General features: G+C 40.0%; 66 protein-coding genes and 1 pseudogene (2 of these 67 cut by a window edge). 54 read left to right on the top strand and 13 right to left on the bottom strand.

The genetic code is table 11. From position 1 onward, the window contains the following. Positions 1-1,237, top strand: the 3' portion of a protein-coding gene (locus IGM04_RS00490) for a YfcC family protein (RefSeq protein WP_002383451.1). It extends 215 nt beyond the left edge of the window; the window shows 1,237 of its 1,452 coding nt (coding positions 216-1,452); the start codon falls outside the window, past its left edge; it ends in the stop codon at positions 1,235-1,237. A 90-nt stretch (positions 1,238-1,327) separates the two neighbouring features. On the opposite strand, the gene IGM04_RS00495 is transcribed toward IGM04_RS00490, so the two are convergent. Further along, a complete protein-coding gene (locus IGM04_RS00495) occupies positions 1,328-2,008 on the bottom strand; it encodes a type 1 glutamine amidotransferase domain-containing protein (RefSeq protein WP_002367611.1) in 681 nt (226 codons plus the stop codon). Further along, positions 2,005-2,340 (bottom strand): ArsR/SmtB family transcription factor, encoded by a 336-nt coding sequence (locus IGM04_RS00500; protein ID WP_002356136.1) that lies wholly within the window; start codon positions 2,338-2,340, stop codon positions 2,005-2,007. The genes IGM04_RS00495 and IGM04_RS00500 overlap by 4 nt, the downstream gene beginning before the upstream one ends. A 179-nt stretch (positions 2,341-2,519) precedes the next feature. Between IGM04_RS00500 and IGM04_RS00505 the strand changes: the two genes are divergently transcribed. From IGM04_RS00505 to IGM04_RS00515, 3 genes are all read left to right on the top strand, one after another. Further along, entirely contained in the window at positions 2,520-3,536 is a 1,017-nt protein-coding gene (locus IGM04_RS00505; protein ID WP_002390350.1) for an NADP-dependent oxidoreductase, read from the top strand. Positions 3,537-3,745: 209 nt separating this feature from the next. Beyond that, positions 3,746-6,253 (top strand): EndoS/ChiA family endoglycosidase, encoded by a 2,508-nt coding sequence (locus IGM04_RS00510; RefSeq protein ID WP_010822434.1) that lies wholly within the window; start codon positions 3,746-3,748, stop codon positions 6,251-6,253. 284 nt (positions 6,254-6,537) lie between these two features. Further along, positions 6,538-7,806, top strand: coding sequence for a RidA family protein (locus tag IGM04_RS00515; RefSeq protein ID WP_010822435.1), 1,269 nt, complete (start codon positions 6,538-6,540; stop codon positions 7,804-7,806). A gap of 49 nt (positions 7,807-7,855) precedes the next feature. On the opposite strand, the gene IGM04_RS00520 is transcribed toward IGM04_RS00515, so the two are convergent. Further along, complete coding sequence (locus IGM04_RS00520) at positions 7,856-8,299, bottom strand: MepB family protein (protein ID WP_002363485.1); 444 nt, start codon at positions 8,297-8,299, stop codon at positions 7,856-7,858. Then, positions 8,296-9,708 carry a PLP-dependent aminotransferase family protein gene (locus IGM04_RS00525; protein WP_002373794.1) on the bottom strand — a complete coding sequence of 471 codons (1,413 nt, stop codon included), beginning with the start codon at positions 9,706-9,708 and terminating at the stop codon, positions 8,296-8,298. The genes IGM04_RS00520 and IGM04_RS00525 overlap by 4 nt, the downstream gene beginning before the upstream one ends. A gap of 97 nt (positions 9,709-9,805) precedes the next feature. Here IGM04_RS00525 and IGM04_RS00530 point away from each other — a divergent pair, with 97 nt between their 5' ends. Both IGM04_RS00530 and IGM04_RS00535 read left to right on the top strand, forming a co-directional pair. Continuing rightward, positions 9,806-10,771 carry an ornithine cyclodeaminase family protein gene (locus IGM04_RS00530; protein ID WP_002359267.1) on the top strand — a complete coding sequence of 322 codons (966 nt, stop codon included), beginning with the start codon at positions 9,806-9,808 and terminating at the stop codon, positions 10,769-10,771. Position 10,772: 1 nt separating this feature from the next. Beyond that, positions 10,773-11,561, top strand: a complete 789-nt coding sequence (locus IGM04_RS00535; protein WP_010822437.1) for a PhzF family phenazine biosynthesis protein — start codon at positions 10,773-10,775, stop codon at positions 11,559-11,561. A gap of 47 nt (positions 11,562-11,608) precedes the next feature. Here the strand turns inward: IGM04_RS00535 and IGM04_RS00540 are convergent, their stop codons facing one another. From IGM04_RS00540 to coaA, 4 genes are all read right to left on the bottom strand, one after another. Next, positions 11,609-12,154, bottom strand: coding sequence for an ATP:cob(I)alamin adenosyltransferase (locus IGM04_RS00540; RefSeq protein ID WP_002397682.1), 546 nt, complete (start codon positions 12,152-12,154; stop codon positions 11,609-11,611). 150 nt (positions 12,155-12,304) lie between these two features. Beyond that, positions 12,305-12,646 (bottom strand): hypothetical protein, encoded by a 342-nt coding sequence (locus IGM04_RS00545; RefSeq protein WP_179189106.1) that lies wholly within the window; start codon positions 12,644-12,646, stop codon positions 12,305-12,307. 146 nt (positions 12,647-12,792) lie between these two features. Next, on the bottom strand, positions 12,793-14,355 hold the full coding sequence (gene guaA, locus IGM04_RS00550) for a glutamine-hydrolyzing GMP synthase (protein WP_002356158.1): 1,563 nt from the start codon (positions 14,353-14,355) through the stop codon (positions 12,793-12,795). 311 nt (positions 14,356-14,666) lie between these two features. Next, positions 14,667-15,590 carry a type I pantothenate kinase gene (gene coaA, locus IGM04_RS00555; RefSeq protein ID WP_002356160.1) on the bottom strand — a complete coding sequence of 308 codons (924 nt, stop codon included), beginning with the start codon at positions 15,588-15,590 and terminating at the stop codon, positions 14,667-14,669. Between the two features lie 154 nt (positions 15,591-15,744). Between coaA and IGM04_RS00560 the strand changes: the two genes are divergently transcribed. Beyond that, complete coding sequence (locus IGM04_RS00560) at positions 15,745-16,332, top strand: SGNH/GDSL hydrolase family protein (RefSeq protein WP_010775502.1); 588 nt, start codon at positions 15,745-15,747, stop codon at positions 16,330-16,332. 14 nt (positions 16,333-16,346) lie between these two features. Next, complete coding sequence (locus tag IGM04_RS00565) at positions 16,347-16,955, top strand: class I SAM-dependent methyltransferase (protein ID WP_002356162.1); 609 nt, start codon at positions 16,347-16,349, stop codon at positions 16,953-16,955. Between the two features lie 32 nt (positions 16,956-16,987). Here the strand turns inward: IGM04_RS00565 and add are convergent, their stop codons facing one another. Then, on the bottom strand, positions 16,988-18,019 hold the full coding sequence (add, locus tag IGM04_RS00570) for an adenosine deaminase (RefSeq protein ID WP_002356163.1): 1,032 nt from the start codon (positions 18,017-18,019) through the stop codon (positions 16,988-16,990). A 141-nt stretch (positions 18,020-18,160) separates the two neighbouring features. Between add and IGM04_RS00575 the strand changes: the two genes are divergently transcribed. From IGM04_RS00575 to deoD, 18 genes and pseudogenes are all read left to right on the top strand, one after another. Further along, entirely contained in the window at positions 18,161-19,168 is a 1,008-nt protein-coding gene (locus tag IGM04_RS00575; RefSeq protein ID WP_002356164.1) for a substrate-binding domain-containing protein, read from the top strand. Between the two features lie 140 nt (positions 19,169-19,308). Continuing rightward, positions 19,309-20,610, top strand: a complete 1,302-nt coding sequence (locus IGM04_RS00580; protein WP_002356165.1) for a pyrimidine-nucleoside phosphorylase — start codon at positions 19,309-19,311, stop codon at positions 20,608-20,610. Between the two features lie 27 nt (positions 20,611-20,637). After that, positions 20,638-21,300 (top strand): deoxyribose-phosphate aldolase, encoded by a 663-nt coding sequence (gene deoC / locus IGM04_RS00585; RefSeq protein ID WP_002356166.1) that lies wholly within the window; start codon positions 20,638-20,640, stop codon positions 21,298-21,300. Next, a complete protein-coding gene (locus IGM04_RS00590) occupies positions 21,269-21,733 on the top strand; it encodes a cytidine deaminase (RefSeq protein ID WP_002383839.1) in 465 nt (154 codons plus the stop codon). The genes deoC and IGM04_RS00590 overlap by 32 nt, the downstream gene beginning before the upstream one ends. A 95-nt stretch (positions 21,734-21,828) precedes the next feature. Continuing rightward, positions 21,829-22,902: a BMP family lipoprotein gene (locus IGM04_RS00595; RefSeq protein ID WP_002356168.1), complete on the top strand. Its 1,074-nt coding sequence runs from the start codon at positions 21,829-21,831 to the stop codon at positions 22,900-22,902. A 53-nt stretch (positions 22,903-22,955) separates the two neighbouring features. Further along, positions 22,956-24,041, top strand: a complete 1,086-nt coding sequence (locus tag IGM04_RS00600) for a BMP family lipoprotein (protein ID WP_002356169.1) — start codon at positions 22,956-22,958, stop codon at positions 24,039-24,041. A gap of 205 nt (positions 24,042-24,246) precedes the next feature. After that, a complete protein-coding gene (locus IGM04_RS00605; protein WP_002381361.1) occupies positions 24,247-25,815 on the top strand; it encodes an ABC transporter ATP-binding protein in 1,569 nt (522 codons plus the stop codon). Next, complete coding sequence (locus tag IGM04_RS00610; protein WP_010710976.1) at positions 25,808-26,941, top strand: ABC transporter permease; 1,134 nt, start codon at positions 25,808-25,810, stop codon at positions 26,939-26,941. The genes IGM04_RS00605 and IGM04_RS00610 overlap by 8 nt, the downstream gene beginning before the upstream one ends. Continuing rightward, on the top strand, positions 26,941-27,894 hold the full coding sequence (locus IGM04_RS00615; protein WP_002356172.1) for an ABC transporter permease: 954 nt from the start codon (positions 26,941-26,943) through the stop codon (positions 27,892-27,894). The genes IGM04_RS00610 and IGM04_RS00615 overlap by 1 nt, the downstream gene beginning before the upstream one ends. Positions 27,895-28,099: 205 nt before the next feature. After that, positions 28,100-28,498 (top strand): hypothetical protein, encoded by a 399-nt coding sequence (locus IGM04_RS00620; protein WP_086317577.1) that lies wholly within the window; start codon positions 28,100-28,102, stop codon positions 28,496-28,498. Next, positions 28,498-28,677 (top strand): annotated as a pseudogene (locus IGM04_RS00625) (hypothetical protein); the annotation flags it as partial. The gene IGM04_RS00620 and the pseudogene IGM04_RS00625, both read left to right, overlap by 1 nt. A 72-nt stretch (positions 28,678-28,749) precedes the next feature. After that, positions 28,750-29,148, top strand: coding sequence for a hypothetical protein (locus tag IGM04_RS00630; protein WP_002356175.1), 399 nt, complete (start codon positions 28,750-28,752; stop codon positions 29,146-29,148). Next, positions 29,145-30,386: a lipase gene (locus IGM04_RS00635; protein WP_086317578.1), complete on the top strand. Its 1,242-nt coding sequence runs from the start codon at positions 29,145-29,147 to the stop codon at positions 30,384-30,386. The genes IGM04_RS00630 and IGM04_RS00635 overlap by 4 nt, the downstream gene beginning before the upstream one ends. A 9-nt stretch (positions 30,387-30,395) precedes the next feature. Next, a complete protein-coding gene (locus tag IGM04_RS00640; RefSeq protein ID WP_086317579.1) occupies positions 30,396-30,710 on the top strand; it encodes a hypothetical protein in 315 nt (104 codons plus the stop codon). Continuing rightward, a complete protein-coding gene (locus tag IGM04_RS00645) occupies positions 30,697-30,981 on the top strand; it encodes a hypothetical protein (RefSeq protein WP_002385430.1) in 285 nt (94 codons plus the stop codon). Before IGM04_RS00640 ends, IGM04_RS00645 begins: the two co-directional genes overlap by 14 nt. A gap of 305 nt (positions 30,982-31,286) precedes the next feature. Beyond that, positions 31,287-32,453 (top strand): phosphopentomutase, encoded by a 1,167-nt coding sequence (gene deoB, locus IGM04_RS00650; protein ID WP_002356179.1) that lies wholly within the window; start codon positions 31,287-31,289, stop codon positions 32,451-32,453. A 16-nt stretch (positions 32,454-32,469) separates the two neighbouring features. Beyond that, positions 32,470-33,288 (top strand): purine-nucleoside phosphorylase, encoded by an 819-nt coding sequence (locus IGM04_RS00655; RefSeq protein WP_002356180.1) that lies wholly within the window; start codon positions 32,470-32,472, stop codon positions 33,286-33,288. Between the two features lie 17 nt (positions 33,289-33,305). Next, positions 33,306-34,013: a purine-nucleoside phosphorylase gene (gene deoD / locus IGM04_RS00660; RefSeq protein ID WP_002359338.1), complete on the top strand. Its 708-nt coding sequence runs from the start codon at positions 33,306-33,308 to the stop codon at positions 34,011-34,013. 38 nt (positions 34,014-34,051) lie between these two features. Here the strand turns inward: deoD and IGM04_RS00665 are convergent, their stop codons facing one another. After that, positions 34,052-34,990, bottom strand: coding sequence for an iron-hydroxamate ABC transporter substrate-binding protein (locus IGM04_RS00665; protein WP_002361532.1), 939 nt, complete (start codon positions 34,988-34,990; stop codon positions 34,052-34,054). A 230-nt stretch (positions 34,991-35,220) separates the two neighbouring features. Here IGM04_RS00665 and IGM04_RS00670 point away from each other — a divergent pair, with 230 nt between their 5' ends. The 4 genes from IGM04_RS00670 to IGM04_RS00685 all read left to right on the top strand — a co-directional run bounded on the left by IGM04_RS00670 (position 35,221) and on the right by IGM04_RS00685 (position 39,351). Then, positions 35,221-36,027 carry an ABC transporter ATP-binding protein gene (locus IGM04_RS00670; RefSeq protein ID WP_002356183.1) on the top strand — a complete coding sequence of 269 codons (807 nt, stop codon included), beginning with the start codon at positions 35,221-35,223 and terminating at the stop codon, positions 36,025-36,027. Beyond that, the gene (locus tag IGM04_RS00675) at positions 36,024-37,034 is read left to right on the top strand and encodes a FecCD family ABC transporter permease (RefSeq protein WP_086317580.1); all 1,011 of its coding nucleotides are present in this window, start codon (positions 36,024-36,026) and stop codon (positions 37,032-37,034) included. Before IGM04_RS00670 ends, IGM04_RS00675 begins: the two co-directional genes overlap by 4 nt. Beyond that, the gene (locus tag IGM04_RS00680) at positions 37,031-38,035 is read left to right on the top strand and encodes a FecCD family ABC transporter permease (RefSeq protein ID WP_002392918.1); all 1,005 of its coding nucleotides are present in this window, start codon (positions 37,031-37,033) and stop codon (positions 38,033-38,035) included. The genes IGM04_RS00675 and IGM04_RS00680 overlap by 4 nt, the downstream gene beginning before the upstream one ends. 113 nt (positions 38,036-38,148) lie before the next feature. Further along, on the top strand, positions 38,149-39,351 hold the full coding sequence (locus IGM04_RS00685; protein ID WP_179189084.1) for an iron-containing alcohol dehydrogenase: 1,203 nt from the start codon (positions 38,149-38,151) through the stop codon (positions 39,349-39,351). Between the two features lie 56 nt (positions 39,352-39,407). On the opposite strand, the gene gpmA is transcribed toward IGM04_RS00685, so the two are convergent. The 3 genes from gpmA to rpiA form a co-directional block, all read right to left on the bottom strand. Continuing rightward, a complete protein-coding gene (gene gpmA, locus IGM04_RS00690) occupies positions 39,408-40,094 on the bottom strand; it encodes a 2,3-diphosphoglycerate-dependent phosphoglycerate mutase (protein ID WP_002359343.1) in 687 nt (228 codons plus the stop codon). A gap of 174 nt (positions 40,095-40,268) precedes the next feature. Continuing rightward, positions 40,269-40,844 carry a recombinase family protein gene (locus tag IGM04_RS00695; RefSeq protein WP_010819147.1) on the bottom strand — a complete coding sequence of 192 codons (576 nt, stop codon included), beginning with the start codon at positions 40,842-40,844 and terminating at the stop codon, positions 40,269-40,271. 41 nt (positions 40,845-40,885) lie between these two features. Then, positions 40,886-41,566, bottom strand: coding sequence for a ribose-5-phosphate isomerase RpiA (gene rpiA / locus IGM04_RS00700; RefSeq protein ID WP_010709139.1), 681 nt, complete (start codon positions 41,564-41,566; stop codon positions 40,886-40,888). Positions 41,567-41,910: 344 nt separating this feature from the next. On the opposite strand from rpiA, the gene rpsL reads away from it, so the two are divergent. The 24 genes from rpsL to rplR all read left to right on the top strand — a co-directional run. Continuing rightward, a complete protein-coding gene (gene rpsL / locus IGM04_RS00705; protein WP_002356190.1) occupies positions 41,911-42,324 on the top strand; it encodes a 30S ribosomal protein S12 in 414 nt (137 codons plus the stop codon). 55 nt (positions 42,325-42,379) lie between these two features. Then, positions 42,380-42,850: a 30S ribosomal protein S7 gene (rpsG, locus tag IGM04_RS00710; RefSeq protein WP_002356191.1), complete on the top strand. Its 471-nt coding sequence runs from the start codon at positions 42,380-42,382 to the stop codon at positions 42,848-42,850. A gap of 83 nt (positions 42,851-42,933) precedes the next feature. Further along, complete coding sequence (gene fusA, locus IGM04_RS00715) at positions 42,934-45,015, top strand: elongation factor G (RefSeq protein WP_002356192.1); 2,082 nt, start codon at positions 42,934-42,936, stop codon at positions 45,013-45,015. A 150-nt stretch (positions 45,016-45,165) separates the two neighbouring features. Then, the gene (gene tuf / locus IGM04_RS00720) at positions 45,166-46,353 is read left to right on the top strand and encodes an elongation factor Tu (RefSeq protein ID WP_002356194.1); all 1,188 of its coding nucleotides are present in this window, start codon (positions 45,166-45,168) and stop codon (positions 46,351-46,353) included. A gap of 180 nt (positions 46,354-46,533) precedes the next feature. Next, on the top strand, positions 46,534-47,358 hold the full coding sequence (gene thiD, locus IGM04_RS00725; RefSeq protein WP_033918136.1) for a bifunctional hydroxymethylpyrimidine kinase/phosphomethylpyrimidine kinase: 825 nt from the start codon (positions 46,534-46,536) through the stop codon (positions 47,356-47,358). 271 nt (positions 47,359-47,629) lie between these two features. Next, positions 47,630-48,796: an SAM-dependent methyltransferase gene (locus tag IGM04_RS00730; protein WP_002389616.1), complete on the top strand. Its 1,167-nt coding sequence runs from the start codon at positions 47,630-47,632 to the stop codon at positions 48,794-48,796. Positions 48,797-49,144: 348 nt separating this feature from the next. Continuing rightward, the gene (gene rpsJ / locus IGM04_RS00735; protein WP_002389727.1) at positions 49,145-49,453 is read left to right on the top strand and encodes a 30S ribosomal protein S10; all 309 of its coding nucleotides are present in this window, start codon (positions 49,145-49,147) and stop codon (positions 49,451-49,453) included. 21 nt (positions 49,454-49,474) lie between these two features. After that, positions 49,475-50,104, top strand: coding sequence for a 50S ribosomal protein L3 (rplC, locus tag IGM04_RS00740; RefSeq protein WP_002356199.1), 630 nt, complete (start codon positions 49,475-49,477; stop codon positions 50,102-50,104). 25 nt (positions 50,105-50,129) lie between these two features. After that, positions 50,130-50,753 (top strand): 50S ribosomal protein L4, encoded by a 624-nt coding sequence (gene rplD, locus IGM04_RS00745; protein ID WP_002356200.1) that lies wholly within the window; start codon positions 50,130-50,132, stop codon positions 50,751-50,753. Continuing rightward, positions 50,753-51,043: a 50S ribosomal protein L23 gene (locus IGM04_RS00750; protein WP_002356203.1), complete on the top strand. Its 291-nt coding sequence runs from the start codon at positions 50,753-50,755 to the stop codon at positions 51,041-51,043. The genes rplD and IGM04_RS00750 overlap by 1 nt, the downstream gene beginning before the upstream one ends. 39 nt (positions 51,044-51,082) lie before the next feature. After that, the gene (gene rplB, locus IGM04_RS00755; RefSeq protein WP_002356204.1) at positions 51,083-51,913 is read left to right on the top strand and encodes a 50S ribosomal protein L2; all 831 of its coding nucleotides are present in this window, start codon (positions 51,083-51,085) and stop codon (positions 51,911-51,913) included. Between the two features lie 42 nt (positions 51,914-51,955). Then, entirely contained in the window at positions 51,956-52,234 is a 279-nt protein-coding gene (gene rpsS, locus IGM04_RS00760) for a 30S ribosomal protein S19 (protein WP_002356205.1), read from the top strand. A gap of 21 nt (positions 52,235-52,255) precedes the next feature. Further along, the gene (rplV, locus tag IGM04_RS00765) at positions 52,256-52,603 is read left to right on the top strand and encodes a 50S ribosomal protein L22 (RefSeq protein ID WP_002356206.1); all 348 of its coding nucleotides are present in this window, start codon (positions 52,256-52,258) and stop codon (positions 52,601-52,603) included. Positions 52,604-52,669: 66 nt separating this feature from the next. Next, positions 52,670-53,326, top strand: a complete 657-nt coding sequence (gene rpsC, locus IGM04_RS00770; protein ID WP_002356207.1) for a 30S ribosomal protein S3 — start codon at positions 52,670-52,672, stop codon at positions 53,324-53,326. A 2-nt stretch (positions 53,327-53,328) separates the two neighbouring features. Beyond that, a complete protein-coding gene (rplP, locus tag IGM04_RS00775; RefSeq protein ID WP_002356208.1) occupies positions 53,329-53,763 on the top strand; it encodes a 50S ribosomal protein L16 in 435 nt (144 codons plus the stop codon). Further along, entirely contained in the window at positions 53,753-53,941 is a 189-nt protein-coding gene (gene rpmC, locus IGM04_RS00780; protein ID WP_002383858.1) for a 50S ribosomal protein L29, read from the top strand. The genes rplP and rpmC overlap by 11 nt, the downstream gene beginning before the upstream one ends. Positions 53,942-53,964: 23 nt before the next feature. Continuing rightward, on the top strand, positions 53,965-54,231 hold the full coding sequence (gene rpsQ / locus IGM04_RS00785; RefSeq protein ID WP_002359348.1) for a 30S ribosomal protein S17: 267 nt from the start codon (positions 53,965-53,967) through the stop codon (positions 54,229-54,231). A gap of 57 nt (positions 54,232-54,288) precedes the next feature. After that, positions 54,289-54,657: a 50S ribosomal protein L14 gene (gene rplN, locus IGM04_RS00790; protein ID WP_002356211.1), complete on the top strand. Its 369-nt coding sequence runs from the start codon at positions 54,289-54,291 to the stop codon at positions 54,655-54,657. Positions 54,658-54,692: 35 nt separating this feature from the next. After that, a complete protein-coding gene (gene rplX / locus IGM04_RS00795) occupies positions 54,693-55,004 on the top strand; it encodes a 50S ribosomal protein L24 (protein ID WP_002356212.1) in 312 nt (103 codons plus the stop codon). A gap of 25 nt (positions 55,005-55,029) precedes the next feature. Then, positions 55,030-55,569 carry a 50S ribosomal protein L5 gene (rplE, locus tag IGM04_RS00800; protein WP_002356213.1) on the top strand — a complete coding sequence of 180 codons (540 nt, stop codon included), beginning with the start codon at positions 55,030-55,032 and terminating at the stop codon, positions 55,567-55,569. Between the two features lie 18 nt (positions 55,570-55,587). After that, a complete protein-coding gene (locus IGM04_RS00805) occupies positions 55,588-55,773 on the top strand; it encodes a type Z 30S ribosomal protein S14 (RefSeq protein ID WP_002356214.1) in 186 nt (61 codons plus the stop codon). Positions 55,774-55,808: 35 nt separating this feature from the next. Continuing rightward, on the top strand, positions 55,809-56,207 hold the full coding sequence (gene rpsH, locus IGM04_RS00810; RefSeq protein WP_002356215.1) for a 30S ribosomal protein S8: 399 nt from the start codon (positions 55,809-55,811) through the stop codon (positions 56,205-56,207). 31 nt (positions 56,208-56,238) lie between these two features. Beyond that, complete coding sequence (gene rplF, locus IGM04_RS00815) at positions 56,239-56,775, top strand: 50S ribosomal protein L6 (protein ID WP_002356217.1); 537 nt, start codon at positions 56,239-56,241, stop codon at positions 56,773-56,775. Positions 56,776-56,935: 160 nt separating this feature from the next. Continuing rightward, positions 56,936-56,966 carry the beginning of a 50S ribosomal protein L18 gene (rplR, locus tag IGM04_RS00820; protein WP_002356218.1) on the top strand. 326 nt of this gene lie beyond the right edge of the window, so only the first 31 of its 357 coding nucleotides appear in the window; its start codon is at positions 56,936-56,938; the stop codon falls past the right edge of the window.

Raw genomic sequence — 56,966 nt, forward strand, 5'->3', positions numbered from 1 at the left:
TAATATTTTTATTTTAGTACTCGGTGGCTTTTTAAATATTGTGACGCAAACTGGGGCTCTTGAAGCAGGGATTCAATCAGTCGTTAAAAAGTTAAAAGGGAACGAATTGAAAATCATTCCGATTTTAATGATTTTATTTTCTATTGGTGGGTCGACTTATGGAATGGCAGAAGAAACAATTCCTTTTTATGGTTTATTGAGTGCCACCATGGTCGCCGCTGGTTTTGATACGTTTGTCGCAGTGGGGACTGTGCTATTGGGTGCAGGATCAGGTGTTATCGGTTCAACGGTTAACCCTTTCTCCACAGGGGTAGCGATGGATGCGTTACGAGGTATTGGCATTCAGCCGAATACAGGAATTATTTTAATTGTCGGTGCTATTTTGTGGGCGGCCTCTACCAGCTATTCTATTTTCATTGTGATGCGTTATGCGAAAAAAGTGAAGGCTGACAAAGGTTCAACAATTTTATCTTTACAAGAACAAGAGGATATGGAAAAAACGTATGGACAAGCAGCGTCGAAAGAAATGCCATTTACGAATCGTCATAAAAAAATCTTAATGGTATTCGCTTTCTGTTTTGTCGTTATGATTGTTTCCTTAATTCCATGGAACGACTTTGGAGTGACGATTTTCAAAGGCTGGACGTCTGTTTTAACAGGCAACAGTTTCGGTGACTGGTACTTTGGCGACTTAGCGATGTGGTTCTTCCTTTTAGGGATCATTGCTGCCTTGATTGGTCGCTTTACTGAAAAAGAAACCATTGAAGCATTTATCGACGGTGCCAAAGATATGTTATCCGTTGTTTTAATTATCGTAGTTGCTCGCGGGGCATCTGTTTTGATGTCTAAAACGTATTTAGATTCATTTATCCTTGATAAAGCGGCAGGCTTATTACAAGGACTCTCCCCAGTCTTATTTGTCATCGGTGCCTTTGTTTTATACTTAGGTTTATCTTTCCTAATTCCTTCAACTTCTGGTTTAGCGTACGTTTCTATTCCTGTAATGGGTGCGTTAGCTAAAAACATTGGTTTAAGTCCAGAAGTGATGGTTATGATTTTTGCTTCAGGTTGTGGCTTGATTAATTTGATCACGCCAACATCTGGTGTCGTAATGGGTGGTTTGGAAATTTCCAAAGTTCAATATGCCACTTGGACAAAATTTATGGCCAAACCAATGATTGTCTTAGGCTTAATTAACCTAATTATCTTAATTGGCGCGATGTTACTCTTTAGCTAATCAAAAATTTTTTATGTTAGGGCTTCGGCTTTCGGAAAAAAGAAGAAGCAATGAAACAACAGCGACTACCTAAAAGTAGTCGCTGTTGTTTCATTTTGATAGTTGTTGAATTAACAATCTTGCGACAGCGCGGACAGAAAAAGGATTTTGCCCAGTGATTATACGGCCATCTTGATACGCAAATTCTTTATAGGGACGCTTTTTCGCAAAAGTAGCACCATGTTCTTTGGCAATTGTTTCGTTTAAGAAAGGAACAACTGCTTTTTTCATGGCTAAAATTTCTTCTGCAGTAGTGAAGCCAGTAATGGTTTTATCTGCAATCAAATAATTTCCTGACGCATCTTTGACATTTAAAAGACCAGCAATTCCGTGACAAACAGAAGTTAGGTACTTGCCCTGTTCGTAAAGGCTACGAGTGATTGCTTGCAACTGAGGATTATCAGGAAAGTCCCACATAACGCCATGGCCTCCTGTAAAGTAAATCGCTGCGTATTCATCTGGATCAATTTCTTCAAGAGAGAGGGAATGCGCTAGCGCTCGTTCTTGAAAATCGGCACTTTCATAAACCGCCATAATGGATGAATCTACATATTTCATACTCCGGGGATCCAAAGGGACATAGCCTCCTTGGGGACTAACATAGTCAACTGAAAATCCTGCTTTGGTTACTTCTTCCACGAACTCCGTGGCTTCACCTAGCCAGAGGCCCGTTGGTTCTTCGGTGCCGTGATAACGGGAGACGTTTGTGAGGACCACGAGAATTTTTTTCATGCTTGCTTCCTCCCTGGCATAATCGACGTAATGTGGGTCAATAGTTGTTGGAGTTGCTCAATTTTGGTGGTATCGTGAGAAAGTGAGTAATAATTTTTAGTTCCTTCACTGCGACAATCAATTAATTTGGCTTGTTTCAAAATTTTTAAGTGGTGAGAAACAGCGGGGCGTGAGAGTTGTGTCGCCTCTGTTAACTCAGTGACACGACGGCCAACACAGGCCTGGTCTTCTAGCAGTGCAATAATAATTGCTTGGCGTTTTTCATCACCCAATGCGATTAAAAAATCACTAAGCGCAGTAAATTCTGTTTGAATTTCTTCTAATTCTTTCATATTTTTTCGCCTCTTTGGTTCGTATTTTTAAACGATTAAACCATTTTTCGTGTTTTTTGTCAATGAAATACGCTGAGGGCTGAAACTTGACGTGAATCCCATTCTTCGTTAAGATACTAATTGATTAAAGGTTTAAACTTTTAAACCGATAGAAAGGATAGAAAGAGAGGAAAGATTCAATGATGAAAGCCGCTTTAATTCATAAATACGGACAAAAAGAATTAGCAATCGAGGAGGTGCCCTTACCCACCATTCATGACAATGATGTTTTGGTCAAAATTATCGCTGCCAGTATCAACCCGATTGATTTAAAAACAAAAGATGGCAAAGTAAAGATGCTTTTAAATTATCAAATGCCACTGATTTTAGGCAGTGATTTTGCTGGGATTGTTGTTTCTGTTGGAAAAAATGTTCAAAATTTTAGGCTGGGCGATGCAGTTTACGGGCGAGTACCCAAAAATCGCGTGGGAACTTTTGCTGAATATATTGCAGTGGATCAAGCGGCTGTAGCTATGAAGCCGAAAAATTTAACGTTTGAAGAAGCTGCGGCCATTCCGTTAGTCGGTTTGACAAGTTATCAAGCGCTACATGATATTATGAATGTACAGCCAGGCCAGAAAGTCCTGATTCAAGCAGGTTCAGGAGGGATTGGGACCATTGCGATTCAATTAGCAAAACTAGCGGGCGCTTACGTTGCCACCACAACGAGTAGTAAAAATAAAGAATGGGTTCAAGTGTTGGGAGCAGATGAAGTGATTGACTATCGGACACAAAATTTTGAAGAAGTTTTATCCGACTACGATTATGTGTTTGATACAATGGGGGGGACAATCTTAGAAAAAGCTTTTTCAGTGGTTAAACCTCAGGGAAAAGTCGTTACATTGTCAGGCATTCCCAACGAACGTTTTGCTAAAGAGTATGGCTTGCCGCTTTGGAAACAATGGGCCTTTAAAATAGCTACTCGCAAGATTCATCGATTGGAGCAAGCCACAGATGTTAGTTATCATTTTTTGTTTATGCGTCCAGATGGCGAGCAATTAGCTTTACTCACTGAGTTCATTGAACAGGGAAAATTACAGCCGATAATTGACCGAGTCGTTCCTTTTAGCCAAATTCAAGAAGCGGTGGATTATTCACTGACAGGACGAGCACAAGGGAAAATTGTTGTGAAAATCGCCGATGTTGATCACGACTAAGTAAAGGAGACTTGCAAGAAAAATAGGCCTGTTTTTCTTGCAAGTCTCAAAATTTACATTTAAACGCCGCCTAACGAAAGTGATTTTAGGCGGGAAAAGATTTTTATAGAAAATCCTCATTTTTCCAGTTTCTATTTTGCAAATTCGTTATTTTTTGTTATTCTATTGATGGTTGTGTATGCGCTTTCTTTTTAGGTGGATACACAAAAATGAACGGAGTGCAGAAAGGAATGGTGTTCAAAGTGGGGAACAATTTATCGACAAGAAAAGGAGAAAACAGAGAAACAATTGTCAGTTGGCTGGGTCTTTCGTTATTGGTTGGCTTGGCATTTATCTTATTTAGTCTGTTTCATCAACCAATGGTCAGCCAAGCCAATGAGCCGACCCAAGAGAAACATTTTATGGTTTATTATCGGGCTTGGCGTGACAAAACGATGCAAGGAGTTAATACAACATTGCCAGATGAAAATTGGCTAACGATGCACGATATTCCTTATGGTATTGACATTGTGAATGTCTTTAGTTATGTGCCAAAAGGACAAGAAGCACTTGCACAGCCATTTTATGATACGTTAAAAAATGAGTATGCGCCAGCACTGCATGCACGAGGTGTTCGTTTAGTTCGTGGGATTGATTACAGCGAGCTATTAAAAGTTCCTTATGCAGGAACAACGCCTACAGAAGCAGAATTTGATGCTTATGCGAAAGAGTTGTTAACCAAATTTGTCGATGATTTAGGAATTGATGGGTTAGATATTGACATGGAAACTCGTCCAAGTGAAAAAGATATTGTTCTATCTAATGGTGTCATTCGTGCATTATCAAAATACATTGGACCGAAGTCGGGAACGGATCGTCCATTTTTGTATGATACCAATGCAGAATATTTACCACCTTTACAAGATGTCAGTGACTGTTTCGATTTTCTCGCGTATCAACAGTATGGCAGCGATGACCAACGCACGCAACGAGCATTAAATAATTTAAGTCCGGTTCTCAATGGGGAACGATTTGTTCCAGGATTAACTTTCCCAGAAGAGCAAGATCGCAACCGCTGGTATGACACAAAAGAGCCGTATATGGAAAGTAACATGTATAAAGTAGCTCGTTATTCTTATGAAAATAATTTAGGGGGCATGTTCCTCTATGCCTTAGATCGCGATGGTCGCACCTATAATGAAGACGATTTAAATCAGATAAAACCTTCTAATTTACTTTGGACAAAAACGGCCATTGCAGAGAGTAAAGGCGTTTCTCTTGCAGAGATGAAAGCGGCTGCGCAACACTATTTAAAACGAATTAGCTACGCCAACACAGACCTTGAAGCACAAAATAAAGCCGCAGAAGCAGTGACACAAGCAACAACGCTTTATGATGTGAATAAAGCTATTTTAGGTGGCGATTATGGCCAAGGGATTTCAAACACCTATGATGCTGAATTAGAAAAAGGCCTGTTAGCCATTGACTTAACCACTTTATATCGTGCGTTAGATCAAGCAGTTACAGCCATTGAAAAGGCAGAAAGCTATACACCAGAAACGATTCAAGCACTACAAACAACAAAAGAGACAGTCGCAACAGAACTTGCGGGAAAAACGTATACAGCCGCGCAAGTGACTACTTGGCAAACGGAGGTCCAAACAGCTTTGGATAATTTAAAAGAGAAACAAACACAACCTTTAAAAAGTGTCTTTTCCATTGATGCGGGAAGAAAATATTTTTCCGTGGAGCAACTGGAAGAATTAGTGGCCAAAGCCAGTCAAAATGGGTACACAGATGTCCAATTAATTTTAGGAAATGATGGCTTACGGTTTATCTTGGATGATATGTCGGTCAATGTGAATGGTAAAAAATACAACCACAACCGGGTTTCAAAAGCAATCCAACGAGGCAACAACGCGTATTACAATGATCCTAATGGCAACGCGTTAACACAAAAAGAAATGGATCGGTTGTTGGCTTTTGCGAAAGCGCGCAACATCAACATCATTCCCGTGATTAACAGTCCAGGACATATGGATGCCTTGTTAGTGGCTATGGAAAAACTAGCGATTAAAAATCCCGCTTTTGATGGCTCAAAACGAACAGTAGATTTAGGGAACCAAAAGGCAGTGAATTTCACAAAGGCGATTATCAGTAAGTACGTGGCTTATTTTTCCGCGCATAGTGAAATTTTCAATTTTGGTGGCGATGAGTATGCAAATGATGTCGACACAGGCGGTTGGGCGAAACTGCAATCTTCTGGGCGCTACAAGGATTTTGTCGCTTATGCGAATGATTTAGCTAAAATAATTAAAGATGCGGGCATGCAGCCAATGAGCTTCAATGATGGCATTTATTACAACAGCGACGATTCTTTCGGTACATTTGACCCAGAGATTATTATTTCTTATTGGACAGCCGGTTGGAGTGGGTATGACGTAGCCAAACCTGAGTACTTTGTTCAAAAAGGACACAAAATTTTTAATACCAATGATGCGTGGTATTGGGTAGCTGGCAATGTTGATTCTGGCATTTATCAATATGATGATGCTTTAGCAAATATGTCGAAAAAAGCATTTACAGATGTGCCAGCAGGTAGCCCGAATCTTCCAATTATTGGAAGTATTCAATGTGTTTGGTATGATGACCCTCGTCGTGACTATGATTTTGAACGAATTTATACGCTAATGGATACGTTCTCGGAAAATTATCGTGAGTATATGGTGGTTAAATAAAACTAGTTAAAGCTAATGAGTTATCTATAAAGACTGGCACGAATCAAGCTTGATTCGTGCCAGTCTTCTTTAACGGAAGAAGATTTGTTTGAGGGCCAACAATCAATTTAGGAATGCCTTATTGAAATGTTCCTGTTCTTATTGTAGACTGAAAGAAGTGGTGGTGGAAAGCTATCACCATTAATAGAAAAGCAGGAAAATAAAAAGGATCTTGTTGGAAGTTTAATGCTTGGAAATGTAAGCGGAATCATTTTTGTTGGAATGCTAAAAAAGGGAGTAGAGTTATGAGTAATGAAAATATCGTCTTAGCAAGAAATACAGAGCGTGCACCAAAGCATCCTCTCGCAGCCCAAACAGTCGCATTTTCCCACTATAATCATTTGTCGGCACAGTTACCTATTGAGCCAACCTCTGGACAATTGGTAGAAGGTGGCATTCGGGCCCAAGCGACACAATGTTTGAAAAATATCCAAGCGGTTGTTGAAAGTATCAACCATGTGATGAGTGACATTGTCAGAATGACCATTTTTGTCAAAGATATGCGGGATGTTGCCGCAGTTGAGGAGGTCTATGCGGCCTTTTTTACCCATTATTATCCAGCTAAAACAGTGGTCGCCGTCGCAGATTTGCCGTTAGGCGCTTCTGTTCAAATGGAGGCACTTGTTTCAAATGGGGAAGGAACTATCCCTAATGCACCTCAAGCTGGGGATTTAATTAAATTAACAAATCAGACTGTTCAGGCACCAATTGATGCTCTAGCCAGTCAAACGGTCGCGTTTTCTCACTATAACAATCTGTCTGCACAATTGCCTATAGATCCTCAAACGGGCAGAGTTGTGGCTGGCTGTGTTAAAACGCAAACAAAACAATGTTTGAAAAACATAAAAGCCATTTTAACCAGTATTGATGTGCCTTTTGATGATATTGTGAAGATCAACATTTATTTAAAAGATTTATCTAAGCTGGAAGCTGTCAATCAAGTATATGCCGCTTTTTTCCCAGATTCAGGAATTGCGCGCACGGTCAATTATATGCCAGCACGAACAGTGATTGCTGTTGCTGATTTACCAATGGGCGCGGCGGTTCAAGTAGAAGCGGTGGTTTCTCATGGGGATGGTACGCCACCACAAGCGATTGAAGATCGACATGGATTAATTATTGAAGCAAATAATACAGATCACGCACCGAAGTGTCCATTTTCGACACAAACTGTTGCTTTTTCTCATTACAACCACCTATCAGCTCAGCTACCATTGGACCCTAAAACAAATGCGTTAGTCGCTGGCGGAATCAAGGAACAAACGACGCAATGTTTAGAAAACATCAAAGCGATTATTGAAAGTGTGGATCACAGCTTAGCTGATCTGGTGAAAGTGAATATTTTTGTGAAAGAGATTGAAGAGCTGGCGGCAGTAGATGACGTCTACCAAACGTACTTCCCTGAAGGCACGCCTGCCAGAAGAGTGATTGGTGTGACGGATTTACCAAAAGGTGCCCAGATTCAAATCGAAGCGATTGCTGGGAACGCAGAAGGTACGCCACCAATTGGCTAAACAGTAAAATAAACAAACGTCAGCTGGCTTCTGAAGCCAGCTGACGTTTTTAGTATTTAGATAAATCAGTAAAGTAAGCTAGTTGCCATTTTTGTGTTTTTTTGGCGGTTTGATTAAGATTTTGGCACCAAGAAGGATAAAAACGGGCCGCCATTTTGCCTTTTTGTTGATGCGTTTTGAGAATTTTTTGTTGGATTAAACATTCTTTTGGCAGAAGAAAGAGACCTTGCTTTTCTTGATCAGCAATGACAATTGCTAACATTTCAGGGGCTTCCGTTGCATCAAAGGCTTCGTTCTGATTTTGTTGATTTTTTTCCCAGAAGGCTGCAAAATAGCCTTCTTTTTTCGGCGTTTTTTTGGCTAAGCGACTGCGGATAAGTTGTTGCGATTCATTAACTTGACATAAAAAGCCTTCATATTCGGCATTTTGTTTTTCTTCGGAAAGCAGGGTGATCGCGCCCACTGCTTTTTCAAGTATTGGCAATGAATTCATAGGGAATGTCCTTTCTTTTCGTTTAATGTCGGTAAGAGTTCTTGGATAATGGTTAATCCTTTCGCCAATACCTCAAGCTGATTGGAGGCCAAGGAAATTCGTAAAAAAGCATCTGGCTGATTTTGCACAGTAAAGCGGCTCGAGTGAAAAAGACGTACCCCATTTTGGAGAAATTCTTGTTCAATTTGCGGCGCCGTTTTTTCGGTAGAAAGGGGAATAGTTCGGTAGTACGGCAAAGGATTGCTAGGTCTAGCTAACCCAAAAATGGTATCAAATAAGTCATTGGCTTGTTTTGTTAAAGCCAATTTTTCTATCACTAATTCTTCTGCAACTGGTGAGCGTAAGACTTGGGTGACAATTTCAGCATCAAAGCCAGAAGTTTTAACGTTAATATTAAAAATCGCACGCTCTATTTCTTGGCGAAGAAGCGGAGGGAAAACAAGGTATGCAATGCGTAAGCCTGTACAGACAAATTTTGTCATCCCCGCTAAGTAAATCGTTTGTTGAGGTAAGAGTTCTTGAAACGTTGGTAAAACTGCTTGCTGTGCATAAGTTGTTAAAAAAGAATGAATGTCATCTTCAATTACCCATAAGTGTTCTTGCTGAATGATTTCAGCTAAAGTCATTCGGCGGGCGCTAGACATTTGGAAACCAATCGGGTTATTACATGCGGGCATTAAGAAAATACCATGTATTTTTTTCTTTTTGCATTCTTGCAGTAAATGCTCTGGGTCCATCCCCTCGGAATCATAGCCAATCGGGACGATTTCTAAATGATAAAGCTGGGCGAGTTCAATAAAATTTGAATACGTGTATCGATCTACGGCAATCCGCTGACCTGGAGAAAAAGCGGCGGCTAACGTCACGGCCAGCCCATTCTGGACACCAGATACAATGGCAACTTCTTCGGCATTGGTCCGAACGCCTTGTGTCTGAAGCCATTCGGCAGCGGTTGCTCGTTGAAAGTGCGTACCTAAAGGATCGCGATAATTTAGCAAACTGTTAAGGGCCGCATTTTTACTAACGGATTCAATAAAAGGTAAAATCCGCTGATTACACATATCAAAGGAACTAACCAGCCCTAAATCAATTAGATGGTCCGCTACTTGGTTGGTAGAGATTGTAATTGAGTGAAACGCGTTGGGAGAAACGAAAGTGCCGCTACCGATGTTGGTATAAAGTAAGCCTTTTTCCATAGCGTGTTTATAGGCTTGACCAATCGTCGTGAAATTCAGATCCAAGTAATCAGCTAATTCTCTTTGCGAAGGCAATTTCACATTTTTTTGAAGTGCACCAGATAAGATATCCGCTTCTAATTGTTGAACCAATGATTGGTAATAAGGTCTTGTTAAACGTTCTTTAACAGGGCGCCATGACAACGCATAGTTCTCATAGGAATTAATCGGCATGAGGGGAACTTCCTTTCTATAAAATTGTATTCCATACAATTATAGCATTGAGTGTATTGTTTGTCTGGTTTATGATAGCGCAAAGGGAGGAATTCAGATGGACATTATTTCTTATGAGAGGGTTATTCAACAATTGTCGTTTTCCGAAGCAATTCAAGTGATGAAACGTTGCTTTGCAGAGTTGCAAAAAGGAAAAATTTCGCAAAGTGAGCGCCATGTAGAGGTTTTACCAGATGGGGAAAATCAGAATCTTTTTGCATTAATGCCTGCTTACTTAGGAAAAAATCGCTTTTTTGGGGCAAAAATCATTACAGCTTTTCCAGAAAATCCACAAAAAAATTTGGCCTCGCATCTTGGTCAAATTTTATTGTTTGATAGTTCTACTGGAAGACCAGTCGCGATGATGGACGCCAATGCGATTACGTGGCTTCGCACGGCAGCTGTTTCTGCTTTGGCAACCGATTATTTAGCAGCTCCAAAGGCAAAAAGTATCGCTTTGATTGGTGCAGGTCAACAAGCTTCATCTCATCTCGCAGCGCTACAAAGCGTTCGGGCGATTGAAAAGGTTTTTATATATGACCGCACAGCAGAACGCGCACGAAAATTAATCGCTAAGCAACAGCACAATTACCCCGAATGTACCTTTATTGGTTGTTCTTCTGTCCAAGAAGCCGTCCAGGAAGCGGAAATTATCTGTACACTAACTTCCAGTCAGGACGCATTTTTAGAAGAAAAAGACGTTTTGCCGAATGCCCATATCAATGCGATTGGCACATTCACGCCGACTTCCAGAGAATTAACAAGCGACCTTGTTAAAAACAGTCAAGTGTTTGTAGATGAGTACGCGGCTGCATTAAAAGAAAGCGGGGATCTTCTAATTCCGATTTCAGAAGGTGCCTTTTCAGCTGAAAAAATTGTAGGTTCTCTCGGCGAATTAGTGACTGGCAAAGTTAAACTAAAGGCGGAGCAGAAAGGCCGCACGATTTTTGATGCGGTTGGCTTAGCAGTTGAGGATTTGTGTTGCGCGGAATACATTTATCAAAAAATACAAGGAGAGAATTAAAATGAGTTATCCCTATTATATTGTCGATGCTTTCGCGGAGGAAGTTTTTAAAGGCAATCCCGCCGCTGTTTATGTTTTGGAAAAATGGTTGCCAGAAGCGGTGATGCAAAACATTGCGATTGAAAATAATTTGTCAGAGACTGCTTTTACAGTCAAAGAGGGACAAAGTTACGCCCTGCGCTGGTTTACGCCGGAACGAGAAATCGATCTCTGCGGGCATGCTACATTAGCGACGGCTTTTGTGTTATTTAACTATTATTCCGTTGCGGAAGAAACGCTTCATTTTACTAGTCAAAGTGGACCGCTCGCAGTGACCAAAAAAGAGGAATACTATTATCTAGATTTTCCTTATATCCTACCGGAAAGGATTCCAATTTTGCCAGAGTATGAAGACGCTTTAGGCACGAAAATTTATGAAGCTTATTTGGGCCGCGATTTATTTTTTGTCTTAAAAGACGAAGAGACAGTGGCAAAAATCACACCAGATTTTTCTGCATTAAAAGCATTGGATTTAGGAGTAGGAGTCATTGTAACGGCATCAGGAGACTCGGTGGATTTTGTTTCACGAACTTTTTTCCCGAAACTAAGAATTAACGAAGATCCAGTTTGTGGTTCTGCGCACGCCAATTTAATTCCTTATTGGGGAAAACGGCTCAATCAAACGACCCTTTCCGCCTATCAAGTGTCCCCAAGAGGCGGCCTTTTAACTTGTGAAGTGAAAGAAAATCGAGTCATTATTGGTGGTACTGCTAAACTATTTGCAAAAGGGGAAGCTTACTTGCCTGTATAAAAGTACACCGACCGCTAGCAATTCGTCGTTAGCGATCGGTGTACTTTTTAAATAGAATAGTTGCGAGAAACAAAGGGGACTTCTTCACCATTTTCGAGCTTATTTAGATACAAAGCTAACATGAAAAAGTAACCTGAGAGTAAGTTGACTACATCATACAGCTGCGGATCAATTTTTTTACCCCCATAGTCCATGCGATAAAGTAAACGAACAATATCTTTGGCTTTGGCTCTTAAGATGTGTGCATAAGAGGAACAGATTGTGCCCATCGGTAAAACAAAAGGACGATTTTCTTCGTATGTCAGTTCATTCATAGCATTGACACGTTCCAAAAGCCAGGCTATTTCGTCCTCTGTGACTGTTAATTTTGTTCGGGTCGTTGGATTGACATGGTAGATTAACTCGCAAATTTTGGCTAGTTCTTCTGTTAGTGCAGGCTGTTCAGGGACGTCTAATTGTTGCACATATCCTCGTAGAAGACCTGTCATCGAGGCCAATTCATCAGTCATTAATTCAAAATCACATCGTAAATCTTCTGGTTTAGAAGATAGATACGGGTACGCTTCATACGGACTGCGGTACATTTTTTCCATTCAATTTCCCTACTTTCTAAAAATAAAAAGCCCTCAAAAAGAATGCACGAAAGCCAATCTTTTTGAGCGCCGTTGCTCGACTGTTCACAGTACACCATTGTACTTGCTAAGGTAATCATAGCCAAGAGTAAAGGGAGAGTCAAGGGGGAATCAAGGTTGGAGAAAGAAAGTGAAGCTAAGAATTACCAAAAGTAAACCAATCAATAAACTGACAAGACCAGAGATTTGACCTAATCGTTGTTGGGTAGAAGAAGGCTGGTCGGTAACTGTGAGCAAACTTGAGAAAAAGTTCATTTTTTTCACGAGTATTAAATACGCAACAATAAGCAAAAGAATACCCGAAAAAAGGTACGAAAGGGGCTCAGAAATAACTTTTTGGGCACGAAGTAAAAAAATTCCTATGAAGAGGACAACAAAACCATACTTAAGAAAAGTTGCTTTTGACATGTTGAAATCGCTTCCTTTTAATTGATGAATTTTATTAATAGTCACTATTCTTATGATTAAATTATAGGACTTTGAGGGCGGTGGAGCAAAGGAAAAATGGAGAATGGTGGGAGGAAAGTGTGACCAAACGGTGATCAATAAAAAAAACCGCTAGAAACACCTATAAAATAGGTTTTCTAGCGGGTTGATTGTTATTCCCACTCCACAGTTGCAGGTGGTTTTGAAGTAATATCGTACACGATACGGTTTACATGTGCAACTTCGTTCACGATGCGCACAGAGATTTTTTGTAAAACATCCCAAGGGATACGGGCAAAGTCAGCGGTCATGCCGTCGATAGAAGTCACAGCACGGATACCGACTGTGTAATCGTAGGTACGGCCATCGCCCATAACGCCTACTGAGCGGATGCCAGGTAAGACAGTAAAGTACTGCCAAATGTCACGATCTAAGCCAGCTGCTGCGATTTCTTCACGTAGGATAGCATCTGAATCACGAACGATTTGTAATTTATCTTCTGTAATTTCACCAAGCACACGAATACCTAATCCTGGTCCTGGGAATGGTTGGCGCCAAACGATTGCATCAGGCATGCCAAGTTCAGTTCCTAAGGCACGAACTTCGTCTTTGAATAATGTATTTAAAGGTTCAATTAATTCAAATTGCATGTCTTCAGGAAGACCACCAACATTGTGATGTGATTTAATTGTTTGCGCAGTTTCTGTACCAGATTCGATGACGTCTGTGTAAAGAGTTCCTTGTGCTAGGAATGAAACGCCTTCTTCCCCAGCAAGTTTAGTTGCTTCGTCATCAAAAACATACACAAATTCGTTACCAATGATTTTACGTTTTTGTTCAGGGTCAGAAACGCCTGCTAATTTGCTTAAGAAGCGTTCTTTTGCATCTACTTTAATAATGTTTAAGCCAAATTTACCGCCTAAACTTTCCATTACTTGTTCTGCTTCACCTTTACGTAATAATCCATGGTCAACGAAGATACAAGTTAATTGGTCGCCAATGGCTTTTTGTAAAAGCACGCCGACAACACTTGAGTCAACGCCACCTGATAAACCAAGTAAGACTTTTTTATCGCCTACTTGTTCACGGATTTTAGCGACTTCCATATCGATGAAGTTTTCCATGCTCCAGTCACCAGTACAGCCACACACATCAAAAGCAAAGTGACGTAATAAGTCGTTACCATATTCTGAATGACGAACTTCTGGGTGAAATTGTACGCCGTAGAATTTGCGGTTGGCATCTTCGATAGAAGCGATTGGACAATCATTGCTTGTCCCAACTTTTTCGAATCCAGGAGCGATTTCTGTTACTAAATCACCGTGGCTCATCCAAACGGTTTGTTTCGCAGGTGTTCCTTGGAATAATGTCGCATCACCAAGGATTTCTAATTCTGCTTTTCCGTATTCACGGTTTGCGGCAGGTTCTACTTTTCCGCCTAAGTTATGAGTCATTAATTGCATACCGTAGCAGATGCCAAGAATGGGAATTCCTAACTCATAAATTTCTGGATCAATGCTAAAAGCATCTTTGTCATACACGCTGTTTGGTCCACCTGAGAAGATGATTCCTTTAGGCGCGATTTTGCGAATTTCTTCTGCCGTAGTTCGGTGGCTTAATAACTCAGAGAATACGCCAAATTCACGAATACGACGAGTAATCAATTGGTTAAACTGACTACCAAAGTCTAAAACAATAATTTTTTCGACAGATGTCAAATCGGCAACGTTAGTCACGTCTATTACCCCTTATCCATTTAAATTTATCTAAAGAAAAGGCGGTTAAAAAGTGGTCAGCACCAAGAATTAAGAAAGGATTTTCAAAAATTGTTTTACGATTTTTAGAAAATTTTGGCTTAATTCCGCAGGGGCTACTTTTAAACAGCCGAGAATCAGGCGATTAAAAAGTGGTTCACTTTTGTTCCGTACTCTTCTTTGTCTAGCTATACTTATTAAAACATTTTACTCCTTGAAAGTCATGCATTCTGCTGAAAATTTTCAAGGATATTTCTACAAAAGATACAGGATATTTCTTAGCTCGTCAACCCTTAATATTTACGTAGATAGATTTGGTCAATCAAATGATTTTCCGTTTTATGCAAAATAATGTCCGCACGTCCGCGCGTTGGCAAGATATATTCCTCCAAGTTCGGTAAGTTCACGGTTTTCCAAACATTCCGTGCCATGGCGAAAGCATCTTCTCGTTTGCCAATTGCATATTGGTAATAATAATTATTAGGATCTAAGAAAGCCGTATCTAATAAGGCCCCAAAACGTTCTAGGTACCATTTTTCAATTAAGGCTGGATCGGCATCCACAAAAATAGAAAAATCAAAAAAATCACTCACATAAATTTGTTGATTGGCGGGTAACTGTAAGGTGTTAATGCCTTCAACAATCAGAATATCTGGTTGTTGAATCAACTCATATTCGCCTTCGATAACATCGTAGACACTGTGAGAATAGACGGGTGCTTTAATTTCGTCTTTGCCGCTTTTGACTTCGTTTAAGAAATTAATTAGCTTCTCCATGTCATAACTTTCAGGAAACCCTTTTCGGTCCATAATTCCTTGTTCTTCTAACACTTTATTGGGATACAAAAATCCATCCGTTGTAATGAGTTGAACGTTTCTTCGTTTAAACGTTCGGGCCAGAATTCTTTGCAAAAGACGAGCGGTGGTGCTTTTACCAACGGCGACACTGCCGGCAATTCCAATGATGAATGGTGGTACAGAGACATATTCATGTAGGAATAATCCTTTGCTAAGTGTTAGCGATTCAAATTCTTTCATGTACAAATGAATAAGATGCGTTAAGGGTACATAAATTTCTTGTACATCTTTTAGTGAAATTTGGTCGTTCACACTTTTAATGTTATCCAATTCTGCTTCGGTTAACGGTGCTTTGCCGTCATGATAAAACCCATGCCATTCTTCTCTGGAAATTGGGTAGTAATTCATTTTATCGTCCATTGTTCCTCCACCAAACCCTGTTCAATCTTTGTACATTTTACCATAATTTCACAAGGGAAACACAGGATTTTACAAAAGAATTCCCTTCTTCGCCAATTTATGATGAAAATGGTATCATGAAAAGAGAAAACTGTTAGAAAAGAGGGGAAAAGCCATGAGAAAAATTGTATTATTTGGTGATAGCATTACTGCTGGTTATTTAGACGAAGCTGTCTCACCTGTTCTTGTTGACTTAGTAAAACGGGATATTGCTGCGATGGGTCTAGAAGAAGTGGCTGTCATTAATGCTGGAATGCCTGGCGATACAACAGAGGATGGTTTAAAACGATTAAATAAAGAAGTACTGATTGAGAAACCTGATGAGGTGGTGATTTTCTTTGGCGCCAATGATGCGTCACTGGATCGAAAGGTAACAGTAACCACGTTTAGAGAAAATCTTGAAACAATGATTCACGAAATTGGTTCAGAAAAGGTGATTTTAATTACGCCACCATATGCGGATAGTGGCAGACGTCCAGAACGTCCACAAACGCGTATCAAGGAATTGGTCAAGGTTGCACAAGAAGTCGGAGCGGCACATAACTTGCCAGTTATTGATTTGTATAAAGCGATGACTGTTTATCCTGGAACGGATGAATTTTTACAAGCGGATGGTTTGCATTTTTCACAAGTGGGCTATGAATTATTAGGTGCCTTGATTGTTCGAGAAATAAAAGGTAGACTAAAACCAAAACAAGCATAGATAGGAAGAACAAAATGGCGAATCATTATTATACAGAAAATCCAGAATTAGCACATGATTTAGAAAGCTGGTCTTTTCCATTACGTGGTCGGACCTTTCAGTTTACGACCGATAGCGGGGTCTTCTCAAGAGGAACAGTGGATTATGGTTCTCGTGTGTTGATTGATGCCTTTGAATGGGAAAATTTACCAGCAGGCCGTTTGTTAGATGTTGGTTGTGGCTATGGACCAATTGGGTTGTCCTTAGCAGCGGCGACTGGTCGACTGGTGGAAATGGTGGATGTCAACCAACGGGCGGTTGGGCTAGCTCAAATGAACGCCCAACGCAACCAAATTACTACTGTGGATATCCATTCTTCCAATGTGTATGAAACCTTAAACGAAACGACCTACGCGGCGATTGTTAGCAATCCGCCCATTCGTGCAGGCAAAAAAGTTGTCCATGGCATTTTAACAGGGGCTTTTCCGTTGTTGAAAGTTGGTGGCACACTAACGGTGGTTATTCAAAAGAAACAAGGTGCACCTAGTGCAGAAAAGAAAATGGCTGAAGTATTTGGCAATGTTGAAATTGTGACAAAAGACAAAGGCTATTATATTTTACGAAGTGTTAAAGAAGCAGAGTAAAAAAGAACCGCCACTTTAGTGGCGGTTCTTTTTTAGAATAGATACGCTTGATCAATTTTTTGGTTCAACAGTTTTTTTTCGTCTGGCGATAAAAAAGCACCTGCAAGCGCATTTTTAGTGAGTTGCTTCATTTCGTCATAACTTAATTGATACCAAGTGGCCAATTTCATGAATTCTTTCGTTAACGTAGTATCTGAAACAGTTCGATTATCGGTATTGATGCAGACGGCTAAGCCAGCCTCTATAAATTGTTGAAAAGGGTATTCAGCCAATGTTTTGACGGTTCCTGTTTGGAAGTTGCTAGTTGGACACATTTCTAAAAGAACCTTTTTTTCTTTTAAGAGCGCCAAATATTCGGGTGTATCTTTCAAAGCAATACCGTGACCAATCCGAGTAGCACCTAAAGTGACAGCATCAGCGACATTTTTGCCACAGCCGCATTCCCCAGCGTGGAGTGTTAATGGAATTGACAATTGGTTGGCTAAAGCTAATACGTCTTCAAATGTGTATGGAGGGAAATCGACTTCATTGCCAGCTAAATCAAAGCCGACAACGCCTGTCTCTCTGAAATCATGCGCTAAGTGAACGATTTTTTCTATGGCTTGTTGTTGATCATGCCGCATGCCGCATAACAGTGCATTGCTTTTTACACCAAAATCTTCTTCGCCTTGTTTTAAGCCAGTTAAAACAGCAGTCACGATTTCAGGTAACCGCAAGCCTTTTTCTGTATGTTGGGAAGGCGCAAAACGCACCTCTATGTAAGCTACGCCATCTTCGGCAGCTTGGCTAATCACGTCATACGCAGCTGCTTGCAAAGCTTCAGCTGTTTGTAGACAGGTTAGCACGAAGTCAAACCGAGTTAAATAATCATTCAAATCGGTGCATTTTTCAGGGGCAACCACTAACTCTTTCAAGGCTTGTTCGTCTTGGGGTAATGGAATGTTTTGTTTTTCAGCAATGGTGCGTAAAGTGGTTGGTCGAATCGACCCATCTAAGTGACAGTGCAGCTCGATTTTTGGTAATTGACGGACACGGGATTCTTCCATGAAAAAAATAGCCTCCATTTTCTTTTGTTTTTTAATCTTTTTAGTCTATTTCTTTTGTCTTTTTTTTGTTAAAATGTAAAAGATTCGATAAGTATTTTGAAGACTGTAACACGTCTACAAATGTCTGTCAATGCAAAAGGAGACGTTGGGAGGGGCGCGATGAAACTAACGATTAAAGAAATTGCTGATATGGCTGGTGTTTCTGTCACAACCGTCTCACAAATTCTGAATAATAAAGGGAGTCGTTTCAGTGAAAAAACCCGCAACAAGGTGTTGGCGGTAGTCGCTGAAAATCATTACAAACCAGATTACTTTGCTTCGAATGTAATCAACCGTCATTCCAAAACCATTGGTATGATTGTGCCAGATGTGACGGATTTCTTTTTCTCAAAAGTGATTGAAGGTGTGGAAACATATTTAAATTCGTTAGGCTACATGATTTTGTTATGCAATTCAAAGCATGATTCCGAGCAAGCGATGCAATATGTTAGCGAGTTGATTCATCGGTCGGTGGATGGCATTATTTTTGCCACGCCGAATGTTTTGCCAGAAAATCATATTTTAAAAGACCGACGAGAACATCCGATTCCTGTCATTCTTGTCGATCGTGGGATTAATCCACGAGATAGTGGACGATTAATCGTTAAAGAGTACGAAGGTGCTTATCAAGCGGTCCATCATTTGATTCAACAAGGGCATCAGCATATTGGCATGTTGCGTGAAAGTGCCGGCTATTATCGTTTGACGGAACGAGTGACGGCGTATCAGCATGCGTTACAGGACAATAATTTACCTTTTCGTCCGCATTATGTTTGTGCTGGGGAATTGAACTTGCATGGCGGCTATGCTGCGGCGAAAGAAGTTTTGAAAAATGAAGAAATCACAGCAATTTTTTGTGGCAATGATGAAATGGCGATGGGAGCTTATCAAGCCATTGAAGAAGCGGGCAAGAAAATTCCTGACGATATTTCGGTGGTTGGCTTTGATGGCTTGGAAATTTCCGAATATTTGGTGCCGAGTTTAACAACCGTCTATCAGCCGAGTTTTGATATTGGCTATTATGCAGCAAAATTTTTGGTGGAAGCTATTGCAGATCCAACAGGGAAAGTTCCAAATAAAGTTTTTGATGCGACGTTTATTGCTAGAAAAAGCACAAAACCGATTTAAAAAACAGCTTAGAAATGGAATGTTCGTGTTGTTTGCGTTTTCACAAGAAAAAAATAATAGTAAACTGGTTTACTAAATGGTTTAAAGCTGAACGATTTTGTTGTATAATACATTATCGGGAAATCGGAGGGAACGAATTCATGAGAATGGTAGACATTATTGAAAAGAAACGTGACGGGCATCAACTAACAAGCGAAGAAATTCAATTTATTATCAACGGATACACAGATGGTTCAATTCCAGATTATCAGGTAAGTGCCTTTTTAATGGCTGTTTTTTACCAAGATATGACAGACGAAGAAATTACACAAATGACGTTAGCAATGGTCCATTCAGGCGAAATTGTGGATCTTTCTTCTATAGAAGGAATCAAAGTCGACAAGCATTCTACAGGTGGCGTAGGCGACACTACGACGCTTATTTTAGCGCCATTAGTTGCTAGTGTCGGGGTCAATGTAGCAAAAATGTCTGGTCGTGGCTTAGGCTACACGGGCGGTACGTTGGATAAATTAGAAGCGATTCCTGGTTTTAAAGTTGAATTGACAGAAGAACGTTTTATTCAATTGGTGAACGATACAAAAGTGGCAGTGATTGGTCAGTCAGGTGATCTAGCACCAGCAGACAAAAAACTTTATGCGTTACGTGATGTGACCGCCACTGTTGACTCAATTCCATTAATTGCAAGTTCCATTATGAGTAAAAAAATTGCCGCAGGGGCAGATGCGATTGTCTTAGACGTGACTACTGGTGAAGGGGCCTTTATGAAAGACCTAGCAAGTGCTCGTCGATTAGCGGAAACAATGGTTCGCATTGGAAAACTGGCAAATCGCCAAACGATGGCAGTAATTTCAGACATGTCACAACCTTTAGGGGAGGCCATCGGAAATAGTTTAGAAATCGTTGAAGCAATCGAGACCTTGCAAGGAAATGGGCCAGAAGATTTAGTGGAGATGTGCTATGTCTTAGGAAGTCAGATGGTCGTTTTAGCTAAAAAAGCCGAGACGTTAGACGAAGCACGGGCTTTATTAGAAGAAGCATTAACGAGCGGTCGAGCGCTCGCAAAATTTAAAGAAATGATTGAAAATCAAGGCGGCGACAGTTCCGTTGTTGACCAGCCAGAAAAATTATTAACCGCAACTTATCAATTTGATTTACCTGCCAAAGAAACAGGCGTGGTACAAAAAATCGTTGCCAATGAAATTGGCGTTGCCGCAATGTTGCTGGGCGCTGGTCGGGCTACGAAAGAAGATACGATTGATTTTGCAGTTGGCTTGAAACTTCACAAAAAAGTAGGGAGCCCAGTTGAAAAAGGCGAATCATTATTGACCATTTACGCCAATCGTGAAGACGTGACAGAAGTTGAACAATTGCTTTATAAAAACATTGAAATTGGACCAACCGGCGAAGAGCCTATTTTGATTCACGATATTATTACGGAATAAAACAAAAAGAAAAGAGGAATTCTCATCATGGAATTAAACCGCATGATTGACCACACTATTTTGAAACCTGAAGCGACAGAAGCCGCTGTCCAAAAAATTATTGACGAAGCTAAGGAGTACAACTTTTTCTCTGTATGTATCAATCCTTGTTGGGTCGCTTTTGCTAGCGAGCAATTAGCAGATACCGACGTCGCTGTGTGTACCGTTATTGGCTTTCCTTTGGGGGCAAATACACCAGAAGTTAAAGCATACGAAGCAGCTGATGCAATTAAAAATGGTGCGAATGAAGTGGATATGGTGATTAATATTGGTGCATTAAAATCACAACAATACGATTACGTACGTCAAGACATTCAAGGCGTAGTAGATGCAGCCAAAGGAAAAGCGTTAGTCAAAGTGATTATTGAAACAGCATTATTAACAGACGAAGAAAAAGTTAAAGCTTGTGAATTAGCCAAAGAAGCAGGGGCCGATTTCGTTAAAACATCTACTGGCTTCTCAACAGGCGGCGCTAAAGTAGCAGACATTCGTTTAATGCGTGAGACAGTTGGTCCTGACATGGGCGTTAAGGCTTCTGGTGGCGTGCATAATGCAGAAGAAGCGTTAGCAATGATTGAAGCTGGGGCAACACGCATCGGTGCAAGTACGGGTGTAGCAATTGTTTCTGGCGCAACTGGCGAAGGGTATTAATTCGTATTTCAAATTAAACGAAGGTGTGGCGAAAAAGATGACAGTAAAACAAGAATGGCTTGATTGTGCCGTAGAAGCATTGGCACACGCCTATGTACCGTATTCTAACTTTCCTGTGGGCGCTTGCTTAGTGACTACAGACGGGAAAATGTATCAAGGAGTCAACATTGAAAATGCCTCCTTTGGTTTAACAAATTGTGCAGAAAGAACGGCGATTTTTAAAGCCATTTCAGAAGATGAACGGACCTTCCAACATTTAGTTGTAGCAGGTAATACAGAGGCACCCATTTCTCCATGTGGCGCTTGTCGTCAAGTAATGGCTGAATTCTTTGATCCACAAATGCCGGTCACGCTAGTTGGTAAAGATGGCGCGACTAAAACAATGACAGTTGAGGCATTATTGCCCTATTCATTTACAGATAAAGATTTTTAAAAAAAGGACATAAGGTTTCGTTGGGCTCAAAGTAGATTTCAATAGCATAAATGCGAATGAAATAATAGATAAAATAGTAGGGGGCTTTTCGGAAAGTGAAACAAGCAAAATTTTTAGGTCTAGGATTGGCAGCAGTTGCCTTAACCATTGGGTTAGCTGCATGTGGCGGCAATAGCAAAAAGAACGCCAACACAAAAGGTGATCCACAACATAGTGTCGTAATGGTCACAGATACAGCCGGCATTGATGACAAATCTTTTAACCAATCTGCGTGGGAAGGAATGCAAGAGTGGGGCAAAGAGCACAAACTTCCAGAAGGACCTCAAGGGTATGCGTATATTCAATCAAATGAAGCATCTGATTATACATCAAACATTGACCAAGCCATTTCAAGTCAATTTAAAACGATTTTTGGCATTGGCTATTTACTAAAAAATGCAGTAGTAGATGCAGCGGACGCCAACCCAGAAACGAATTTCGTTCTAATCGACGATACAGTTAATGGGAAAAACAACGTCGCTTCTGCAACATTTAGAGATAATGAATCTGCGTATTTAGCAGGTGTGGCAGCAGCTAACACTACGAAAACCAACAAAGTAGGATTTATCGGCGGGGTTGAAGGACCTGTTATTGGCCGTTTCCAAGCTGGTTTTGAAAAAGGTGTAGCAGACGCTGGCAAAAAATTAGGCAAAGATATTCAAATTACGTCTACTTATGCAGGGACATTTGCAGACGCTTCAAAAGGACGGGCCTTAGCTTCTTCTATGTATCAAGCAGGTGCCGACATTATTTATCACGCAGCGGCGACTACAGGACAAGGAATCTTCCAAGAAGCCAAAGCGCTAAATGAAACAGGTTCAAAAGATAAAGTTTGGGTGATTGGTGTTGACCGTGACCAAAACGAAGACGGTAAATATACAACCAAAGATGGCAAGGATGATAACTTAACGTTAGCTTCAACCATTAAAGGTGTAAATATTGCTGTGAAAAAAATCTCTGATCTTGCATTAGAAGATAAATTCCCTGGCGGCGAACATTTAACTTATGGATTGAAAGATGGCGGTGTTGATTTAACAACAGAAGCCCTAAGCGATCAAGCCAAAACGGCAGTTAAAGAAGCCAAAGAACAAATCATCTCTGGTGACGTAAAAGTCCCAGACCAACCTTAGAAACAACTTAGTTGTTTAAATACATTAAACTATTTTTAGGAGGCTTTACAGAAATGAAAAAAGCAAAATTATTCGGTTTTAGTTTGATTGCATTAGGTTTATCAGTTTCACTTGCAGCATGTGGTGGTGGCAAAGGTAAAACCGCTGAAAGCGGCGGTGGCAAAGGGGATGCAGCGCATAGTGCTGTAATCATTACAGATACAGGCGGCGTGGATGACAAGTCGTTTAACCAATCTTCTTGGGAAGGATTGCAAGCTTGGGGTAAAGAACATGATTTACCAGAAGGTTCAAAAGGGTATGCATATATTCAATCGAATGATGCAGCTGACTATACAACGAATATTGACCAAGCGGTATCAAGTAAATTCAACACAATCTTTGGTATTGGCTACTTGCTAAAAGATGCAATTTCTTCTGCAGCAGATGCCAACCCTGATACAAACTTTGTTTTAATCGATGATCAAATCGATGGCAAAAAGAATGTCGTTTCTGCAACATTTAGAGATAATGAAGCAGCTTACTTAGCCGGTGTTGCTGCTGCAAACGAAACAAAAACGAACAAAGTCGGTTTTGTTGGTGGTGAAGAAGGGGTCGTAATTGACCGTTTCCAAGCTGGTTTTGAAAAAGGTGTGGCTGATGCTGCGAAAGAATTAGGTAAAGAAATTACTGTTGATACAAAATATGCGGCTTCATTTGCTGATCCTGCCAAAGGGAAAGCTTTAGCTGCTGCAATGTACCAAAACGGCGTTGATATCATCTTCCATGCTTCTGGTGCGACTGGACAAGGGGTCTTCCAAGAAGCAAAAGACTTGAATGAATCAGGTTCTGGCGACAAAGTTTGGGTAATCGGTGTTGACCGCGATCAAGATGCTGATGGCAAGTACAAAACAAAAGACGGCAAAGAAGACAACTTCACGTTAACTTCAACGCTTAAAGGTGTCGGCACAGCGGTTCAAGATATTGCCAACCGTGCGTTAGAAGACAAATTCCCTGGTGGCGAACATTTAGTTTATGGATTAAAAGATGGTGGCGTTGACTTAACAGACGGCTATTTAAACGACAAAACAAAAGAAGCTGTTAAAACAGCAAAAGATAAAGTAATCTCAGGTGACGTAAAAGTCCCAGAAAAACCAGAATAATTTAAGCTCCTAAATGAAAAAAGAAGGGCTCATTATTGTTCCTTCTAAAAATAAAGTGGTCCTTGGCAGCGACGGCTGCCAAGGAAACCCTTTATGATGTTTGGATTTTTAACTAAATAGTTGAGGTTCTTCAACTACTTAGTTAAGGGTCAAAATTACCCTCTAAAGTATTGCCAATATAATTTTGTTAGGAAGTGAATAGACCTTGTCTCAAGAAGAAAACGTAATTGAGATGCGTAAAATCACCAAAGAATTTGGGACGTTCAAAGCCAACGACCAAATTGATTTACAAGTAAAACCTGGTGAAATCCACGCACTGCTAGGTGAAAATGGTGCAGGCAAGTCGACCTTGATGAATATCTTATCAGGGCTATTGGAACCGACCTCAGGTGAGATTTATATGAATGGCGAAAAAGTCAACATTACAAGTCCTACTGCAGCCAATCGTTTAGGAATCGGAATGGTCCATCAGCATTTTATGTTAGTTGAAGCCTTTACTGTGACTGAAAATATTATCTTAGGTAGCGAACCTACCCATGGCGGTATTTTAGACCGGAAAAAAGCGAAAAAAGAGATTGAAGAAGTGTCTAAGCAATACGGGTTGGATGTAAATCCCAATGCCTATATTCGCGATATTTCTGTAGGTATGCAACAACGGGTTGAAATTTTAAAGACCTTATATCGTGGTGCGAACGTTTTAATTTTTGACGAACCAACCGCAGTATTAACGCCACAAGAAATTGATGAATTAATGATTATTTTGAAAGAACTAACCGATGAAGGCAAATCGATCATTTTAATTACACATAAGTTAGATGAAATTAAAAAAGTAGCAGACCGTTGTACGGTCATTCGCCGGGGGCAAAGTATTGGCACCGTCAATGTGAAAGATGTTTCTTCGCAACAGTTAGCCGATATGATGGTGGGTCGTTCTGTTTCCTTCAAAACAGAGAAAAAACCAGCGCAACCGAAAGAAACAATTTTATCAATTAAAGATTTAGTAGTGAAAGAAAGCCGCGGCTTAGATGCAGTGAAAAATCTTAGCTTAGATGTCCGAGCAGGGGAAGTTGTTGGAATTGCGGGGATTGATGGCAATGGACAAACAGAATTAATCCAAGCCTTAGCAGGATTAACCAAAGTCGAAAACGGGTCCATTCATTTGAATGAAAAAGAGATTACTAATCGCAAACCTCGGGAAATTACGGAAATGGGTGTCGCCCACGTTCCTGAAGACCGACATAAATATGGCTTAGTATTAGAGATGACATTGGCTGAAAATATTGGCCTACAAACGTATTACCAAAAACCATACAGTTCAACAGGTATTTTAAACTATCGAATGATTAACAAACACGCCCGTGAATTAATTGAAGAATATGATGTACGGACTCCTAATGAATTAGTACCAGCTCGGGCGCTTTCAGGTGGGAATCAGCAAAAAGCGATTATTGCCCGAGAAGTTGACCGCGATCCAGATTTGTTGATTGTTTCTCAACCAACACGCGGTTTAGATGTCGGAGCTATTGAATACATTCATCGTCGACTAATTGAACAAAGAGATAAAAATAAAGCTGTTTTATTAGTAAGTTTTGAATTAGATGAAATTTTAAATGTTTCTGATCGTATCGCTGTTATTCATGCGGGGGAAATCGTCGGAATTGTTGATCCGAAAGAAACGACAGAAAATGAATTGGGCTTGTTAATGGCTGGCTACTCATTGGAAGAAGCCCGTGCTGAGTTATCAAAAGTAGAGGCAGGTGAAACTGTTGAATAATCGTTCTGAAAAAATAAGAAATATTTTAGTCCCTGTGTTATCTGTTATTATGGGTTTCCTCTTAGGGGCAATTATTATGGTTATCTTTGGCTATGACCCAGTGGCTGGGTATCAAGCGATGTTTGAAACAGCTTTCCAAGGAAAGAAAAGTATTGGTGAGATTTTTGTCACCGCAGCACCGTTGATTTTTACCGCTTTAGGATTCTCGGTGGCAAATTCGGCTGGATTCTTTAATATCGGGCTTTCTGGACAAGCCTTATGTGGTTGGGTGGCTAGTATTTGGGTCGCTTTATCCATGCCTGATGCACCCCGGATGATTGCGTTGCCGGTGGCGATTATTGTTGGCGCGGTTGCAGGAGCTTTAGCAGCAGCCATTCCAGGTTTCTTGCGTGCCTATTTTGGGACGAGTGAAGTTATTGTTACGATTATGTTGAATTATATTTTATTGTACACAGGAAATCATATTGCTAATAATGTCATGAAACCAAGTATTATGGCGAACAAAGGGATCACCAAAATGATTGGTGCGAATGCATCATTACGCTCACCGTTTTTAACAAATATCAGTGATGGCTCTCGTTTGAACATCGGCATTTTCTTGGCCTTCATTTTCCTTATTCTTGTATGGTTCTTGATGAAAAAAACAACGCTTGGTTTTGAAATTCGGTCGGTGGGGTTAAACCCATTTGCTTCTGAATATGCTGGAATGAGCAGCAAGCGAACGATTATTTTATCCATGATGATTTCAGGAACGCTGGCTGGTTTAGGTGGTGCGGTCCAAGGATTGGGGACTTTCCAAAACTTCTTTATTCAAAACACATCGTTGAGCATTGGGTTCGATGGTATGGCCGTGTCTCTATTAGGAGCAGGTAGCTCAATCGGGATTTTACTTTCCGCATTACTGTTTGGAATGTTAAAACTTGGTGGACAAGGAATGCCGTTGATAGCTGGTGTACCAACCGAATTAGTTGATGTTGTTATTGCAGCAATTATTTTCTTTGTGGGAATTAGTTATTTAATTCGTTTCTTGTTAGCAAAAGCGTCTGGTAGTAAAAAAGAAGTAGCGATTGTAGAAACAATTGAAGCGGCGCCAGACAAAAACAATCAAGAGGGGGGAGACATCTAATGGATTTAGCAACAATTTCCTCAATCATCACGCAAACATTAGTGTATGCAACTCCGCTCATCTTGACAGCATTAGGCGGAACGTTCTCAGAACGAAGTGGTGTGGTTAACGTTGGCTTGGAAGGTATTATGGTAATGGGCGCTTTCAGTTCGGTCGTTTTTAACTTGACGTTTGCTGATACATTTGGCGCGGCGACACCATGGATTGCTTGTTTAGTAGGAGGCGTTGTCGGGATTGTCTTTTCTCTCTTACATGCCGTTGCAACCATTAACTTACGAGCAGATCATATTATCAGTGGTACTGTCATTAACTTGATGGCACCGGCGCTAGGGGTTTTCCTAGTAAAAGTTATTTATCAAAAAGGACAAACAGATATGATTACACAATCATTTGGCTATTTTTCTTTCCCAGGATTGTCAAAAATTCCAGTGATTGGTGAACTATTCTTTGCAAAAACCTCTTTGCCAGCTTTCGTAGCAATTTTGATTGCGATTTTAGCTTGGTTTGTCATTTATAAAACACGTTTTGGCTTACGGTTACGTTCTGTGGGAGAACATCCACAAGCGGCAGATACATTGGGAATCAATGTCTATTTAATGCGTTATTCTGGCGTCTTGCTATCCGGCTTCTTAGGCGGTATGGGCGGAGCTGTCTTTGCTCAAAGTATTGCGGGTCGTTTTGGGATTACCACAATTGCAGGACAAGGGTTTATTTCAATGGCCGCAATGATCTTTGGTAAATGGAATCCACTTGGGGCAATGGGCGCAGCCTTATTCTTTGGCTTTGCACAAAACTTAAGTATTGCTGGGGAAAACTTACCAATTATTTCAGAAATTCCAAAAGTTTATCTACAAGCAGCACCATACGTATTGACCATTTTAGTCCTAGTTGTGTTCTTCGGAAAATCATCGGGACCAAAAGCGAACGGGAAAAATTACGTCAAAACGAAATAGATTTAAAACTGTCCGTTGTAAAATAACGGGCAGTTTTTTTGATTGTTCTTCAAACAACTTTAGCGAGAGAACTTTTCCTAGTACTTATTTTCTCAATTTTTTCTAGTGAAGTACAAGAAATTGAAAATTCATTTCTTTTTGCTATGTTAAACTAAAAAGTAAAACGCTATCAAAGTCTCGATTCTAAATAAAGAAAGGAGGAGTCATGAATAAAAAAGGAATTAGAGTAGGTATTTTATTGGTGTTAGGAATTATCCTAATCGGCATTGGAGGGAAAGTATTTATGGACAAACGGGCAGAACAAAAAGAACAAGATTTACTAGCAGTAGAGAAACAATCAGTGAAAGTACTGAAAAATACCTTTGCGGATATTAAGGAAGTCAAATTCCATGAAGCAGGAAAAAACGAAATGACAGGGTCGTATGGAATGTATGTGACAATGTTTAATAAGAATAACGACTCTGTAAAATTTGATTATGGATTTTGGAAAGAGAGGAATGAATTGGGAGATTATGGAGTAGAATATGAAGCGGTACAAAAAGAAGGAGTCACAACTACTTCAGTAAAAGTAACATACACTAATGGGAAGGAGGAGTTGATTTAATGATAACTGACCAAGACTATAATCAATTAAGTGATAGAGTTTATTGGCTAGACCCTAAGCATAAAAGATATACACCGAGTATTAAAGAAGGAAGAATACGTAAATTTGGAAATTTAAAATTCCAAATCCTCAAAATCCAAGAGAATTCTCAGACGGATGGGATGCAAGCGATGGCTGTTGTGTCAAACATAAATATCAGATGAAGATACATAGGTTAAGCAATTAACTATGAATAAATAAAAGGAGGAGCTATGAATAAAAAAGGAATTAGAGTAGGTATTTTATTGATTTTAGGAATCATCCTAATTGGCATTGGAGGGAAAGTATTTATGGACAAACGGGCAGAACAAAAAGAACAAGATTTACTAGCAGTAGAGAAACAATCAGTGAAAGTATTGAAAAATACCTTTGCGGATATAGCAGAGGTAGAGATTGAACGAACAGGATTTAATACTATGACGGGATCGTACAGGATTGTTGTGACGTTGAAAAATACTACTGGTAGCACTGCTTATTTTGATTATGGATTTGTAAAAAATAGTAATGAAATTGATGATTATGGAGTCGTCGACAGAGAAGTTCAGAAAAAAGGAATAACTAAAAATGTTGTTAGAGTGACATTTTCTAATGGACAGGAGGAGCCAATTTGAGTATAACAGACAAAAGTTATAATAAAATAAGTGGTGCTGTTTATTGGCTGGATCCAAAAGATAAGAAATATTCTCCTACAATAAAAGAGAATGTTATTCATAGTCTTGGTGGTACTGAATTCCAAATCCTCAAAATCCAAGAGAATTCTCAGACGGATGGGATGCAAGCGATGGCTGTGGCTCCTTTAGATAAGCAAGGGGTTCCTGATTTGTCGCAAATTGTGATTAGTTATGCTGGCACCAATCCTGGTGATTGGAAAGATGTGGAAACGGACTTGCGCACGATTGGTGGTTTTTGGGACAAAACGGCATCTCCTGGTTTTTCCAATGCACGGAGTCCGCAACGTTTGGCTGGGCAACTGAGTTCGGCGGTGGCTTTTGCTGAGGCAGTCAAACAAGAATACAGCGAGGCCACTTTTTCTACTACCGGACATTCTTTAGGGGAATATTTAGCGTTGTATATTGCCGCGGAAAATCAATGGAAAAATGTCGGTTTTAATGGGCCAGATCCCTATGAGGTGTTGACACCAGCTGCTAAAAAGTGGGTCGCTGAAAATCCTGGCTGGTTAACCAATTATCGCAATCAGGCGGATATTGTAGGTAATTTAATGGGCAATGGCACCGGCGCCGAAATCAAAGTGGCTTTGCAAATAGGCTTACAAAATCCGTTGAAGTCTCATGATTTAGCCAATTGGCTCTTTGATGCAGACGGCTATTTAGTTATTCCTGATAATGAACACAATTTAGAAGCGAGCCTTCAAGGACAAGAGCGAAAAGCCATGACAGTTTTTGCCAGTGAATTGGCAAATTTACAAATTTTGAAGAAAAAGTTACTGAAAAATGGTAGCGGTTTATCAAGTAGTCAACAAATTTATTTAGAGGATGCCCAAGCCAGAGCTGTGGTTCAAACAGCAGCTCGCAATGCAAAATATGCCATGGAACGAGTGATTCGCATTCATCAAAAAGCGATTCGAACCTTGGAGCAAAATTGGGAAGTAGGACTTCGTGCGGCTAGAAATTCCGTTCAGATGTTAACTGAAGCTGAAATTATGGAAGCCTTAGCTAGTGTGGGTGTCACCAAGCAAAGTCAGGTGTTTCAACCAAAAGAAACCCATGAACTGCGTATTCAACAAGCCAAAGAAAAAAGCGCCACCTTTGATGCTTTAGAACGGGAAATCACCGCCAAATTAGCAGAAATCGTTGCCCGCGATAGCGAACTGGCTAATCAATTTAGATAGGAGCAAAAAATGACATTGGATGAATTACAAGCGAATTATCGCAGAGAACGGCAAGGATTAGAAGAACAAAGTGACGATTTACGACGAGCACAGTCGCACGGAGAACAAATGGTAATGGAAGCTGAGCAACGTTTAAGAAGTGCCTTAAATAGCTTGGCGCTAGACGGAGAACCTTTGCATCGAGCGAAAAGGGACTATTCAACAATAATTGAACAGTTTCAAGAAACGATTCAGTTAGAACGACGAAAAATAAACCATAAAATAGAGGATTTAGAACAAACTTATCGAAGTGAGTATCAAAAACGAAGCAATGAAAAGAGGTAATTTAGTGGACGAAATGATTCAACGGTTGTTAAAGGAGTTAGCTAGAAGTGCAGATAAAGCCAATGTTCGTTCTGTAGGAGTAGCAATGCAACAACGGGTTGCTCAGGAGAAGAATCAGGCAAATCAAAGGCATCGCAAGCTAGTCGTCGAAGCAGCAACAAGTTTTGGGACAAGGCAGCAACAACTAGGAACGGCTCTTAAAGGACAGTTTGGTAATAAAGTAAAAGAAGCCTTTCAAAGACAAACAATTAGTTTGAAGCAGTTCTTGTAGGAATATTACAATGACAAAAGGATTTTATGCGTTCATTTTTAAGAAGAAAATTGAAGGAATCTCAGCAATGCTCTAGGGAACAGCCTGGGGCTTTTTTAGTGTAATTATTTCTTTATATTTTAGAAAAAGTTGCTTTTTCTAAAATATAAGCCAGTCTTAAACACGCAATAATAGCGGATTCATGGTATAATTGAAGAGCTGAGAATAAATAGATTATTCTGTTTGATTCTCGAGACTATTTAAAAGGCTAGCGTAAAATAATTGTCATTCTTGACGTATTTACGACCTTAGAGGAGGAAGCAAGTGTGTTTAAACGTGTTCATTTAATCGTACTAGATTCAGTCGGTATTGGTGAAGCACCAGATGCTGAAAAATTTGGAGATGTCGGCAGTGATACACTGGGTCATATTGCCAAAGAAGCGGGACTAACCATTCCTCATTTAGAAAAACTTGGATTGGGAACTATTGCTCCTTTAACAGGTGTCAAAGCAGTGGCAGACCACGATGGCTATGCCACCAAATTAGAAGAAATTTCTGTTGGAAAAGATACTATGACCGGTCACTGGGAAATTATGGGCTTGAACATCAAAAAACCTTTTCGGGTATTCCCAAACGGCTTTCCTGAAGAATTGCTGAAACAAATTGAAGATTTTTCTGGGCGAAAAGTTGTTTGTAACAAACCATATAGCGGGACAGCGGTCATTGATGATTATGGCGAACATCAAATGAAAACAGGGGATCTAATCGTTTATACTTCAGCAGACCCTGTTTTACAAATTGCGGCGCATGAAGACATTATTCCATTAGAAGAATTGTATAAAATTTGTCAATATGTTCGTGACATTACGAAAGACGAACCTTATATGATTGGTCGGATTATCGCTCGCCCGTATGTTGGTGAACCAGGTAATTTCACTCGAACCAGTAACCGTCATGACTATGCTTTAGATCCTTTTGGCCATACTGTTTTAGATTCGTTGAAAGAAAACGGCAATGATGTGATCGCTGTTGGGAAAATTAACGACATCTTTAATGGACAAGGAATTACTGAAGCTATCCGCACGAAGAGCAATATGGATGGGGTGGATCAATTATTAACGGTCATGAACAAAGATTTCACAGGTTTAAGTTTTACTAACTTAGTGGATTTCGATGCGCTGTATGGCCACCGTCGTGATGTGAAGGGCTATGCAAAAGCCATCGAAGATTTTGATGGTCGTTTGCCAGAGATTATGGCAGCTATGGCCGAAGATGATTTGCTTTTAATTACAGCAGATCACGGGAATGACCCAACTTTCCCAGGAACAGACCACACACGTGAATATGTGCCTTTATTGGCTTATAGTAAAAAAATGACAAAACAAGGCAGCTTGCCACAAGGATTTTATTCAGATATTTCAGCAACGATTGCTGAAAACTTTGAAGTTCCTGCAACGGAAAACGGTCAAAGCTTTTTAAATCAATTACAATAATTCGAGGAGGCAACACATGACAACGTTAACGAACCATTTAAACGAAACAACTGAGTTTTTGAAAGAAAAAGGGGTGCAACAAGCAGACTTCGGTCTAATCTTAGGTTCTGGGTTAGGTGAATTAGCTAATGAAATAACCGATGCGATTGCTATTCCTTTCTCTGAAATTCCCCATTTTTCTGTTTCAACAGTCGTTGGACATGCTGGACAATTAGTTTACGGAACGCTTTCTGGAAAAAAAGTTTTGGCGATGCAAGGACGTTTTCATTATTATGAAGGACATTCGATGCAAACGGTCACTTATCCCGTTCGTGTGATGGCTGCTTTAGGCATTCATTCAATGATTGTAACCAATGCAGCTGGTGGCGTAAATGAAACATATACACCAGGGAATTTGATGTTAATCAATGACCACATTAATTTTACAGGCGATAATCCGTTAATTGGTGAAAATGATGAAGAAATCGGGCCGCGTTTTCCAGATATGAGTCATGCTTACACGCAAGAATATCGGGAAGTGGCAAAAAAAGTGGCTGCGGAACAAAATATTGATTTAAAAGAAGGCGTGTATATGGGCTTTTCTGGCCCGACATATGAAACGCCTGCAGAAATTCGGATGTCACGGACGATGGGTGCGGATGCAGTTGGCATGTCAACTGTTTCGGAGGTCATTGTAGCTGTTCATAGTGGCATGAAAGTACTAGGCATCTCTTGTATTACGAATTTAGCAGCTGGTATGCAAAGTAGCTTAAATCATGCAGAAGTAGTTGAAACAACTGAACGCGTTAAAGGACAATTCAAAGAGTTAGTGAAAGCAACACTAGCAGCTTTATAAAAAAGGAGTAAACCAGAATGAGTGTGCATATCGAAGCAAAACCAGGTGAAATTGCCGATAAAATTTTACTACCAGGGGATCCCCTCCGAGCAAAATATATTGCGGAAACTTTTTTGGAGAATCCTGTCTGCTATAATCAAGTTCGTGGGATGTTAGGTTACACAGGAACATATAAGGGACAGCGTGTTTCGGTCCAAGGAACAGGGATGGGGATGCCTTCAGCAGGTATTTATGCCCATGAGTTAATTAACTCTTATGATGTGAAGAAGTTGATTCGTGTTGGTACGTGTGGTTCTATTTCAGAAAAAGTCAACGTTCGTGAATTAGTTATCGCACAAGCAGCAGCGACGCCTTCTTCCGCGATTCGCAATGATTTTCCTAAATATGATTTTCCACAAATTGCGAGCTTCGACCTTTTACTCAAATCTTACGAAATTGCCAAAGCAAAAGGCTTTACTACCCATGTTGGTAATGTATTGTCAGATGATGTTTTTTACAAAGATAGCTTAGATGATGTCTTTCGTTTAGGTCGATACGGGGTATTAGCGATTGAAATGGAAGCGGCAATGTTATATTATTTAGCAGCAAAATTTGATGTAGAAGCATTGGCGATTATGACGGTGAGTGATAGCTTGGTGACAGGCGAAGAAACAACGGCAGAAGAACGCCAAACGACGTTTAATGAAATGATTGAAGTTGGTTTAGAAACGGCAATTGCTAATTAAAAAAATGCTTGGATGATTATTTTCATCCAAGCATTTTTTTAATTTAAGAGCGCTTTTTTTACATCTTCAACAATTTGAGTATTCGCAATAGGTCCGTTGTATAACCAACTACTTTTTTTATCATAGGTATGAACTTGGTTATTTTTCACAGCAGGTAAGTTCTTCCAAATTGCTTCTTGGAAAAGAGGTGCTGATTCATCGCTGTTTACAAGGAAAATGTGGTCTGCGTCAAGCTCAGCTAATTTTTCTAAAGAAACTTGATTCCAATCCGCAGTAGCATTTTTAGAAATTTCTTCCACTAATTTTGGAACTTGGAGGCCTAAGTCCTGATAGAGCACGGTTCCGCTTGAGCGATTATCGCTAACCATAAAGACTTGGTTGTTGGTTACCCATAAGACTGCCGCAGATTTGCCAGCATCTTTTTTGCCAAGGTCTTCTTGGACACCTTTGGTTAAGGTATCATAATCTTCTAACACTTTTTTCGCTTGTTCTTTTTTATCTAAAACAGTGGCAATATCTTCCAATTGATCACGCCAGGTGACATTTTCGCCATTTTTGACCACATAAGTTGGCGCTATTTTACTGTATTCTTTGTATTTACCGCCTTCAACTAGAGCAGATGAACTGATTAATAATAAGTCAGGTTCAAATTTTAGAACCGCTTCATATGGCAAGTCATAGGAAATAGTGGGGACATCTTTCAATTCTTTCGCTAAATAATCTTGAATGCTGCCTTGTCCAACTGTCCATTGTGCCACTGGTTTTTCTCCTAATGCAACTAGATAATCTTCTAAATAGCTCGCAATAATCCGTTTGGGTTTCGCGGGGACGGTTACTTTATTGCCTAAGGTATCTGTTACTTCATGTGTTTTGTCAGCGTTGTTGGCTTCTTTATTCGTATTACCACAAGCTGCGAGTAAGAATGAACCAAGAAGAAGGGTTGTACCAATTAGGACCGTCTTTTTTAAAAGTTTCATTGTGTAACTCCTTTATTTTTAGTTGATAACGATTCTCATTATCAGTTAAAAACGACCGTTTGTCAATCATCGCTTGCTTTTTTGAGCAAATAAGTTGCATTTTTTAGATAATTCGTTTTTTTGATTGGAAGAAACATTGCTTTTTAAGGAAGGGTCTTTTATAATCAAGGAACAATGAGTGAGAACGATTCTCAATAAATGTAAAATAACGACAGAAAAATTAAAGAGGAATGGTTATGAATTATTTAGAGGCAGAGGACTTAACTACAGGATATGGTCGTCAAGTGATTAGTGAAGCGCTGAACTGTTCATTTGAAGCGGGAACTATTACAAGTATTATTGGACCAAATGGTTGTGGCAAATCGACCTTGTTAAAAACACTTGCGCGTATTTTGCCAGCTGAGAAAGGCAAGGTGTTCATTAAGAACCAAGAACTTCAACATTTTTCTTCAAAAGAAGTGGCTCAAGAACTAGCGATCTTATCACAAACGCCAGAAAATACAATCGATTTATCTGTTTTTGACCTCGTCTCTTTCGGGCGGTATCCATATCAATCGGGCTGGAAAAGTGTCACCACAGAAGATCAAGAGTACATACAATGGGCATTAGAATTAACAGGCTTAACTGAGTTAGCTAGAGAGTCTGTGGCAATTTTATCAGGTGGACAACGTCAACGGGTTTGGATTGCTATGGCGCTAGTGCAGGATACAGATATTTTAATTTTAGATGAACCGACCACCTATTTGGATCCAGCGCATCAGCTAGAAATTTTAAATGTGTTAAAACGAATTAATCAAGAACATCAGAAAACCATCGTGATGACGATTCATGATATTAATTTAGCTTCTCGTTTTTCTGATCGCGTGATTGCGATGAAAGAGGGAAAGATTATCAATGAGGGAACACCGCAAGAAGTGATTACTGTTACTGGCTTAGCAGATGTTTTCGCTATTCAAGCAGAAATTAGTTATCATAGTCAGACACAGCGGCCACTAGTGCTTTCTTATGAGTTGATGGAAATGGAGCTGGATGGATGAAAGGCATAAGCGGATTTTATAGACACCAATGGCAAGTGTTACTTGTCTGTCTTTTTTTGCTAATTGGGACAATGCTTCTGTCATTGATGTTTGGTGCGACGTCGGTTTCGATTCAAACGATTATTGAATCATTTACGCACTTCGATGCGACCAATCAAGCGCATCAAGTCATCCAAACGGTTCGGTTGCCGCGGATTTTAGGGGCCGCTTTTGTGGGAGCAAGTTTAGCAGTGAGTGGGGCGTTAGCGCAAGGGATTACACAAAACCCATTGGCAGATTCTGGCTTGCTGGGTATCAATGCTGGGGCTGGCTTGGGCTTAGCGCTTGTTTTTGCTTTCCTCCCTCAGGCAAGTTATTGGTGGCTTTTAGTTGTTTCTTTTCTTGGTGCCAGCGTGAGTGTGGCACTGATTTATTATCTTTCTAATCATTCAATTCGAGGAGCAAGCCCCATGCGTCTGACCTTGGTGGGGGCTGGTATTAGTGCCCTTTTTTTATCATTTAGTCAATTCTTAGCCATTCAGTTCAATTTGAGTCAAGAGTTAACGTTTTGGTTTCTTGGCGGTGTCAGCGTTATTTCTTGGGCACAATTAAAAATAGTCGTTCCTATCTTTCTGGGCGCATTTGCATTAGCAATTCTGATTAGTCCGTCGGTGACTATTTTACGGTTTGGCGATGATGCAACAATTGGTTTGGGGCGAAATCCGCAGCGTATTCGGTTGTTTGCCAGTATAACGATTTTGCTTTTATCAGGATTGTCTGTGGCGCTGGTTGGCTCGGTCAGTTTTGTTGGTTTGGTGGTGCCTCATGTGATGCGAACAGTTTCTGGAGAAAATTACCGTCGCTTGATTCCGTTCTCAGCGTTAGGCGGTGCGCTCCTCGTTTTGGTGGCAGATTTAATCGCTCGAATGGTGAATCCGCCTTTTGAAACACCATTTGGGATTATCACGGCCTTAATTGGCATCCCATTCTTTCTTTATTTATTTCGTAAAGGAGGGCAACTAGGATGACACAGAAAAAAGTGTCCCGTTGGGTGGCTATCTTAATAGTTGGGATTATCCTAACTGCTTGTATCAGTTTAACGCAAGGGGAATTATCTGTTTCCTTCATGGATTTAAAAGCCCTTCTTTTGGGACAGGGAAGTCAGGCCAAACAACTGTTAGTTTGGGATTTTCGGTTACCACGGATTGTGCTTGCGGTCCTAGCGGGCGCAGCTTTAGGCTTAAGCGGCGCTATTCTTCAAGGGATTACTCGGAATCCGTTAGCAGATACTGGGATTTTAGGCATTAATGCGGGTGCGGGTTTGGCAGTGATTTTGTTTATTAGTTTTGTTGAGACGACAAGTATCACGACGTTTGCACTTCCGCTCGTGGCCTTAGTTGGCGGCTTGCTAGCGGCTGTTGGGATTTTGGTAATTGCGTATCATCATCGTTTAGGATTGACGCCAGTTCGAATGGTCTTAGCGGGTGTCATTTTGAGTACGGGTATTTCAGCACTCACCTTATTAATTACATCAAAAATTGACACTGAAAAGTACCGTTTTGTTACAATGTGGCAAGCAGGCAGTATCTGGGGCAGTAATTGGTTCTTTGTGGGCGCTTTGTTGCCTTGGCTAGTCATCGGGTTCTTTTTTGCGATGAAGCGTCATCGTCTGTTGGATATTTTACAATTGGGGGACGAAACAGCTATTTCTGTAGGTATTGCTGTGAAAAAAGAACGAATCGTTTCGTTGCTGTTAGCGGTGATGTTGGCGGCATCAGCGATTTCCGTTACAGGGGGAATTAATTTTTTAGGTTTACTTGCGCCACATATTGCTCGCAAATGTGGTTTTACGCAACAAAAACAGGTATTGCCATTGGCGGCGTTGTTTGGGAGTTTACTTTTATTGGTTAGTGATACGATTGGTCGGCTATTGCCTGGCAATGGAGAAATGCCTGCAGGGATTATTGTTGCGATCATCGGTGCGCCTTATTTTCTTTATTTGTTAATCAAAACAAGCGATTCGTTATAAAAAAGAATCAAAAGCTGGGTCAATCGGTCGTTGTGAAAGCAACTGTCATTTGCTCGGCTTTTTTATTGGCGGATTTTTGAAAAAATAGTATGATAAATGCGTAAGAGGATTGAATGGAGGATGAAAGAATGGAAAACTTTAATTTTTATGTACCAACAGACATCCGTTTTGGGAAAGATCGTTTAGACGAATTACCTGCTGTGTTAGATCAATTTGGCAAAAATGTCTTACTTGTTTATGGTGGCGGTAGTATCAAACGTAATGGCTTGTACCAACAAATTACTGATTTGGCCCAAAAAAACGGGCATACACTGATTGAGTTGAGCGGTGTCGAACCAAACCCGCGCATTGAAACCGTTAGAAAAGGAATTGAGTTGTGTAAAGAAAACCAAGTCGATGTTATTTTAGCAGTTGGCGGTGGTTCAACCATTGATTGTTCCAAAGCAATAGCTGCGGGCTTTTATTCGGAAGAAGATATCTGGACAGTTATTGCAGCCAGAAAAGGGTATACTGGTCCTGCTTTACCAATCGTGACCATCTTGACTTTAGCAGCGACAGGTAGTGAAATGAACGCAGGTGCTGTCATTTCTAACTTAGAAACCAATCAAAAATTAGGCTTTGGTGGTCCGAATATGATTCCAAAAGTTTCGTTCTTGGATCCAACGAATACTTTTACGGTTCCTCAAAATCAAACAGCAGCTGGCTCAGCGGATATTTTCAGTCATTTGATTGAAAACTATTTTAGTATTTCGACAGGCGCGGACGTCCAAGATTTTGTGTCAGAAGGCTTAATGCGAACGGTTATCAAAAATTGTCCTATTGCTTTAGAAAATCCAGAAGATTATGATGCACGTGCTAATTTAATGTGGGCGAGTAGTTTAGCCTTAAATGGTTTAACAGGGCGCGGCAAACAAGGTGTTTGGTCTTGTCACCCAATGGAACATGAATTAAGTGCGTTTTATGACATTACGCATGGGATTGGCTTAGCAATTTTAACGCCTCGTTGGATGAATTACGTTTTGTCTGAACAAACCGTAGGCAAGTTTGCGCAATTTGCTCGAAATGTTTGGGGAATAGTCGAACAAGAAGAAGAAGTAGCAGCGAAAAAAGGTATTCAAGCATTGTATGATTACTTTGTGGCTTGTGGCATTCCAATGACATTACCAGAAGTTGGCATCGAAGCAGATAAATTTGAAGAAATGGCACAACAAGCTGTGGCCCATAGTGCAATTGCTGAAAAGGCTTATGTACCATTGGATGTAGCGGACATAGTAGCGATTTATAAAGATTGTTTAACCGAAAGTCAATTTATTTAATCCATAAAAAAGCGGTTTGCCTTGGCAAACCGCTTTTGTTAATAAGAAACAAGTTCTTATAAGTAGTATTTTTCTTTCACAGTTAAATCATCGTTTAATTCATAAACTAATGGTTTACCTGTTGGGATTTCAAGATCCATAATATCTTCATCAGAAATGCCTTCGATGTGTTTAGCTAAAGCACGTAATGAATTACCATGAGCCGCTACTAAGACAGTTTTGTTGTCTTTTAAAGCTGGCGCAATTTCATCTTGCCAGAATGGTAATGCACGTTCCAAAGTAACTTTCAAGTTTTCGCCACCAGGAATATCGCGTTGGTCTAACATTGCATAACGACGGTCGTTTGCTGCAGAACCTTCATCTGTTGCTTCCATTAATGGAGGAAGAGTATCGTAAGAACGACGCCAGATGTGGACTTGTTCGTCTCCGTATTTTTCAGCAGTTTCTTTTTTGTTTAGTCCTTGTAATTTACCATAGTGACGTTCGTTTAAGCGCCAAGATTTGATTTGAGGTACCCATAATTGATCTGAGTATTCTAGTAAATAGTTACAAGTTTTGATGGCACGAGTTAAAACAGAAGTATAAGCAACGTCGAATTCGATGCCTGCTTCTTTAATTTTACGGCCGCCTTCTTTTGCTTCTTCAACACCTTCAGGTGCTAAATCTACGTCAGCCCATCCAGTAAATTGGTTTAAGGCATTCCATTCGCTAAGTCCATGACGAGAAAAAACTAATTTTGGCATGTATAAGCTCTCCTTTGAGTTTAGTTTTCTGAAAATAAGATTTCCACGTTTATTGTACACCGTTTTGCGCAAGATTTCCAATGGAAAATAGTAAAAAAACGTGAAAGTTGCTGAAAAATTAGAGTGAAATCGAATCAAAAAAGAAGCCCCATCTGAAGGACTTCTTTTTTATTCTTAGGAATACAGCCGCTCGACATCTGTCTCAGGTAAATTGATGTACTTATAACAAGTGCCCACCGAAACGCCGCATTTATTAGAAATAAACTGGATGGTTTCTTTGTTTTCGTAATATAATGCACGGATTTTGCGGACGGTGCGTCCATCGATTTTTGGACGTCCACCTACTTTTCCGTTTTCACGAGCTTTGTGGAGCCCAACGAGTGTTCGTTCTTTAATTAGTGCACATTCCATCGCAGATAAGCTCTCCATTAATTGGAAATAGGCTTCACCTGTTGGAAGGTGAGTATCAATTCCTTCTGAAATGCTGACAAAATCAACTTGTTTTTCCTTTAACATTTTCATAAAGTCTGTTAATTGGCGGGTTGTTTTACCTAAATGGTGCAATTTACAAACAATAAGTGTATCCCCAGCAGAAAGAAGTTTTTCGACTTCGTCTAAGACACTGACCTCCGCTTGAGGATCAAATGTCTCTTGGAAAATATCATCACAACCAAACGATTGGAGAGTGGTTAGTTGATTTTTTAAATCGTCTTCAATAATAGTTGTGCGTGCATAACCAATTCGTTTCATATATTATCCTTCCTATATAAATAATCTTTTTTCACACATTCTTAACGTGCGGGAACATGTAAGGTTTTCGGTCCATCTTCATAACCGACGATTACCATAGAAACCATATTTAAAAATAAGCCGTGTTCAACGACGCCAACCAAGTTGTCTAAATAAGAACCTAAAGCTTCTGGATCTGTAATTTTTTCTAAATGCAAATCGATGATATGGTGGCCTCCATCTGTTATTAATGTTTCGCCAGCAGCGTTTAAACGAAGTGTTGGGTGATAGCCTTTTTCTTCAAATAAATGCACTAGTTGGCGGCTGCCATAAGGAACAACCTCAACGGGAAGTGGGAAAGCTCCTAAATCGTCCACCATTTTTGATTTATCCACAATCCAAATACATTTCTTTGAATAAGTGGCCACAATTTTTTCAAAAAGTAAGGCAGCGCCACCGCCTTTGATTCCTTGAAAATCAGCGCTGATTTCATCGGCGCCATCAATCGTAAGATCTACATACGGAACCTCATCAATACCCTTTAAAGGAATGCCCAAGGCCAAGGCTTGTTTCTCTGTTTCTTTTGAAGTAGTAACCCCTACGATTGACAATCCTTCTTCTTTTACGCGACGACCAATTTCGTCTACCATAAATTTTGCTGTTGAGCCAGTACCCAAACCGACAATCATGCCGTCTTCTACATATTTTGCAGCTTCGATTCCTACCATTTGTTTCAGATTCATCGCTGTTTTCCGCCCCCTTCAATAGTCAAAGATATTGTACCGTTATTTAACTAAAAAAGATAGAAAGTTTTTGAAAAAGTCATAAAAATTTTTAAAGGAAAAGTACGTTTAAATAGAAGGAAAATCTTTTTTTCGAAAGGCGAAAGAAGAGGGTTGACAGCTGATACTTATCGTGGTATCCTAACAAAGGTGCTTTATCTACAGGTTCCTTATAGGGACGTGCTGACTGTCTATCAAAGCATATTTGATAAAGAGTGCAGAGATTGCATTATTTTTTATCGCGAAAAAAGAACCACCTGGATGTGTGGAACTAGAAGCGAAGTAAGGAAGGAGGAGAACAAGGAATGCCTACAATTAACCAATTAGTACGTAAACCTCGTAAATCTAAAGTAGAAAAATCTGATTCACCAGCCTTAAACAAAGGATATAACAGTTTTAAGAAAACTCAAACAAACGTTAACTCTCCGCAAAAACGTGGAGTTTGTACACGTGTGGGTACGATGACACCTAAAAAACCGAACTCAGCTTTACGTAAATATGCCCGTGTTCGTTTGTCAAACTTAATCGAAGTTACAGCTTATATCCCAGGTATCGGTCACAACTTACAAGAACACAGCGTGGTATTATTACGTGGTGGACGTGTAAAAGACTTACCAGGGGTACGTTACCATATCGTTCGTGGTGCGCTTGATACTGCCGGTGTTAACGACCGTAAACAAAGCCGCTCTAAATACGGTACAAAACGTCCTAAAGCTTAATTATAATAAGACAATAACAACTTGAAAAATCATATTTCGGAAGGAGGAGTTACGGATGCCTCGTAAAGGTCCTGTTGCAAAACGTGATGTTTTACCAGATCCAATTTATAACTCAAAATTAGTAACTCGCTTAATCAACCGTGTAATGGTTGACGGTAAACGCGGGATTGCTGCTAATATTATCTATAATTCATTTGATATCATCAAAGAATCTACAGGTAACGATCCATTGGAAGTTTTTGAACAAGCAATGAAAAACGTTATGCCTGTTCTTGAAGTTAAAGCACGTCGTGTTGGGGGTTCTAACTACCAAGTACCAGTTGAAGTTCGTCCAGAACGTCGTACAACTTTAGGTTTACGTTGGGTAGTTAACTACGCACGTCTACGTGGTGAACACACAATGGAAGAACGTCTAGCGAAAGAAATCATGGATGCTGCTAACAACACTGGCGCTTCTGTTAAAAAACGCGAAGACACACACAAAATGGCAGACGCAAACCGCGCATTTGCTCATTATCGTTGGTAAGATCCTCTCTGTCTGTCGCGTAAAGTGGCAGCAGAAAGTCAATTTACAATCGATTTAAATAAAGAGAGGAGTAAACATACAAAATGGCAAGAGAATTTTCACTTGAAAAAACTCGTAACATTGGTATCATGGCCCACGTTGATGCTGGTAAAACAACAACAACTGAGCGTATCTTGTACTACACTGGTAAAATCCATAAAATCGGTGAAACCCATGAAGGTGCTTCACAAATGGACTGGATGGAACAAGAACAAGAACGTGGTATCACGATTACATCCGCTGCGACAACTGCACAGTGGAAAGGCTACCGTGTAAATATCATCGATACTCCAGGACACGTGGACTTCACAATTGAAGTACAACGTTCTCTACGCGTATTAGATGGTGCGGTAACAGTTCTTGACTCTCAATCAGGTGTAGAACCTCAAACAGAAACTGTTTGGCGTCAAGCGACTGAATATAAAGTTCCTCGTATTGTATTCTGTAACAAAATGGATAAAATCGGTGCGGACTTCTTCTATTCAGTAGAATCATTACATGATCGTTTACAAGCAAACGCTCATCCAATTCAAATTCCAATCGGAGCTGAAGAAGACTTCACTGGAATCATTGACTTGATTAAAATGAAAGCTGAAATCTACACAAATGATTTGGGAACAGATATTCAAGAAACTGATATTCCTGAAGATTATTTAGAAAAAGCGCAAGAATGGCGCGAAAAATTAGTTGAAGCTGTTGCTGAAACTGACGAAGACTTAATGATGAAATATCTTGAAGGTGAAGAAATCACTGAAGAAGAATTAGTCGCTGGTATCCGTCAAGCAACAATCAACGTTGAGTTCTTCCCTGTATTAGCTGGTTCAGCATTCAAGAATAAAGGGGTTCAATTAATGTTGGACGCTGTTCTTGATTACTTACCATCTCCATTAGATATCGATGCTATCAAAGGGATCGATACTAAAACAGACGAAGAAACAACTCGTCCAGCTGATGACGAAGCACCTTTCGCTTCATTAGCATTTAAAGTTATGACTGACCCATTCGTAGGTCGTTTAACTTTCTTCCGTGTTTATTCTGGTGTCCTTGAAAGTGGTTCATACGTATTGAACGCTTCAAAAGGCAAAAAAGAACGTATCGGTCGTATCCTACAAATGCACGCCAACACTCGTCAAGAAATTGACAAAGTGTACTCTGGTGATATCGCTGCTGCTGTTGGTCTAAAAGACACAACAACTGGTGATACATTATGTGCATTAGATGCACCAGTTATTCTTGAATCTATTGAATTCCCTGATCCAGTTATCCAAGTCGCTGTTGAACCTAAATCAAAAGCTGACCAAGATAAAATGGGCGTGGCTCTACAAAAACTTGCTGAAGAAGATCCATCATTCCGCGTTGAAACAAACGTTGAAACTGGTGAAACAGTTATCTCTGGTATGGGTGAATTGCACTTAGACGTTTTAGTAGACCGTATGAAACGTGAATTCAAAGTTGAAGCTAACGTAGGTGCTCCTCAAGTATCTTACCGCGAAACATTCCGTGCTGCGACTAAAGCAGAAGGTAAATTCGTTCGTCAGTCTGGTGGTAAAGGACAATACGGTCACGTATGGGTTGAATTTACACCAAATGAAGAAGGTAAAGGCTTCGAGTTTGAAAACGCAATTGTCGGTGGTGTGGTTCCTCGTGAATACATCCCAGCAGTTGAAAAAGGGTTAGAAGACTCTATGAACAACGGTGTTCTTGCTGGTTATCCATTAGTTGATATCAAAGCAAAACTTTACGATGGTTCATACCACGATGTCGATTCAAATGAAACGGCCTTCCGTGTAGCTGCTTCTATGGCATTGAAAGCTGCGGCTAAAAATGCAAACCCAGTTATTTTAGAACCAATGATGAAAGTTACAATTACTGTTCCTGAAGATTACTTAGGTGATATCATGGGACACGTAACAAGTCGTCGTGGACGTGTTGAAGGTATGGAAGCACACGGTAACTCTCAAATCGTTAATGCGATGGTACCTTTAGCTGAAATGTTTGGTTATGCTACAACATTACGTTCAGCAACACAAGGACGCGGTACATTTATGATGGTATTTGACCACTATGAAGACGTACCTAAGTCTGTTCAAGAAGAAATCATCAAGAAAAACGGCGGCAACGCATAATTTTCCTTGAGAATAAAAGGTTTGTTTTTAGAACTATCCTTTTTTCAAGATTTCGTGTAAAATAGCTTATGATGATCAGACGATTTTTAGTAACGTCTATCACATATAAAACAAACAATAAAATTTATATTTTTAGGAGGAACATTCAAAATGGCAAAAGAAAAATTTGACCGTTCTAAATCCCATGTTAACATTGGTACTATCGGACACGTTGACCATGGTAAAACTACATTAACAGCTGCAATTGCTACTGTATTATCAAAACACGGTGGCGGGGAAGCACAAAGCTACGATTCTATCGATAACGCTCCAGAAGAAAAAGAACGTGGAATCACAATCAACACTTCTCATATCGAATATGAAACTGAAACTCGTCACTATGCACACGTTGACTGCCCAGGACACGCGGACTACGTTAAAAACATGATCACTGGTGCTGCTCAAATGGACGGAGCTATCTTAGTAGTTTCTGCTGCTGATGGTCCTATGCCTCAAACACGTGAACATATCTTATTATCACGTAACGTTGGTGTACCATACATCGTTGTATTCTTAAACAAAATGGATATGGTTGATGACGAAGAATTATTAGAATTAGTAGAAATGGAAGTTCGTGACTTATTATCAGAATACGATTTCCCAGGCGATGATGTTCCAGTTATCGCAGGTTCTGCTTTGAAAGCTTTAGAAGGCGACGAGTCTTATGAAGAAAAAATCTTAGAATTAATGGCTGCAGTTGACGAATATATCCCAACTCCAGAACGTGATACTGACAAACCATTCATGATGCCAGTCGAAGACGTATTCTCAATCACTGGACGTGGTACTGTTGCTACAGGCCGTGTTGAACGTGGTGAAGTTCGCGTTGGTGACGAAGTTGAAATCGTTGGTATTAAAGACGAAACATCTAAAACAACTGTTACAGGTGTTGAAATGTTCCGTAAATTATTAGACTACGCTGAAGCAGGCGACAACATCGGTGCTTTATTACGTGGTGTAGCACGTGAAGATATCGAACGTGGACAAGTATTAGCTAAACCAGCTACAATCACTCCACACACAAAATTCAAAGCTGAAGTATACGTATTATCAAAAGAAGAAGGCGGACGTCACACTCCATTCTTCACTAACTACCGTCCTCAATTCTACTTCCGTACAACAGACGTTACTGGTGTTGTAGAATTGCCAGAAGGTACTGAAATGGTAATGCCTGGTGATAACGTTGCTATGGACGTTGAATTAATTCACCCAATCGCTATCGAAGACGGAACTCGTTTCTCTATTCGTGAAGGCGGACGTACTGTAGGTTCAGGCGTTGTTACTGAAATCGTTAAATAATTAACTTTTTAACTATAGCTTTAACCAGCGTAAAAAACTGGGGTATTCGGACGTAAGACCAGAGAATTTATTCTCTGGTCTTTTTTTGTTTAGAAATTGGCTGGCTAAAAAATAAGCCAATTGGCTGTTTTAGCAGACTTGTTTCTTCCGTATACTTGGAGAAAAAGGTTAGGTGATTTAATGGAAAAAGTATTGACGATTGCAGGCTCCGATTCAACTGGAGGGGCAGGGATTCAAGCAGATTTAAAAACATTTGAAGAGTATGGAGTTTTTGGATTTTCAAGTTTAACCTCGATTGTGACGATGGATCCTACAACAGGTTGGTCACATGAAGTAACTGAATTGCCAGAAACGCTCTTAGAAAAACAATTGATTTCGGTTTTTGCAGGCGGCCCAGTAGCGGCCTTGAAAACAGGGATGATGGGCAATGAACAAAATATTAAAATGGCTAGTAAGTACATTAAACAAGAGAAAATTCAAAAAGTCGTGATTGACCCAGTCATTGCTTGTAAGGGCACGGCACAAATTCTGCAACCCAAAAGTGTGGAAGGCCTAAAAAACGATTTACTGCCATTAGCATTAGTGGCCACGCCTAATTTAATTGAAGCGGGCATCTTATCTGGTTTAGGCGAAATTTCTTCCGTGGCGGAGATGGAAGAAGCGGCAAAACGAATTGTACAAATGGGAGCCGAGCATGTCGTGGTTAAAGGGGGACATCGCTTAGCTGGTGAAAAAGCACTGGACTTGTTTTACGATGGTCACACCGCGCATCTTTTGGAAAATGAATTATATCCAACTGATTATAATCATGGTGCAGGTTGTACTTTTTCAGCGGCAATCACAGCTGGCTTGGCGAAAGGTTATTCGGTGTTAGAAGCAGTAACTTTAGCGAAAAAATTTGTAGCAGCGGCGATTAAACACGGTATTCAAGTTAATCCTTATGTGGGGCACGTGTGGCATGGCGCTTACACTCATGCGGAACAACGGATGCGTAAGAAAGCATAATGTTTAGAACTAGAGGAGTCTGTCAAGGACTGGCTCTAGTTTTTTTGTGATAAAGAATAACAATAGTAGGTATTACGTTAAAAGAATGTTCAAATTTTTAAAAGAGGAGTAGAATAGAACTGTAATTGCAAAAAAAGAAGCGGAACATAGAAGGGGTGATAACTTTTCTGTGCTTCAGTTTAGAACGGACTGTGGTGTTTGTTTTGACGAACTACCGGAAAGCGACTTCTTTTTGTTTTGGCTTCAAATGGTATTTAATGGAGGGAATGCAATGTTAGAAAAAGAAACGTACAGTCAACTGTTTAAATGGTCTTTTTCAAAAAAGACACAAGTCACATACTGGGATGGTACCGTCAAAGAGTATGGGCAAGGGTCGGGGGATCCGGTTTTTAAAATTGTATTCAATGAAAAAATTCCTGTGAAGGATTTACTGAATAACGCTTCATTAACTTTAGGGGAAGCCTACATGGATCGCAAAATTGAAATCGAAGGCGATATCCAAGCGCTGATTTATGATGTGTATAACCAAAAGGATAGCTTTTTACACAATGCTAAATTTATTAAATGGCTTCCTAAAGAAAGTCATTCAAAAAAACGTTCGCAAGAGGATATTCACAGCCATTACGATCTAGGAAATGATTTTTACAAAAAATGGCTTGACCAAACAATGACGTATTCATGTGCTTATTTTAAAACGCCTGAAGATACATTAGAACAAGCGCAAGTGAATAAAGTTCATCATATTTTAGATAAATTGTTTATCAAAGAGGGGGACACTTTACTGGATATTGGCTGCGGCTGGGGCACATTAATTTTAACTGCGGTGAAAGAATATGGAGCCAAAGCAACTGGGATTACATTAAGTGAAGAGCAATTTCATCATATTCGCCATATTATAGAAAAAGAAGGTCTACAAGATCGAATGACTGTCAAGTTGATGGATTATCGTGATTTAAAAGGAGAGTCTTTTGATCATATTACGAGTGTTGGGATGTTTGAACATGTCGGTGCGGAAAATCTACATGAATATTTTGATGTCGTTCAGCGGAATTTAGCGCCTAAAGGTACGGCGTTGATTCATGGGATCAGTCGCCAACAAGGTGGGGCTAAAAATGCTTGGATTAATCGTTATATTTTCCCAGGTGGCTATATTCCTGGTGTCACTGAGCTAGTCGGCCATATGACAGAAAACGACTTGCAAGTGATTGACTTGGAAAGTTTGCGCAGAGATTATCAATTGACGTTGGAACATTGGACAAAAAACTTCCATAATATAGAAACAGAAATTGTTGACGAAAAAGGCGAGCGCTTCTATCGAATGTGGGACTTATATTTGCAAGCATGTGCAGCCTCATTCCAAGCAAGCAATATTGATGTTATTCAATATTTATTGGTTCATCCAGATAACAATGATATTCCAATGCGCCGGATTGGTTAATAGAATAAAAAAGAAAGAATTTGAGATTCTGGTAAAAAAGGAATCCCAAATTCTTTTTTTATAAAAATAGAATGAAAAGAATTGAAAAACAAAACAAATGCTTTTCAAAACAAGAAAAAATTCTTTCGAAAAAACGCAGAAAATCCTTGCTAACACTATCCTTTCATAGTATAATCAAAAAGGTGCTGTTTACAGGAGTGTAAAAAGCATTGGTAGATCAACGATTTGATTTGCCGGCTGTGAAGCGAGAGGTTGCGACACGCTCGGACGCTTTGCCATGAACGAGCATGCCGGATAAATTTTCGTGGAGCTATGTCTACTTTTAAAATAGGCGAAGGAGGGAACAAGATGGCAAAACAAAAAATTCGTATCCGTTTAAAAGCGTATGAACACCGTATTTTAGATCAATCAGCGGATAAAATTGTGGAAACAGCAAAAAGAACTGGAGCTGACGTATCAGGTCCGATTCCATTACCAACAGAACGCTCACTTTACACAGTTATTCGTGCGACTCATAAATACAAAGATTCTCGCGAACAATTCGAAATGCGTACTCACAAACGTCTAATTGACATTGTGAACCCAACACCAAAAACAGTTGACGCTCTAATGAAGCTTGACTTACCGTCTGGTGTTAATATTGAAATCAAACTATAAAATTAAGATGGAGGTGTACTCATGACCAAAGGAATCTTAGGGAAAAAAGTGGGAATGACACAAATCTTTACTGAGTCTGGTGAATTAATTCCAGTAACAGTAGTTGAAGCTACGCCAAACGTAGTTTTACAAGTAAAAACTGTTGAAACTGACGGATACGAAGCTATCCAAGTTGGTTACCAAGACAAACGTGAAGTTTTATCAAACAAACCTGCGAAAGGTCATGTTGCAAAAGCAAACACGGCTCCTAAGCGCTTCATTAAAGAATTCAAGAATGTTGAGCTAGGAGAATATGAAGTAGGTAAAGAAATCAAAGTAGATGTTTTCCAAGCAGGAGACGTTGTTGATGTTACAGGTACTACGAAAGGTAAAGGATTCCAAGGGGCAATCAAACGTCACGGCCAAAGCCGCGGACCTATGTCTCATGGTTCTCGTTATCACCGTCGTCCTGGGTCAATGGGTCCAGTAGCGCCTAACCGTGTATTTAAAAATAAACGACTAGCCGGCCGTATGGGTGGCGACCGCGTAACAATTCAAAACCTTGAAGTTGTTAAAGTGGACGTAGAAAGAAATGTTATCTTAATCAAAGGAAACATTCCTGGAGCGAAAAAATCTTTAATCACAATCAAATCAGCTGTGAAAGCTAAATAAGTGTAGGGAAAGGAGGAACTAAGGAATGCCGAATGTAGCATTATTCAAACAAGATGGAACTCAAAACGGTGAAATCACTTTAAATGAAGAAATCTTCGGAATCGAACCTAATGAAAGTGTTGTCTATGATGCAATCATCATGCAACGTGCTTCATTAAGACAAGGAACACACGCAGTTAAAAACCGTAGCGCTGTTCGTGGCGGTGGCCGCAAACCATGGCGTCAAAAAGGAACTGGTCGTGCTCGTCAAGGTTCAATCCGTTCACCACAATGGCGTGGAGGTGGCGTAGTCTTTGGACCAACACCGCGTTCATACAGCTACAAACTTCCTAAAAAAGTTCGTCGCTTAGCAATGAAATCTGTATTATCAGACAAAGTTGCTGAAAATAACTTGGTAGCAGTAGAAGGTTTAAGCTTCGATGCACCAAAAACAAAAGAATTCAAACAAGTTCTTGCTAACTTGTCTATCGATACTAAAGTATTAGTTGTTTTAGAAAATGGTAACGACTTTGCAGCTTTATCAGCTCGTAACTTACCAAACGTTTCTGTAGTAACTTCTGATAACGTTAGTGTGTTAGATGTTGTGTCAGCTAACAAAGTCTTGGCAACACAAACAGCTCTTACTCAAATTGAGGAGGTGCTTGCATAATGGAATTACTAGACGTAATCAAACGCCCAGTGATCACTGAAAAATCCATGTTAGCTATGGACGAAAAGAAATATACTTTCGAAGTGGACACTCGCGCAAACAAAACTTTAGTAAAACAAGCTGTTGAATCAGCATTCGATGTTAAAGTAGCAAACGTAAACATCTTAAACGTGCGTCCAAAATTCAAACGCATGGGTAAATATGCAGGTTATACAAAAAAACGTCGCAAAGCGATCGTTACATTAACTGAAGATTCAAAAGAAATTCAATTATTCGAAGCTGCTGAATAAGCAGTCCTGAACAATATCAACGTAGGAGGGAAATAAGACGTGGCGATTAAAAAGTACAAACCTACCACAAATGGCCGTCGTAACATGACAAGTTCTGATTTCGCTGAAATCACAACTTCAACACCAGAAAAATCATTGTTACAGCCATTAAAAAACAATGCCGGTCGTAACAACAACGGTCGCATTACGGTTCGTCACCAAGGTGGCGGTCACAAACGTCAATACCGTGTGATTGACTTCAAACGTAATAAAGATAACGTCGCAGCGGTTGTTAAAACGATCGAGTACGATCCAAACCGTTCTGCTAACATCGCGTTAGTTCATTACGAAGACGGGGTTAAGGCATACATCTTAGCACCAAAAGGATTAGAAGTAGGCATGCGCCTAGTATCTGGTCCAGAAGCAGATATTAAAGTAGGTAACGCATTACCATTGGAAAACATTCCAGTTGGTACAGTTATCCACAACATTGAAATGAAACCTGGTAAAGGTGGACAATTAATCCGTTCAGCTGGAACAAGCGCGCAAGTACTTGGTAAAGAAGGCAAATACGTATTAATCCGCTTAAACTCTGGCGAAGTTCGTATGATCTTAGCAACTTGCCGTGCAACAATCGGTTCAGTTGGTAACGAACAACACGAATTAATCAACATTGGTAAAGCTGGCCGCTCTCGTTGGATGCGTAAACGCCCAACTGTTCGTGGTAGCGTAATGAACCCTAACGATCACCCACACGGTGGTGGTGAAGGTAAAACACCAATTGGACGTAAAGCGCCAGTATCTCCATGGGGTCAACCAGCAATTGGATACAAAACACGTAATAAAAAAGCTAAATCAGACAAACTTATCGTTCGTCGTCGTACTAAATAATTTTTTTGACCATGTGTCGTACATTTTGAGAGGAGGTTCACCATGGGTCGTAGTTTAAAAAAAGGACCTTTCGTCGATGATCATTTGATGAAAAAGGTCGAAGCACAACAAGGTGCCGAAAAGAAAAAAGTAATTAAAACTTGGTCTCGCCGCTCTACAATTTTTCCATCATTCGTAGGTTTCACAATCGCTGTATATGATGGACGGAAACATGTCCCTGTTTACATTCAAGAAGACATGGTAGGACATAAATTAGGTGAATTTGCACCAACTAGAACTTATCGTGGCCACGTTGCTGACGATAAAAAAACTAAACGCTAATTTTGAGGGGAGGATATGCAAATGTCAGAACAAATTACATCAGCTAAAGCAACTGCAAAAACAGTTCGCACTTCACCTCGTAAAGCACGTTTAGTAATCGATCTTATCAGAGGGAAAAGCGTTGCGGATGCAATTTCAATCTTGAAATTCACACCGAACAAGTCTGCTGGAATCATTGAAAAAGTTTTAATGTCAGCAGTTGCTAACGCAGAAAACAACTTTGACTTAGACGTTGAAAGCTTAGTCGTATCTGAAGCATTTGTTAACGAAGGACCAACAATGAAACGTTTCCGTCCTCGTGCAAAAGGTTCAGCTTCACCAATCAACAAACGTACTAGTCACATCACAGTAGTTGTAACAGAGAAATAAGTCTCATGAAATAGACTGTTTTCTTTATGAAAACAGAGCTTAAACATTTAAGAGGAGGGACAATCAGTGGGTCAAAAAGTACATCCAATTGGAATGCGTGTAGGCATCATCCGCGACTGGGATGCGAAATGGTATGCTGAAAAAGAGTATGCTGAATTCTTACACGAAGATTTAAGAATCCGTAAATTTATCGCAACAAAACTTGCTGATGCTGCTGTATCTACAATTGAAATCGAACGCGCTGCAAACCGTGTTAACATTTCAATTCACACAGCTAAACCAGGTATGGTTATCGGTAAAGGCGGATCTGAAGTCGAAAACCTAAGAAAAGAATTAAACAAATTAACTGGCAAACGAGTTCACATCAACATCGTTGAAATCAAAAAACCAGATTTAGATGCAAAATTAGTAGGCGAAGGAATTGCACGTCAATTAGAAAACCGTGTTGCTTTCCGTCGTGCTCAAAAACAAGCCATCCAACGCGCAATGCGTGCTGGCGCTAAAGGAATCAAAACTCAAGTATCAGGTCGTCTAAACGGTGCGGATATCGCTCGTTCAGAAGGATACTCTGAAGGAACTGTACCACTTCATACATTACGTGCGGACATTGATTACGCATGGGAAGAAGCGGACACTACTTACGGAAAACTAGGAGTTAAAGTGTGGATCTATCGTGGAGAAATTCTTCCAACGAAAAAAAACACTGAGAAAGGAGGGAAATAATCATGTTAGTACCTAAACGTGTAAAACACCGTCGTGAATTCCGCGGAAAAATGCGCGGTGAAGCTAAAGGCGGAAAAGAAGTAGCATTTGGTGAATGGGGTTTACAAGCAACTGAATCTCACTGGATTACTAACCGTCAAATCGAAGCAGCCCGTATTGCAATGACTCGTTACATGAAACGTGGCGGGAAAGTATGGATTAAAATTTTCCCTCACAAGTCTTACACAAGTAAAGCTATCGGCGTACGTATGGGTAAAGGTAAAGGGGCACCAGAAGGCTGGGTATCACCAGTTAAACGTGGTAAAATCATGTTTGAAATCGCAGGCGTTCCTGAAGAAGTAGCTCGTGAAGCTCTTCGTCTTGCATCTCACAAATTGCCGGTAAAAACTAAGATCGTAAAACGTGAGGAAATGGGTGGTGAATCGAATGAAGGTTAAAGAAATCAGAGAATTAACCACTGCCGAAATGCTAGATAAAGAAAAACAATTAAAAGAAGAATTGTTCAACTTAAGATTCCAATTAGCAACAGGTCAATTAGAAAACACTGCACGTATTAAAGAAGTACGTCAATCGATTGCACGCATCAAAACAGTATTGCGTGAACAAGCTAACTAATAGTGGAAGGAGGCCAAACGCGTATGACTGAAGAAAGAAATCAACGTAAAGTTTACCAAGGTCGCGTGGTATCAGACAAAATGGATAAAACAATCACAGTTGTCGTTGAAACAAAGAAAAACCACCCTATCTATGGCAAACGTATGAAATATTCTAAAAAATATAAAGCGCATGATGAAAACAACACAGCGAAAGTTGGAGACATCGTAAAAATCATGGAAACTCGTCCATTATCAGCTACAAAACGTTTCCGTTTACTAGAGGTAGTCGAAGAAGCAGTTATTATCTAATAAAACGAGAATTTCCTAATAGATTGAAGCACAAAATCTGAAAGGGGGATACACATCGTGATCCAACAAGAAAGTCGTTTAAGAGTCGCTGACAATTCTGGCGCACGTGAAATTTTAACGATCAAAGTCCTAGGCGGATCTGGTCGTAAAACTGCTAACATCGGTGACGTTATTGTTGCTACTGTCAAACAAGCAACGCCAGGTGGGGTTGTTAAAAAAGGTGAAGTAGTTAAAGCCGTTATCGTTCGTACAAAATCTGGCGCTCGTCGTGCTGACGGTTCTTACATCAAATTTGATGAAAATGCTGCGGTAATTATCCGTGACGATAAAAGCCCACGCGGAACACGTATCTTCGGACCAGTTGCACGTGAATTACGTGAAAACAACTTCATGAAGATCGTTTCTCTAGCACCAGAAGTATTATAATCTCGAGCCCACGTTAAAGGAGGTGCGAAACAGTAATGTTTGTTAAAAAAGGCGATAAAGTAAAAGTTATCACTGGTAAAGATAAAAACAAAGAAGGCGTTGTCTTAGCAGCGTTTCCTAAACAAGATAAAGTTATCGTTGAAGGTGTCAACGTCGTTAAAAAACACCAAAAACCAAACCAAGCAGCCCCACAAGGTGGAATCCTTGAAGTGGAAGCGCCAATTCATGTTTCTAATGTAATGGTGATTGATCCTTCAAACGGAGAAGCTACTAAAGTTGCGTTTAAAGAAGTCGACGGCAAAAAAGTCCGCGTTTCTAAAAAAACAGGTGAAGTTTTAGATAAATAAAAATTGCGGAAGGAGGGCTTACTGAATGAACCGCCTGAAAGAAAAATATATTAAAGAAGTAACACCATCATTGGTGGAAAAATTTAATTACAGCTCAGTTATGCAAACACCTAAAGTTGATAAAATCGTTATCAACATGGGTGTGGGTGATGCAGTATCAAATGCTAAAAACTTAGACAAAGCTGTTGAAGAATTAGCATTAATCACTGGTCAAAAACCACTTATCACAAAAGCTAAAAAATCTATCGCTGGATTCCGTTTACGTGAAGGAATGCCAATCGGTGCGAAAGTAACGCTACGCGGCGAAAGAATGTACGAATTTTTAGATAAATTAGTAACAGTTTCTTTACCTCGTGTACGTGACTTCCACGGTGTCAGCAAAAAAGCTTTCGATGGTCGTGGTAACTATACTTTAGGTATTAAAGAACAATTAATCTTCCCAGAAGTTGATTATGATTTAGTAGATAAAGTACGCGGTATGGACATCGTAATTGTTACAACAGCGAACACTGACGAAGAGTCTCGCGAATTGTTGGCACAATTAGGTATGCCATTCCAAAAATAATATAAGGAGGCGAACTACGTGGCTAAAAAATCAATGATTGCTAAAAACAAACGTCCTGCTAAACATTCAACACAAGCTTATACTCGTTGTGAACGTTGTGGACGTCCACATTCAGTTTATCGTAAATTTCATCTTTGCCGTATTTGCTTCCGCGAACTTGCCTATAAAGGTCAAATTCCCGGCGTGAAGAAAGCTAGCTGGTAAACAAGTAAACTCGCATAAAGGAGGTAAATAGTTCAATGGTCATGACAGATCCAATTGCAGATTTTCTAACTCGCATTCGTAATGCGAACATGGTTAAACATGAAACTTTAGAAGTACCTGCTTCAAAAATCAAACGTGATATCGCAGAAATCCTGAAACGTGAAGGATTTATCCGCGACGTAGAATACATCGAAGATGACAAACAAGGCGTAATCCGTGTTTTCCTAAAATATGGTAAAAACGAAGAACGTGTTATCACAAACTTAAAACGTATTTCTAAACCAGGTTTACGTGCATACGTAAAAGCTGACGAAGTACCAAAAGTATTAAACGGTCTAGGAATTGCAATCATCTCTACATCAGAGGGTGTAATTACTGACAAAGAAGCTAGAGCGAAAAATATCGGCGGCGAAGTAATCGCCTACGTATGGTAATTCTAAAAAATACACAAGGAGGTGTCTCTAAGTGAGCCGTATTGGTAATAAAGTTGTTGTTCTTCCTGCTGGTGTTGAAATCAAGCAAGACGGAAACAACATTACAGTTAAAGGACCTAAAGGTGAATTAACACGCGAATTTTCTTCTGATATCAAAATGAACATCGAAGGAAACGAAGTGACATTCACTCGTCCAAACGATTCAAAAGAAATGAAAACAATCCACGGAACAACTCGTGCAAACTTCAACAACATGGTTGTTGGTGTTTCTGAAGGTTTCCAAAAAGCACTTGAACTTATCGGGGTCGGATACCGTGCCCAAGTACAAGGCAACAAATTAACTTTAAACGTTGGTTATTCTCATCCTGTCGAAATGACAGCACCAGAAGGCGTAACATTTGAAGTACCTGCGAACACACAAGTTATCGTTAAAGGCATCAACAAAGAAGTTGTTGGTGAATTAGCTGCTAACATCCGTGGCGTTCGTCCTCCAGAACCTTATAAAGGCAAAGGGATTCGCTATGTTGGTGAATTTGTACGCCGTAAAGAAGGTAAAACTGGTAAATAATAACAGCTGTGTAGAAAACAGAAGTCAACAACAAGCAACTGTCATTTTATGGGATTTTTCCAATAAAATGCTTTTGTCTTGTCTGCCAGCTTCTCTTTTCCGTAATCTGCTGACTGCTTGAAATATTAGTAGTAAACATTAAATCAAAGAGGTGAAAATTGTGATTACAAAACCAGATAAAAACAAAACAC

It is taken from the genome of Enterococcus sp. DIV2385, from assembly GCF_051711925.1.
Classification (GTDB): domain Bacteria; phylum Bacillota; class Bacilli; order Lactobacillales; family Enterococcaceae; genus Enterococcus; species Enterococcus faecalis.

Bases quoted from the DNA above. Each gene is read 5' to 3' on its own strand.
- rplP (WP_002356208.1), top strand. From the start codon at position 53,329: ATGTTAGTACCTAAACGTGTAAAACACCGTCGTGAATTCCGCGGAAAA.
- tuf (WP_002356194.1), top strand. From the start codon at position 45,166: ATGGCAAAAGAAAAATTTGACCGTTCTAAATCCCATGTTAACATTGGT.
- IGM04_RS00540 (WP_002397682.1), bottom strand. From the start codon at position 12,154: ATGGAAAAAATGTACCGCAGTCCGTATGAAGCGTACCCGTATCTATCT.
- IGM04_RS00580 (WP_002356165.1), top strand. From the start codon at position 19,309: ATGAGAATGGTAGACATTATTGAAAAGAAACGTGACGGGCATCAACTA.
- rpmC (WP_002383858.1), top strand. From the start codon at position 53,753: ATGAAGGTTAAAGAAATCAGAGAATTAACCACTGCCGAAATGCTAGAT.
- IGM04_RS00640 (WP_086317579.1), top strand. From the start codon at position 30,396: ATGACATTGGATGAATTACAAGCGAATTATCGCAGAGAACGGCAAGGA.
- thiD (WP_033918136.1), top strand. From the start codon at position 46,534: ATGGAAAAAGTATTGACGATTGCAGGCTCCGATTCAACTGGAGGGGCA.
- IGM04_RS00655 (WP_002356180.1), top strand. From the start codon at position 32,470: ATGACAACGTTAACGAACCATTTAAACGAAACAACTGAGTTTTTGAAA.
- fusA (WP_002356192.1), top strand. From the start codon at position 42,934: ATGGCAAGAGAATTTTCACTTGAAAAAACTCGTAACATTGGTATCATG.
- IGM04_RS00525 (WP_002373794.1), bottom strand. From the start codon at position 9,708: ATGCCGATTAATTCCTATGAGAACTATGCGTTGTCATGGCGCCCTGTT.
- IGM04_RS00495 (WP_002367611.1), bottom strand. From the start codon at position 2,008: ATGAAAAAAATTCTCGTGGTCCTCACAAACGTCTCCCGTTATCACGGC.
- gpmA (WP_002359343.1), bottom strand. From the start codon at position 40,094: ATGCCAAAATTAGTTTTTTCTCGTCATGGACTTAGCGAATGGAATGCC.
- rpsG (WP_002356191.1), top strand. From the start codon at position 42,380: ATGCCTCGTAAAGGTCCTGTTGCAAAACGTGATGTTTTACCAGATCCA.
- IGM04_RS00520 (WP_002363485.1), bottom strand. From the start codon at position 8,299: ATGAATTCATTGCCAATACTTGAAAAAGCAGTGGGCGCGATCACCCTG.
- IGM04_RS00630 (WP_002356175.1), top strand. From the start codon at position 28,750: ATGAATAAAAAAGGAATTAGAGTAGGTATTTTATTGATTTTAGGAATC.
- rpiA (WP_010709139.1), bottom strand. From the start codon at position 41,566: ATGAATCTGAAACAAATGGTAGGAATCGAAGCTGCAAAATATGTAGAA.
- IGM04_RS00730 (WP_002389616.1), top strand. From the start codon at position 47,630: ATGTTAGAAAAAGAAACGTACAGTCAACTGTTTAAATGGTCTTTTTCA.
- rplX (WP_002356212.1), top strand. From the start codon at position 54,693: ATGTTTGTTAAAAAAGGCGATAAAGTAAAAGTTATCACTGGTAAAGAT.
- IGM04_RS00560 (WP_010775502.1), top strand. From the start codon at position 15,745: ATGAGAAAAATTGTATTATTTGGTGATAGCATTACTGCTGGTTATTTA.
- IGM04_RS00615 (WP_002356172.1), top strand. From the start codon at position 26,941: ATGGATTTAGCAACAATTTCCTCAATCATCACGCAAACATTAGTGTAT.
- IGM04_RS00680 (WP_002392918.1), top strand. From the start codon at position 37,031: ATGACACAGAAAAAAGTGTCCCGTTGGGTGGCTATCTTAATAGTTGGG.
- IGM04_RS00695 (WP_010819147.1), bottom strand. From the start codon at position 40,844: ATGAAACGAATTGGTTATGCACGCACAACTATTATTGAAGACGATTTA.
- rplC (WP_002356199.1), top strand. From the start codon at position 49,475: ATGACCAAAGGAATCTTAGGGAAAAAAGTGGGAATGACACAAATCTTT.
- IGM04_RS00515 (WP_010822435.1), top strand. From the start codon at position 6,538: ATGAGTAATGAAAATATCGTCTTAGCAAGAAATACAGAGCGTGCACCA.
- IGM04_RS00530 (WP_002359267.1), top strand. From the start codon at position 9,806: ATGGACATTATTTCTTATGAGAGGGTTATTCAACAATTGTCGTTTTCC.
- IGM04_RS00670 (WP_002356183.1), top strand. From the start codon at position 35,221: ATGGTTATGAATTATTTAGAGGCAGAGGACTTAACTACAGGATATGGT.
- IGM04_RS00510 (WP_010822434.1), top strand. From the start codon at position 3,746: ATGAACGGAGTGCAGAAAGGAATGGTGTTCAAAGTGGGGAACAATTTA.
- rplV (WP_002356206.1), top strand. From the start codon at position 52,256: ATGTCAGAACAAATTACATCAGCTAAAGCAACTGCAAAAACAGTTCGC.
- IGM04_RS00505 (WP_002390350.1), top strand. From the start codon at position 2,520: ATGATGAAAGCCGCTTTAATTCATAAATACGGACAAAAAGAATTAGCA.
- rpsL (WP_002356190.1), top strand. From the start codon at position 41,911: ATGCCTACAATTAACCAATTAGTACGTAAACCTCGTAAATCTAAAGTA.
- rpsJ (WP_002389727.1), top strand. From the start codon at position 49,145: ATGGCAAAACAAAAAATTCGTATCCGTTTAAAAGCGTATGAACACCGT.
- IGM04_RS00600 (WP_002356169.1), top strand. From the start codon at position 22,956: ATGAAAAAAGCAAAATTATTCGGTTTTAGTTTGATTGCATTAGGTTTA.
- IGM04_RS00750 (WP_002356203.1), top strand. From the start codon at position 50,753: ATGGAATTACTAGACGTAATCAAACGCCCAGTGATCACTGAAAAATCC.
- IGM04_RS00675 (WP_086317580.1), top strand. From the start codon at position 36,024: ATGAAAGGCATAAGCGGATTTTATAGACACCAATGGCAAGTGTTACTT.
- IGM04_RS00535 (WP_010822437.1), top strand. From the start codon at position 10,773: ATGAGTTATCCCTATTATATTGTCGATGCTTTCGCGGAGGAAGTTTTT.
- deoD (WP_002359338.1), top strand. From the start codon at position 33,306: ATGAGTGTGCATATCGAAGCAAAACCAGGTGAAATTGCCGATAAAATT.
- rpsQ (WP_002359348.1), top strand. From the start codon at position 53,965: ATGACTGAAGAAAGAAATCAACGTAAAGTTTACCAAGGTCGCGTGGTA.
- IGM04_RS00645 (WP_002385430.1), top strand. From the start codon at position 30,697: ATGAAAAGAGGTAATTTAGTGGACGAAATGATTCAACGGTTGTTAAAG.
- rpsH (WP_002356215.1), top strand. From the start codon at position 55,809: ATGGTCATGACAGATCCAATTGCAGATTTTCTAACTCGCATTCGTAAT.
- rpsS (WP_002356205.1), top strand. From the start codon at position 51,956: ATGGGTCGTAGTTTAAAAAAAGGACCTTTCGTCGATGATCATTTGATG.
- IGM04_RS00665 (WP_002361532.1), bottom strand. From the start codon at position 34,990: ATGAAACTTTTAAAAAAGACGGTCCTAATTGGTACAACCCTTCTTCTT.
- deoC (WP_002356166.1), top strand. From the start codon at position 20,638: ATGGAATTAAACCGCATGATTGACCACACTATTTTGAAACCTGAAGCG.
- coaA (WP_002356160.1), bottom strand. From the start codon at position 15,590: ATGGACGATAAAATGAATTACTACCCAATTTCCAGAGAAGAATGGCAT.
- IGM04_RS00500 (WP_002356136.1), bottom strand. From the start codon at position 2,340: ATGAAAGAATTAGAAGAAATTCAAACAGAATTTACTGCGCTTAGTGAT.
- IGM04_RS00565 (WP_002356162.1), top strand. From the start codon at position 16,347: ATGGCGAATCATTATTATACAGAAAATCCAGAATTAGCACATGATTTA.
- IGM04_RS00620 (WP_086317577.1), top strand. From the start codon at position 28,100: ATGAATAAAAAAGGAATTAGAGTAGGTATTTTATTGGTGTTAGGAATT.
- IGM04_RS00685 (WP_179189084.1), top strand. From the start codon at position 38,149: ATGGAGGATGAAAGAATGGAAAACTTTAATTTTTATGTACCAACAGAC.
- add (WP_002356163.1), bottom strand. From the start codon at position 18,019: ATGGAGGCTATTTTTTTCATGGAAGAATCCCGTGTCCGTCAATTACCA.
- rplE (WP_002356213.1), top strand. From the start codon at position 55,030: ATGAACCGCCTGAAAGAAAAATATATTAAAGAAGTAACACCATCATTG.
- IGM04_RS00575 (WP_002356164.1), top strand. From the start codon at position 18,161: ATGAAACTAACGATTAAAGAAATTGCTGATATGGCTGGTGTTTCTGTC.
- rplD (WP_002356200.1), top strand. From the start codon at position 50,130: ATGCCGAATGTAGCATTATTCAAACAAGATGGAACTCAAAACGGTGAA.